Source organism: Isoptericola sp. Y581 (assembly GCF_059445475.1).
Genome location: NZ_JCAIUK010000004.1, coordinates 271,215 through 326,392 on the forward strand (window position 1 = coordinate 271,215; position 55,178 = coordinate 326,392).

General features: G+C 73.4%; 54 protein-coding genes (2 of these 54 cut by a window edge). 16 read left to right on the forward strand and 38 right to left on the reverse strand.

The genetic code is table 11. The features are described 5' to 3' along the window. Positions 1–289: the end of a UbiA family prenyltransferase gene (locus AC1C2W_RS09830; RefSeq protein ID WP_495412987.1), read on the forward strand. It extends 578 nt beyond the left edge of the window; the window shows 289 of its 867 coding nt (coding positions 579–867); its start codon lies beyond the left edge, outside the window; the stop codon is at positions 287–289. A 69-nt stretch (positions 290–358) separates the two neighbouring features. Then, on the forward strand, positions 359–937 hold the full coding sequence (locus AC1C2W_RS09835) for a prepilin peptidase (protein ID WP_495412988.1): 579 nt from the start codon (positions 359–361) through the stop codon (positions 935–937). Positions 938–969: 32 nt separating this feature from the next. Here AC1C2W_RS09835 and AC1C2W_RS09840 read toward each other — a convergent pair whose 3' ends face one another. Together AC1C2W_RS09840 and AC1C2W_RS09845 are read right to left on the reverse strand one after the other, a co-directional pair. Beyond that, the gene (locus AC1C2W_RS09840; RefSeq protein WP_495389128.1) at positions 970–1,914 is read right to left on the reverse strand and encodes a polyprenyl synthetase family protein; all 945 of its coding nucleotides are present in this window, start codon (positions 1,912–1,914) and stop codon (positions 970–972) included. 178 nt (positions 1,915–2,092) lie between these two features. Then, a complete protein-coding gene (locus AC1C2W_RS09845; RefSeq protein ID WP_495412989.1) occupies positions 2,093–2,719 on the reverse strand; it encodes a TetR/AcrR family transcriptional regulator in 627 nt (208 codons plus the stop codon). Positions 2,720–2,756: 37 nt separating this feature from the next. Between AC1C2W_RS09845 and AC1C2W_RS09850 the strand changes: the two genes are divergently transcribed. Beyond that, complete coding sequence (locus tag AC1C2W_RS09850) at positions 2,757–3,251, forward strand: hypothetical protein (protein ID WP_495412990.1); 495 nt, start codon at positions 2,757–2,759, stop codon at positions 3,249–3,251. A gap of 91 nt (positions 3,252–3,342) precedes the next feature. Here AC1C2W_RS09850 and AC1C2W_RS09855 read toward each other — a convergent pair whose 3' ends face one another. The 16 genes from AC1C2W_RS09855 to AC1C2W_RS09930 form a co-directional block, all read right to left on the reverse strand. Further along, a complete protein-coding gene (locus AC1C2W_RS09855; protein ID WP_495388685.1) occupies positions 3,343–3,777 on the reverse strand; it encodes a DUF7144 family membrane protein in 435 nt (144 codons plus the stop codon). 144 nt (positions 3,778–3,921) lie between these two features. Continuing rightward, positions 3,922–5,754, reverse strand: a complete 1,833-nt coding sequence (gene nuoN / locus AC1C2W_RS09860) for an NADH-quinone oxidoreductase subunit NuoN (protein ID WP_495388686.1) — start codon at positions 5,752–5,754, stop codon at positions 3,922–3,924. Next, a complete protein-coding gene (locus AC1C2W_RS09865) occupies positions 5,751–7,418 on the reverse strand; it encodes an NADH-quinone oxidoreductase subunit M (protein WP_495412991.1) in 1,668 nt (555 codons plus the stop codon). Before AC1C2W_RS09865 ends, nuoN begins: the two co-directional genes overlap by 4 nt. A gap of 19 nt (positions 7,419–7,437) precedes the next feature. After that, positions 7,438–9,366 carry an NADH-quinone oxidoreductase subunit L gene (gene nuoL, locus AC1C2W_RS09870; RefSeq protein ID WP_495413056.1) on the reverse strand — a complete coding sequence of 643 codons (1,929 nt, stop codon included), beginning with the start codon at positions 9,364–9,366 and terminating at the stop codon, positions 7,438–7,440. A gap of 17 nt (positions 9,367–9,383) precedes the next feature. Beyond that, complete coding sequence (gene nuoK / locus AC1C2W_RS09875) at positions 9,384–9,683, reverse strand: NADH-quinone oxidoreductase subunit NuoK (RefSeq protein ID WP_495388688.1); 300 nt, start codon at positions 9,681–9,683, stop codon at positions 9,384–9,386. Then, positions 9,683–10,579 carry an NADH-quinone oxidoreductase subunit J gene (locus AC1C2W_RS09880; protein WP_495412992.1) on the reverse strand — a complete coding sequence of 299 codons (897 nt, stop codon included), beginning with the start codon at positions 10,577–10,579 and terminating at the stop codon, positions 9,683–9,685. The genes nuoK and AC1C2W_RS09880 overlap by 1 nt, the downstream gene beginning before the upstream one ends. Next, positions 10,576–11,355 carry an NADH-quinone oxidoreductase subunit NuoI gene (gene nuoI / locus AC1C2W_RS09885; protein WP_495412993.1) on the reverse strand — a complete coding sequence of 260 codons (780 nt, stop codon included), beginning with the start codon at positions 11,353–11,355 and terminating at the stop codon, positions 10,576–10,578. The genes AC1C2W_RS09880 and nuoI overlap by 4 nt, the downstream gene beginning before the upstream one ends. After that, complete coding sequence (gene nuoH, locus AC1C2W_RS09890) at positions 11,352–12,713, reverse strand: NADH-quinone oxidoreductase subunit NuoH (RefSeq protein ID WP_495388691.1); 1,362 nt, start codon at positions 12,711–12,713, stop codon at positions 11,352–11,354. The genes nuoI and nuoH overlap by 4 nt, the downstream gene beginning before the upstream one ends. Beyond that, positions 12,710–15,412 carry an NADH-quinone oxidoreductase subunit G gene (locus AC1C2W_RS09895; protein WP_495412994.1) on the reverse strand — a complete coding sequence of 901 codons (2,703 nt, stop codon included), beginning with the start codon at positions 15,410–15,412 and terminating at the stop codon, positions 12,710–12,712. The genes nuoH and AC1C2W_RS09895 overlap by 4 nt, the downstream gene beginning before the upstream one ends. After that, positions 15,412–16,761 (reverse strand): NADH-quinone oxidoreductase subunit NuoF, encoded by a 1,350-nt coding sequence (gene nuoF, locus AC1C2W_RS09900; RefSeq protein WP_495388693.1) that lies wholly within the window; start codon positions 16,759–16,761, stop codon positions 15,412–15,414. Before nuoF ends, AC1C2W_RS09895 begins: the two co-directional genes overlap by 1 nt. Beyond that, positions 16,754–17,590, reverse strand: coding sequence for an NADH-quinone oxidoreductase subunit NuoE (gene nuoE / locus AC1C2W_RS09905; protein WP_495388694.1), 837 nt, complete (start codon positions 17,588–17,590; stop codon positions 16,754–16,756). Before nuoE ends, nuoF begins: the two co-directional genes overlap by 8 nt. Then, positions 17,587–18,933 (reverse strand): NADH-quinone oxidoreductase subunit D, encoded by a 1,347-nt coding sequence (locus AC1C2W_RS09910; RefSeq protein WP_495388695.1) that lies wholly within the window; start codon positions 18,931–18,933, stop codon positions 17,587–17,589. Before AC1C2W_RS09910 ends, nuoE begins: the two co-directional genes overlap by 4 nt. Continuing rightward, positions 18,930–19,751 carry an NADH-quinone oxidoreductase subunit C gene (locus AC1C2W_RS09915; protein ID WP_495412995.1) on the reverse strand — a complete coding sequence of 274 codons (822 nt, stop codon included), beginning with the start codon at positions 19,749–19,751 and terminating at the stop codon, positions 18,930–18,932. Before AC1C2W_RS09915 ends, AC1C2W_RS09910 begins: the two co-directional genes overlap by 4 nt. Further along, entirely contained in the window at positions 19,748–20,299 is a 552-nt protein-coding gene (locus AC1C2W_RS09920) for a NuoB/complex I 20 kDa subunit family protein (protein WP_495388697.1), read from the reverse strand. The genes AC1C2W_RS09915 and AC1C2W_RS09920 overlap by 4 nt, the downstream gene beginning before the upstream one ends. Positions 20,300–20,421: 122 nt before the next feature. Beyond that, the gene (locus tag AC1C2W_RS09925) at positions 20,422–20,784 is read right to left on the reverse strand and encodes an NADH-quinone oxidoreductase subunit A (RefSeq protein ID WP_495388698.1); all 363 of its coding nucleotides are present in this window, start codon (positions 20,782–20,784) and stop codon (positions 20,422–20,424) included. Positions 20,785–20,881: 97 nt separating this feature from the next. Further along, a complete protein-coding gene (locus tag AC1C2W_RS09930) occupies positions 20,882–22,207 on the reverse strand; it encodes a geranylgeranyl reductase family protein (RefSeq protein ID WP_495412996.1) in 1,326 nt (441 codons plus the stop codon). Between the two features lie 354 nt (positions 22,208–22,561). Here AC1C2W_RS09930 and AC1C2W_RS09935 point away from each other — a divergent pair, with 354 nt between their 5' ends. Then, positions 22,562–22,777, forward strand: a complete 216-nt coding sequence (locus AC1C2W_RS09935; protein ID WP_495388700.1) for a YtxH domain-containing protein — start codon at positions 22,562–22,564, stop codon at positions 22,775–22,777. Between the two features lie 213 nt (positions 22,778–22,990). Here the strand turns inward: AC1C2W_RS09935 and AC1C2W_RS09940 are convergent, their stop codons facing one another. After that, the gene (locus tag AC1C2W_RS09940; RefSeq protein ID WP_495388701.1) at positions 22,991–23,686 is read right to left on the reverse strand and encodes a demethylmenaquinone methyltransferase; all 696 of its coding nucleotides are present in this window, start codon (positions 23,684–23,686) and stop codon (positions 22,991–22,993) included. Positions 23,687–23,900: 214 nt separating this feature from the next. On the opposite strand from AC1C2W_RS09940, the gene AC1C2W_RS09945 reads away from it, so the two are divergent. Next, positions 23,901–25,316 carry an isochorismate synthase gene (locus tag AC1C2W_RS09945; protein WP_495388702.1) on the forward strand — a complete coding sequence of 472 codons (1,416 nt, stop codon included), beginning with the start codon at positions 23,901–23,903 and terminating at the stop codon, positions 25,314–25,316. 67 nt (positions 25,317–25,383) lie between these two features. Here the strand turns inward: AC1C2W_RS09945 and AC1C2W_RS09950 are convergent, their stop codons facing one another. Both AC1C2W_RS09950 and AC1C2W_RS09955 read right to left on the reverse strand, forming a co-directional pair. Beyond that, positions 25,384–26,874, reverse strand: a complete 1,491-nt coding sequence (locus AC1C2W_RS09950) for a DUF6114 domain-containing protein (protein ID WP_495412997.1) — start codon at positions 26,872–26,874, stop codon at positions 25,384–25,386. Between the two features lie 29 nt (positions 26,875–26,903). After that, positions 26,904–27,494: a DUF6230 family protein gene (locus AC1C2W_RS09955; protein ID WP_495388704.1), complete on the reverse strand. Its 591-nt coding sequence runs from the start codon at positions 27,492–27,494 to the stop codon at positions 26,904–26,906. A gap of 154 nt (positions 27,495–27,648) precedes the next feature. Between AC1C2W_RS09955 and AC1C2W_RS09960 the strand changes: the two genes are divergently transcribed. Continuing rightward, positions 27,649–28,245 (forward strand): TetR/AcrR family transcriptional regulator, encoded by a 597-nt coding sequence (locus tag AC1C2W_RS09960; RefSeq protein ID WP_495388705.1) that lies wholly within the window; start codon positions 27,649–27,651, stop codon positions 28,243–28,245. Between the two features lie 84 nt (positions 28,246–28,329). Here the strand turns inward: AC1C2W_RS09960 and AC1C2W_RS09965 are convergent, their stop codons facing one another. The 5 genes from AC1C2W_RS09965 to pdxR all read right to left on the reverse strand — a co-directional run bounded on the left by AC1C2W_RS09965 (position 28,330) and on the right by pdxR (position 35,184). Next, complete coding sequence (locus AC1C2W_RS09965) at positions 28,330–30,159, reverse strand: S1C family serine protease (protein ID WP_495412998.1); 1,830 nt, start codon at positions 30,157–30,159, stop codon at positions 28,330–28,332. A gap of 249 nt (positions 30,160–30,408) precedes the next feature. Then, positions 30,409–32,403 (reverse strand): 2-succinyl-5-enolpyruvyl-6-hydroxy-3-cyclohexene-1-carboxylic-acid synthase, encoded by a 1,995-nt coding sequence (gene menD, locus AC1C2W_RS09970; RefSeq protein ID WP_495412999.1) that lies wholly within the window; start codon positions 32,401–32,403, stop codon positions 30,409–30,411. Next, complete coding sequence (locus AC1C2W_RS09975; protein ID WP_495413000.1) at positions 32,400–33,461, reverse strand: o-succinylbenzoate synthase; 1,062 nt, start codon at positions 33,459–33,461, stop codon at positions 32,400–32,402. Before AC1C2W_RS09975 ends, menD begins: the two co-directional genes overlap by 4 nt. A 71-nt stretch (positions 33,462–33,532) precedes the next feature. Next, entirely contained in the window at positions 33,533–33,700 is a 168-nt protein-coding gene (locus AC1C2W_RS09980; RefSeq protein ID WP_495413001.1) for a hypothetical protein, read from the reverse strand. A 62-nt stretch (positions 33,701–33,762) separates the two neighbouring features. Next, positions 33,763–35,184, reverse strand: coding sequence for a MocR-like pyridoxine biosynthesis transcription factor PdxR (gene pdxR / locus AC1C2W_RS09985; protein ID WP_495413002.1), 1,422 nt, complete (start codon positions 35,182–35,184; stop codon positions 33,763–33,765). A gap of 87 nt (positions 35,185–35,271) precedes the next feature. Here pdxR and AC1C2W_RS09990 point away from each other — a divergent pair, with 87 nt between their 5' ends. The 4 genes from AC1C2W_RS09990 to AC1C2W_RS10005 are packed head-to-tail and all read left to right on the forward strand — an operon-like array spanning position 35,272 to position 40,639. Beyond that, positions 35,272–36,240 (forward strand): DMT family transporter, encoded by a 969-nt coding sequence (locus AC1C2W_RS09990; RefSeq protein ID WP_495413003.1) that lies wholly within the window; start codon positions 35,272–35,274, stop codon positions 36,238–36,240. A 10-nt stretch (positions 36,241–36,250) separates the two neighbouring features. Continuing rightward, positions 36,251–37,255, forward strand: coding sequence for a 1,4-dihydroxy-2-naphthoyl-CoA synthase (locus AC1C2W_RS09995; protein ID WP_495413004.1), 1,005 nt, complete (start codon positions 36,251–36,253; stop codon positions 37,253–37,255). A gap of 58 nt (positions 37,256–37,313) precedes the next feature. Beyond that, complete coding sequence (locus AC1C2W_RS10000; protein WP_495413005.1) at positions 37,314–38,978, forward strand: outer membrane protein assembly factor BamB family protein; 1,665 nt, start codon at positions 37,314–37,316, stop codon at positions 38,976–38,978. 47 nt (positions 38,979–39,025) lie between these two features. Continuing rightward, complete coding sequence (locus AC1C2W_RS10005) at positions 39,026–40,639, forward strand: outer membrane protein assembly factor BamB family protein (protein WP_495413006.1); 1,614 nt, start codon at positions 39,026–39,028, stop codon at positions 40,637–40,639. A gap of 18 nt (positions 40,640–40,657) precedes the next feature. Here AC1C2W_RS10005 and AC1C2W_RS10010 read toward each other — a convergent pair whose 3' ends face one another. Next, positions 40,658–41,716 (reverse strand): DUF3048 domain-containing protein, encoded by a 1,059-nt coding sequence (locus AC1C2W_RS10010; protein WP_495413007.1) that lies wholly within the window; start codon positions 41,714–41,716, stop codon positions 40,658–40,660. A 72-nt stretch (positions 41,717–41,788) separates the two neighbouring features. Continuing rightward, positions 41,789–42,901 carry a DUF3048 domain-containing protein gene (locus AC1C2W_RS10015; RefSeq protein ID WP_495388716.1) on the reverse strand — a complete coding sequence of 371 codons (1,113 nt, stop codon included), beginning with the start codon at positions 42,899–42,901 and terminating at the stop codon, positions 41,789–41,791. A 108-nt stretch (positions 42,902–43,009) separates the two neighbouring features. Here AC1C2W_RS10015 and AC1C2W_RS10020 point away from each other — a divergent pair, with 108 nt between their 5' ends. Together AC1C2W_RS10020 and AC1C2W_RS10025 are read left to right on the forward strand one after the other, a co-directional pair. After that, positions 43,010–44,218 (forward strand): AMP-binding protein, encoded by a 1,209-nt coding sequence (locus tag AC1C2W_RS10020; RefSeq protein ID WP_495413008.1) that lies wholly within the window; start codon positions 43,010–43,012, stop codon positions 44,216–44,218. A 53-nt stretch (positions 44,219–44,271) separates the two neighbouring features. Then, positions 44,272–45,141: a 1,4-dihydroxy-2-naphthoate polyprenyltransferase gene (locus AC1C2W_RS10025; protein WP_495413009.1), complete on the forward strand. Its 870-nt coding sequence runs from the start codon at positions 44,272–44,274 to the stop codon at positions 45,139–45,141. 134 nt (positions 45,142–45,275) lie between these two features. On the opposite strand, the gene AC1C2W_RS10030 is transcribed toward AC1C2W_RS10025, so the two are convergent. Continuing rightward, positions 45,276–45,557 (reverse strand): DUF4229 domain-containing protein, encoded by a 282-nt coding sequence (locus AC1C2W_RS10030; RefSeq protein ID WP_495388719.1) that lies wholly within the window; start codon positions 45,555–45,557, stop codon positions 45,276–45,278. Between the two features lie 56 nt (positions 45,558–45,613). On the opposite strand from AC1C2W_RS10030, the gene AC1C2W_RS10035 reads away from it, so the two are divergent. Beyond that, positions 45,614–45,970 (forward strand): PLD nuclease N-terminal domain-containing protein, encoded by a 357-nt coding sequence (locus AC1C2W_RS10035; RefSeq protein ID WP_495388720.1) that lies wholly within the window; start codon positions 45,614–45,616, stop codon positions 45,968–45,970. A 10-nt stretch (positions 45,971–45,980) separates the two neighbouring features. Here the strand turns inward: AC1C2W_RS10035 and ccsB are convergent, their stop codons facing one another. From ccsB to AC1C2W_RS10065, 6 genes are all read right to left on the reverse strand, one after another. Beyond that, complete coding sequence (gene ccsB / locus AC1C2W_RS10040; protein ID WP_495413010.1) at positions 45,981–46,958, reverse strand: c-type cytochrome biogenesis protein CcsB; 978 nt, start codon at positions 46,956–46,958, stop codon at positions 45,981–45,983. Between the two features lie 2 nt (positions 46,959–46,960). Continuing rightward, a complete protein-coding gene (gene resB / locus AC1C2W_RS10045; protein WP_495413011.1) occupies positions 46,961–48,757 on the reverse strand; it encodes a cytochrome c biogenesis protein ResB in 1,797 nt (598 codons plus the stop codon). Then, positions 48,757–49,539, reverse strand: a complete 783-nt coding sequence (locus tag AC1C2W_RS10050; protein WP_495388723.1) for a cytochrome c biogenesis CcdA family protein — start codon at positions 49,537–49,539, stop codon at positions 48,757–48,759. Before AC1C2W_RS10050 ends, resB begins: the two co-directional genes overlap by 1 nt. Continuing rightward, a complete protein-coding gene (locus tag AC1C2W_RS10055; protein WP_495388724.1) occupies positions 49,539–50,243 on the reverse strand; it encodes a TlpA family protein disulfide reductase in 705 nt (234 codons plus the stop codon). Before AC1C2W_RS10055 ends, AC1C2W_RS10050 begins: the two co-directional genes overlap by 1 nt. After that, positions 50,243–50,887 (reverse strand): histidine phosphatase family protein, encoded by a 645-nt coding sequence (locus AC1C2W_RS10060; RefSeq protein ID WP_495413012.1) that lies wholly within the window; start codon positions 50,885–50,887, stop codon positions 50,243–50,245. Before AC1C2W_RS10060 ends, AC1C2W_RS10055 begins: the two co-directional genes overlap by 1 nt. Before the next feature lie 61 nt (positions 50,888–50,948). Continuing rightward, positions 50,949–51,524, reverse strand: coding sequence for a MarR family winged helix-turn-helix transcriptional regulator (locus tag AC1C2W_RS10065; RefSeq protein ID WP_495388726.1), 576 nt, complete (start codon positions 51,522–51,524; stop codon positions 50,949–50,951). A 102-nt stretch (positions 51,525–51,626) separates the two neighbouring features. Here AC1C2W_RS10065 and AC1C2W_RS10070 point away from each other — a divergent pair, with 102 nt between their 5' ends. Beyond that, a complete protein-coding gene (locus tag AC1C2W_RS10070; protein ID WP_495388727.1) occupies positions 51,627–52,175 on the forward strand; it encodes a YceI family protein in 549 nt (182 codons plus the stop codon). Positions 52,176–52,286: 111 nt separating this feature from the next. On the opposite strand, the gene AC1C2W_RS10075 is transcribed toward AC1C2W_RS10070, so the two are convergent. After that, positions 52,287–52,955: a redox-sensing transcriptional repressor Rex gene (locus tag AC1C2W_RS10075; RefSeq protein WP_495388728.1), complete on the reverse strand. Its 669-nt coding sequence runs from the start codon at positions 52,953–52,955 to the stop codon at positions 52,287–52,289. An 18-nt stretch (positions 52,956–52,973) separates the two neighbouring features. Further along, a complete protein-coding gene (locus AC1C2W_RS10080) occupies positions 52,974–53,252 on the reverse strand; it encodes a glutaredoxin family protein (protein ID WP_495413013.1) in 279 nt (92 codons plus the stop codon). A gap of 35 nt (positions 53,253–53,287) precedes the next feature. On the opposite strand from AC1C2W_RS10080, the gene AC1C2W_RS10085 reads away from it, so the two are divergent. Further along, the gene (locus tag AC1C2W_RS10085) at positions 53,288–54,091 is read left to right on the forward strand and encodes an HAD family hydrolase (RefSeq protein WP_495388730.1); all 804 of its coding nucleotides are present in this window, start codon (positions 53,288–53,290) and stop codon (positions 54,089–54,091) included. Positions 54,092–54,234: 143 nt separating this feature from the next. Here the strand turns inward: AC1C2W_RS10085 and AC1C2W_RS10090 are convergent, their stop codons facing one another. Then, the gene (locus tag AC1C2W_RS10090; protein WP_003792170.1) at positions 54,235–54,333 is read right to left on the reverse strand and encodes a 30S ribosomal protein bS22; all 99 of its coding nucleotides are present in this window, start codon (positions 54,331–54,333) and stop codon (positions 54,235–54,237) included. 507 nt (positions 54,334–54,840) lie between these two features. On the opposite strand from AC1C2W_RS10090, the gene AC1C2W_RS10095 reads away from it, so the two are divergent. Beyond that, positions 54,841–55,178: the 5' portion of a hypothetical protein gene (locus AC1C2W_RS10095; RefSeq protein WP_495388731.1), read on the forward strand. The gene runs 103 nt beyond the window's last position; only the first 338 of its 441 coding nucleotides appear in the window; its start codon is at positions 54,841–54,843; its stop codon lies off the right edge, out of view.

Consider the following 55,178-nt stretch of genomic DNA (forward strand, 5'->3'; position numbering starts at 1 on the left):
CCACCGCCTGGGCCGCCGGGCGTCGAGCGTGCTGGCTCCCGTGGTGCTGGGGGCCGGGAGCGTGGTGATCCTCCTCGGCCCGTCCGGCCCGTCCGGCCCGTCCGCGCCGGCGTCCGCGGGGCTGATGGCAGGGCTGACGGCGGGTGCCGTCGCGCTGGCCGTCGCCGCCGGCGGCGTGGGCCTGGCGCGGCCACGCAGCCGCGCTCCGTTCGCGCTGAGCATGGCGGTCGCGGCGGTGTGCGTCGTGCAGCTCGTGCTGGCGGCCGACGCCGTGGCCGTCCCGCGCTGAGCCCGCCGGCGAGCTGCGGCTGTGGACCACGGCCCGCGGGCCGGCACGCCTGCGCATAGCATCCGGGACGTGCCCACGATCCTCCAGCGCGCCCGCGGCGAGGTCGCGCCGTACCGCCGCTCCGTCGCCTGGGGCGGCTCCGCCGCGGCCGTCTGGGCCGTCTGGGCGAGCGGGCCCGGCTGGTCCACTCCGGCCCTCGTCGTCGCCGCGGTCGCGGCGGCCGCCCTGTTCGTGGTCGACGCCCGCACCCATCGCCTGCCGAACGCCCTCACGTACCCGACCACCGCCGTGGTCGCCGTCCTGCTGGCGGTCGCCGCCCTGGCCCAGAGGTCGTGGGGCACCGCGGGCCGCGCGCTGCTCGGCGCGCTCGTCCTCGGCGGCGCCTACCTGCTGCTGCACCTGGTCAGCCCGTCCGGGCTCGGTCGCGGCGACGTGAAGCTCGCCGTCCTGCTCGGCCTGGTCACCGCCTGGTACGGCTGGCCGGTGCTCTGGGCGACCGCGCTGCTGCCGTTCCTGCTCGGTGGCCTCGTCGCCGTGGTCCTGCTCGTCGCCCGGCGCGCGTCGCGCACCACCGCGCTCGCGTTCGGCCCCTACATGCTCGCGGGTGCCGCGATCGCCCTCACCGTCGCCCGGCTCCTGCCCGGCTGATCCTGCCCGGCTGACGACGCCCGACGGTCTCCCTATACCGTCCGGTCGGCCAGCAGGCCGGCGAAGTCGCCGAACGCCTGCTTCACGGGGCCTTCGGGCAGCGGCGCGAGCTCGGCGGCGGCCTCCTGCGCCCAGCGGACGGCGAGGGCGCGGGTCTCGGCGAGCACGTCGTGCGCGCGCAGGTCGGCGACGACGGCGGCGAGCGCGTCGTCGCCCGTGAGGTCGCCGTCGAGCCGGTCGACGAGCGCGGCGTCCTGAGCGGTGCCCTCCCCGCGGGCGAGCCGCTGGCGCAGCAGCAGCACCGGCATCGTCGGCACGTGCTCCCGCAGGTCGGTGCCGGTCGTCTTGCCGGACTCGGTCCCGGTGGAGGCGATGTCGAGCACGTCGTCGGCGAGCTGGAACGCGACGCCCACCTTCTCGCCGTACGCGGCCACGGCCTCGACCACGGCCGCGTCGCAGCCGGCGAGCATCGCCCCGAGGCGCGTCGACGTCGCGAGCAGGGAGGCGGTCTTGTCGCTGAGCACCTGGAGGTAGTGCTCCACGGGGTCGTCGCCGTCCCGCGGGCCGAGCGTCTCGTGCAGCTGGCCCAGGCACATGCGCTCGAACGTGCGCGACTGCAGCACCACGGCCTCCGTGCCCAGCCCGGCCACGAGCGCCGACGCCCGCGCGAACAGCACGTCGCCCACGAGGATCGCGACGGAGTTGCCCCACACGATGTGGGCGGCGGGCGCACCGCGGCGCACGGGCGCCGAATCCATCACGTCGTCGTGGTACAGCGACGCGACCTGCGTGAGCTCCACGACGACGGCGGCGTCGATCAGCTCCGCCCGCGTCCCGTCGCCCAGCTCGCCCGCGAGCAGCGTCATCAGCGGCCGGAACCGCTTGCCCCCGGCGGCGACCAGATGCCGCGAGGCGTCGTCGGCCAGGGCATCTGCCGAGGTCACGGCGTCGTCGAGCGCGGCGTCGACGTGCACCATCCGCTCCGCGAGCCGCTCGGCGAGCGCGGGGTCGGACAGCGGGATCGCCGTCGACGGCGGCGAAGGCTGCGTGGGCACCGACCTGAAGGTCGGCGAGGGTGCGCGGGTCACTGTCCGAACCTATCCGGCCGGGGCACCGAACACTGAACCGAGAGCGGCTCCGGACGCGTCAGGTCGCTCACGCCCGCAGCTCGTCGAGGTGGTGCACCAGCACTCGCCGCGCCGTCGCGGGGGTGAGGAGCTCCGGGTGCAGGACGCCGCGCATCGTCAGCCCGTCGAGCAGAGCGGACAGCCGGTGCTCCTCCAGCTCGACGTCGAGGTCGGCGCGCAGCGCACCGCGAGCGCCTGCCCCCTCGAGGACGCGCCGCACGAGCTCTGACGTGCCCGCCGCCGCGGCCGCCGACCTGTCGCGCAGCGGCGGCCGGGTACGCGCGGCGTCGGAGAACGCCAGCCACACGGCGGCCTCGTCGCGCCGTGCGTCGTCGAGCGGCAGGAGCTCCGCGAGGACATCGACGACGGCCCCCCGCGCGGCGGACCCGTCCAGCTCCCCCCGCTCCAGGGCCGGCAGGAACGCGCCCACCCGCGCGAGCAGCCGCTGCGAGACGCGGTCGACCATCGCGTCGAGCGCGAACGCGACCAGCGCGTCGTGGGTGTCGAAGTAGTGCCGCACCGAGCCCACCGCGAGGCCCGCCTCGTCGGCGACGTTCCGCAGCGACGCGCCGTCCAGCCCGGACCGCCGCACCACGCGGAACAGGGCGTCGACGACGTCGGAGCGGCGGCGGTCGGCGTCGACGATCTTCGGCATCCTGCCTTTCTAGCACAAGCCTGCTACTTTATTTAGCATGAGCATGCTAGAAAACTGGTGGCCCGTGATCGTCGTCGTGGCCGTGGTGGTGGTCGTCGTGCGCAGGTTCCGCGGCGAGCCGCTCGACCCCAAGGACGCCGTCGTCGCCCCCGCGATCCTCCTGTTCCTGGGCGGTCGCACCCTCGTCGAGATCGAGCTGGCGTCCGTCGACGTCCTGTGGCTCACGATCACCGGGGTGGTCGGTGTCGCGTCGGGAGCCGTGCGCGCCACGACGACCCGCCTCACCGGGCCGCCCCACGCCCTCGTGCAGCGTTACACCTGGCGCACGCTCGTCGTGTGGGTGGTCTCGCTCACCGCGAGCGCCGGGCTCGGCCTCCTCGGGGCGGCCGCGGGCATGCACGAGGAGGCGCGGCCGATCACGCTCAGCATCGGGCTGAGCCTCCTCGGCGAGTCCGCCGTCACCCTGTGGCGCGCGCACCGGCGCGGCGCCGACGTCGTCGGCACGCTCGTGGCACGCAACCCCTCGTGGTGAGCTGAGGCGGGGAACCTGTTCGCCAGCGGTCCGGCAGTGAACCCTGGAGGTCGACGCTGACCAGGACCGTGAGCGCGATGACAGCTCGTCGTCACCTGACGACGACGTCGCGTCCGTGCGCGGTGAGTGCCCAGATGACGAACACGTCCAGGGCGATGACCACCATGGACCACAGCGGGTAGTACGGGATGAAGACGAAGTTCGCCAGGGCGCTGAGGGCGGCCAGGACCACACCGACGGCGCGACCCCACATCTTGCCGGTGAGGACGGCGAAGCCCGCGAGCAGGACGAGCACGCCGAGGACGAGGTGGATCCACCCCCACGTGGTGGTGTCGAACTGCAGCACGTAGTTGGGCGTCTCGAGGTAGAGGTCGTCCTGGAAGAGGGCGACGAGCCCGGCGATGATCTGGAACCCTCCGGCCAGGATCATCATCACGGCGGCGAACACGATGAAGCCGGTCGCCCAGGAGCTGCGCGACTCCACCGGGACGTCGGCCCGGGGGCTCGCTGCGGGTTGCTGAGTCATGTCCGATCCTTCCGTCACGGCGCGCGAGGGCCGACCGCCCGGTCCGGGCGACGGGTGCGGACGCGCCGGTCTCCATCAATACCGCCGCGCGCCCCGCGCCGAATCACCCTGATCGCGTGAAGCCGTCACCGTGAGGACCCGCCCTCACGGGCGGAACTGCACCGCCTGACCGGCGAGGTCCAGCGCCCCCGCGGGGAGGATCCCGAGCAGCAGCACACCCACCGCGCACACGGCGATCGCGAACGCTGCCGGGCCCCGAGACCCGACCACCGTCACGACCGTGCGGGACACGAGCGTCCGCGTCGCGGCACCGGTGAGCGTGGCCGTGCCGGAGCCGGCCGCCGCGGACGTCGGGTCAGCACCTGCCTCCGCCGAGCCGGACGCGGAACCGGACGCGGAGCCGGACGACGCGGGGCCCGACGGCGCGGTCTCCTCCGCGGCGTCGGCAGGCGGCGTGAGCACCATGAGCACGATGACGCGCACGTAGAAGAAGACCGCCACCGCGGAGGCGAGCACGCCGAGCAGCGCGAGCGGCCACGCCCCCGCCTCGACCGCGGCGGAGAAGACCCCGAACTTGGCGACGAACCCGGCCGTGAGCGGGATGCCCGCCATGGACAGCAGGAACAGCGAGAAGGCGGCGGTGAGCCACGGGGCGCGCCGCCCCAGCCCGGCCCACTGCGCCAGCCGGGTGGCCTCGCCGAGCACGACGCCGTCGTCGGGCACCTCGCCGGTCGAGCCTGCGCCGTCCTGAGCCTGTCGATGGGTCGAGGCCCGGGTCTCGACAGGCTCGACCGGCGAGACCGTGCGCTCGCGCACCAGGGTGACCACCGCGAACGCGCCGACCGTGGCCAGGCCGTACGCGAGCAGGTAGAACAGCACGGCCTGCGAGCCGACCTCGTCCATCCCGACGAGCCCGACCACCAGGAACCCGGCGTGCGCGATCGAGGAGTAGGCGAGCATGCGCTTGATGTCGGTCTGCACGGCACCGGCGACGGTGCCGATCAGCATCGTGAGGATCGCGACGGCCCACAGCGCGACCTCGACGTCGTGCCGGATCTCGGGGTTCAGCCCGTTCGCCAGCGTGAACACCACGCGGACCAGCGCACCGATCGCGGCCGCCTTGGTGCAGGCCGCCATGAAGCCCGTGACGGGCGTGGGCGCGCCCTGGTACACGTCGGGGGTCCAGGCGTGGAACGGCGCGGCGCCGACCTTGAACAGCAGTCCGCTCAGCACCAGCAGCAGCCCGACCACGACCAGCGACGGCATGCTGCCCAGCGGCGAGACCGACGGGTCGGCCAGCACCGCGACCACGCCCTCCAGCCGCACCGTGCCCGCGAACCCGTAGACCAGCGCGATGCCGAAGACGAACAGGGCCGACGCGAAGGCGCCCAGCACGAAGTACTTGAACGCCGCTTCCTGGCTGAGCAGCCGCCGGCGTCGCGCCGTCGCGCAGAGCACGTACAGCGGCAGCGACAGCACCTCGAGCGCCACGAACATGACGATGAGGTCGTCCGTGGCGGGGAACAGGAGCATGCCGCCGGTGGCGAAGAGCAGCAGCGGGTAGACCTCGGTCTGCTCCAGCCCGGCCCGGCGGGTCTCGTCCTCATAGGCGGTGCCTGGCACCGCGGCGGCGGACGGGGCGAACGCGTCCTGCCCGGTGGTGGTGCGCTCCGCGACGACCAGCACGCCCAGCAGCGCGCAGATCGCGACCACGGCCTGCACGCCGAGCCCGAACGGCGTCAGCAGGTACGAGCCGCCGACCACGGACACCGCGCCGTCCTGCACGCGGTCCCACAGCAGCCCCACCGCGACGAGGGAGCCCGCCAGCGCCGCGAAGGTGAGCGTGATCTGCGTGGCGCGGCGCGCCCGGGCGGGCACGAAGGCCTCGAGCAGCACCCCCAGCACGCCCGCGGCCAGCACGATCAGCACCGGAGAGACGGCCGCCCAGTCGATGGGCGGGGCGACGAACTCGGTCACAGCAGGCTCCCCTCGGTGATGCTTCCGTCGGTCGAGCGTGCGTCGTCCTGAGCCTGTCGAAGGGTCGAGACCATCGCCCGGGTTTCGACGGGCCCAACCACCGGCGGCGGGTCGGTCTCGCCGACGAGCTCGACGGCGTTCTCCCCTGGCGCGCGCACGTAGTCGAGCACCGGGCCGGGCACGAGGCCGAGGACCAGCAGCGCGCCGACGAGCACGCCGGCGACGGTCTTCTCGCGGCCGTCGAGGTCGCGGGCGTCCGCGAGGTCCGGTGTGGTGGCGCCGGTGAACATGCGCTGGTAGGTGAGCAGCACGTACACGGCGGCCAGGACGACCGCGGGCACGGCCACGAGCACCGCCGCGGGCCACCGCGCGTACGAGCCGAGGAACACCATGATCTCGGAGACGAAGGTCGCCAGGCCGGGCAGGGACGCCGCGGACAGGCCCGCGACGAGGAAGGTGCCGCCCAGGATCGGCGCGACCCGGCGCAGCCCGCCGTAGTCGCCGATCAGCTGGCTCTGCCTCGGGTGCCGCGCGATCGCGAACCCGGCGATCAGGAACAGCGCCCCCGTGGAGATGCCGTGGTTGAGCATCATCAGGCCGGAGCCCGCGGTGCCGAGCGAGGTGAAGGTGAAGATGCCCAGGATGATGAAGCCGAAGTGCGACACCGACGTGTAGCCGATCAGGCGCAGCACGTCGCGCTGGCCGATCGCGAGGATCGCGCCGTAGAGGATCGAGACCACCGCCAGCACGATCACGACCGGCGCCGCCCACCGGCTGGCCTCCGGGAACAGCGGCAGGCACAGGGTGAGCATCCCGAAGGTGCCCACCTTGTCCAGCACGCAGATGAGCAGGGTCGACGTGCCGGGTGTGGCGTTCTGCGCGACGTCCGGCAGCCAGGTGTGCACGGGGAACATCGGCGCCTTGATCGCGAACGCCAGGAAGAAGGCGCAGAACATCAGCTTCTCGGCCGTCGGGTCGAGCGCGATGCCGGTGAGGTTCTCGGTGAGGAAGGTCTGCGGGCCCCGGTCGGCGACCGGCACCTGCAGGTAGAGCGCGATGACACCCACGAGCATGATCAGCCCGCCCGCGAGCGAGAAGAGCAGGAACTTCACCGCCGCGTACCGGCGCTGCGGCCCCTGGCCGAACCCGCCGATGAGGAAGTACGCCGGGATCAGCATGGCCTCGAACAGCACGTAGAACAGGAACACGTCGCGGGCCGCGAAGACGGCCACCATGAACGCCTGGAGCACGAGGACGCAGGCGAGGTAGCGCCGCAGCCGCACGTGGTCGCCGCCCTGCTCGCGCCAGGCCGCGAGGATCACCAGGGGCACGAGGCCCACCGAGAGCGCCACCAGCAGCAGGCCCACGCCGTCGACGCCGAGGGCGTAGCTGGCGCCGAGCGCCGGGATCCAGTCGTGCGTCTCGGCGAGCTGGTGGGTGCCCGCCGCACCCGTGTCGAAGGCGGCGAACGCGCCGACCAGCAGCACGACCTCGACCAGCGCGCCGACCAGCGCGACCGTGCGCGCCGCGCCCGCGCCGAACCGCCCGCCCGTGATCGGGCCGGCGGCGGGCCGGCCGCGGCCGACCCCGGTGAGCGCCGTCGCCGCCGCGGCCACCAGTGGCCACACGATGAGGACCGTGAGCCAGGGGAACCCTGTGGACATCGTCATCCCTTTCCAGTCCTCAGATCGCCAGGAGCCAGACGACCAGCGCGACCACGCCGAGTCCGCCCAGCATCATCGCCGCGTACGTGCGCACGTAGCCGTTCTGCAGCCGGCGCAGCGCCGTGCCGACCCGGCCGATGCCGCCCGCCAGGCCCAACCAGCCGCCGTCGACCACCGCCCGGTCCGTGTACACGAGCGACCGGGTCAGGTACTGCCCGGGCCGCATGACCACCGCCTCGTTCAGGTCGTCCTGGTGCAGGTCCGCCCGGGCCGCGCGCACGAGGGCGGTCGCGCGCGGCGGCTCGACGGGCACCGCGGCCACGACGTACTGCCGGAACGCGAGGAACACGCCGAGGAGGACGAGCAGCAGCGTGAGCGTGACCAGCAGCCACACCGGCAGCACCGGCTCGTGGTGCTCGGCATGCCCCGTGACCGGCTCCAGCCAGGTGACGAAACGGTCGCCCGCGGCCAGCAGCCCGCCGAGGGCCACGGAGCCCACGGCCAGCACGATCATCGGCCAGGTCATGAGCCGCGGGGCCTCGTGCGGGTGCCGCACCGGCGCGTCGTCGTCGCCGGCCGCGTCGTCCGGGCGCCACCGACGCCGGCCCAGGAACGTCATGAAGAACAGCCGCGACATGTAGTACGCGGTGATCCCCGCGCCGAGCAGCGCGGTCAGGCCGAACACCCACGGTCGCCAGCCCTCGCCGACGAACGCCGCCTCGATGATCTTGTCCTTGGACCAGAAGCCGGAGAACGGTGGGACGCCCAGGATGGCGAGCCAGCCCAGGCCCATCGTGATCGCCGTGACCGGCAGCATCCGGGCCAGGCCGCCGAAGCGCCGCATGTTCACGTCGTCGTCCATCGCGTGCATCACCGACCCGGCCCCGAGGAACAGGCCCGCCTTGAAGAAGCCGTGGGTGAGCAGGTGGAAGATCGCGAACGCGTACCCGACCGGGCCGAGGCCCGCGGCGAGCATCATGTAGCCGATCTGGGACATGGTCGACGCCGCGAGCGCCTTCTTGATGTCGTCCTTCGCGGTACCGACGACGGCCCCGAACAGCAGGGTCAGCGCGCCGACGATCGCGACGACGAGCTGCGCGTCCGGCGCGGCCTCGAGCAGCGGGCCGGAGCGCACCAGCAGGTAGACACCGGCGGTCACCATGGTGGCCGCGTGGATGAGCGCGGAGACCGGCGTCGGGCCGGCCATCGCGTCCCCGAGCCACGCCTGCAGCGGGAGCTGCGCCGACTTGCCGCACGCCGCGAGCAGCAGCATCAGGCCGACGGCGGTCATCATGCCCTCGCCCGCGGCCGTCGCGCCCTCGCCCGCCGCGGGCAGCACGGCGGCGAAGTCGACCGAGCCGAACGTCGCGAGCAGGAGCATCATCGCGACGATGAGCCCCATGTCGCCCACGCGGTTCATGATGAACGCCTTCTTGCCCGCCACCGCGTTCTCGCGCCGGCCGTCCCAGAAGCCGATGAGCAGGAACGACGCCAGGCCCACGCCCTCCCAGCCGACGAAGAGCAGCAGGTAGGAGTTCGCGAGCACCAGCAGCAGCATCGCCGCCACGAACAGGTTGAGGTAGCCGAAGAACCGGCGCCGGTCCACGTCGTGTTCCATGTACGCCACGGAGTACACGTGGATGAGCGTGCCGACGAACGTCACGAGCATCACGAACGTCATCGACAGCGGGTCCACCTGGAACCCGAGGTCCACGTGCAGCGGCCCCGAGTCGATCCACGTGCCCACGGTGTGCACCCCGACCCGGTCGTCGGCGGGGGTGCCGAGCATGTCGAGCAGGATCACCAACCCGAGGACGAACGTCGCGGCGCTGGCGAGCACGCCCAGCCAGTGCCCCCACCGGTCGCTGCGCCGGCCGGCGAGCAGCAGCACGGCCGCGCCGATCATCGGGGTCGCGACCAGCCAGGGGGCGAGGGAGAGAGTCTGCATCATCGCGTCGTCGCCTCTCAGCTCTGCAACAGGTTGACGTCGTCGACCGAGGCCGACCGGCGGGAGCGGAAGATCGTGATGATGATTGCCAGCCCCACGACCACCTCGGCGGCCGCGACCACCATGACGAAGAAGGCGAGCACCTGGCCGGTGACGTCGCCGTGGATGCGGGCGAAGGTCACGAACGCGAGGTTGGTGGCGTTCAGCATGAGCTCCACGCCCATGAACACGACGATCGCGTTGCGGCGCAGCAGCACCGCCGTGGCCCCGATCGCGAACAGGATCGCGGCCAGCCCCAGGTAGTTGGTGATCTCCATCAGCGCGCCTCCCCTTCTTCGCTGGTTGAGCTTGTCGAAACCCGCGAGGTGGTCTCGACAGGCTCGACCGACGACGAGGTGGTCCCCACAGGCTCGACCGACGACGAGGTGGTCCCGACAGGCCCGGCCAGCGAGGAGCCGGCCTCGATCAGCGTCTCCTCCTCGGCGAGCACAGACGTGGCCGACCGCTCCTGCCCACGGATGCGCAGCACCCGCGGCACGGAATGCGGCAGGGGCGACCCGTCGGGGCCGAGCGCCGGGGTGTCCATCGCGTTGTTCTGCGCGTAGACGCCGGGGGCCGGCAGGGGCGTGAGGATGCTCCCCTGCCCGATGGCGGCGACCCGCGCGGCGGCGAGCACGCGCTGGGTGGGCCGCACGCTGAGGCGGCGGCGGTGCGTCAGGACCAGCCCGGCCAGCGCCGCGGTGACCAGCAGCACGCCGACCGCCTCCATCGCGAGCACGTAGTCGCCCAGCAGCACGCGGGCCAGCGCCACCGGGTTGGTGACGGCGTTGGCCCCCTCGAGCCCGACCGCGGGTGGGAACGCCGCCTGCGAGATCACGCCGAGCAGCACCACGCCCAGTCCGATGCCGAGCAGCAGTCCGATCCAGCGCTGACCCCTGATGGACTCGGTGAGCGAGTCCGCGGCGTCCACCCCCACGAGCATCAGCACGAACAGGAAGAGCATCATCACCGCACCCGTGTACACGACCACCTGCACGACGCCGAGGAACGGCGCCTCCTGGGCCACGTAGAAGATGGCGAGCCCCACCATCACGAACATCACGCAGATCGCGGCGTGCACGGCCCGGCGGGCGAACAGCAGCCCGAGGGAAGCCAGCACGATCAGCGGCGCCAGGACCCAGAACAGCGCTGCCTCGCCGCCCGATGCGGTCACGACCGTCCCCCCGTCGGGTCGGGGGTCGGGAGCGTCGCGACGTGCCCGCCCTCGGCCGCCTGCCGCGTCGCGACGGCGGCCTTGGTAGCGCTGCCCCGCAGCTGGTGCCGACGCTGGGTGGGCGCCGGCGCGTCGCCCTCCACCACCTGCCCGGCGGCGGCGAGCGTCGGGTCGTCGGGCCGGTGCTCGCGCACCCACGCCACCTGCTCCGCGGTGGGCGCCGTGACCTCGCCGCGGTAGTACTCGGTGTCGGTGGTGCCCTCGGCCATCGGGTGCGGCGCGGCGAGCATGCCCTCGGCGAGCGGGGCGAGCAGGTCCTGCTTCTCGTAGATCATCCCGGCGCGGTCGGGGCCGGCCAGCTCGTAGTCGTTCGTCATCGTCAGCGCGCGGGTGGGGCACGCCTCGATGCACAGCCCGCAGAAGATGCAGCGCAGGTAGTTGATCTGGTAGACGCGGCCGTACCGCTCCCCGGGCGACATGTGCTCGCCGTCGGGCAGCTCGGCGTTGTCCGCGCCCTCCACGTAGATCGCGTCGGCCGGGCACGCCCACGCGCACAGCTCGCAGCCGATGCACTTCTCCAGTCCGTCCGCGTACCGGTTGAGCTGGTGGCGGCCGTGGTACCGGCGCTGCGGCGGCGTCTTGGTGCGCGGGTACTGCTCCGTCACCGTGGGCCGGAACATGGAGGAGAACGTCACGCCGAACCCGGCGACGGGCGCGAACAGCTCGCCGAGCGGGCCCTTGCTCGGGCCCAGCGGTTCGTACGGCTTGTCGGTCATCGCGTCTCCTCGGATCGGTCGACGGCGGCGTCGGGGGCGGCGGCGGCCTGCGGGACGTGCCGGCGTGCGCGGGGCGACGGCGGCAGCGACTGGCCGGGCAGCGGCGGCACGGGGTAGCCGGCAGCGAAGGCGTCGAACTCCCCGTCCCGAGCCGCTGTGGGCGCGAGATCGGGGGCTCTCGCCCCGCCCGCGGCCCCCGGTCTCGCGCCCACAGCACGTCGCTCGGGCCACAGCCACAGCAGGCCGATGACGAGCACGGCGACCACGACGACCCCGGTGATGAGCTGGGTACGGGTAACGCCCGCGAGCCCGAGGTACTGGAACACGCTGAGCACCACGACCCAGCCGAGCGCGACCGGGATCAGCACCTTCCAGCCGAAGGACATGAACTGGTCGTACCGCAGCCGCAGCAGCGTGCCGCGCACCCAGACGAACACGAACATGACCAGCCAGAGCTTGACCAGGAACCACAGCAGCGGCCACCAGCCCGCGTTGAACATGCCGTCGTTGATCGCGGACAGCGGCCACGGCGCCCGCCACCCGCCGAGGAACAGCGTGGTGGCCACGGCCGAGACGTTGAGCATGTTGATGTACTCCGCCAGGAAGAACCAGGCGAACTTCATCGAGCTGTACTCGGTCATGTACCCGGAGACCAGCTCGCCCTCGGCCTCCGGCAGGTCGAACGGCAGTCGGTTGGTCTCGCCGATCATCGAGATGACGTAGACCACGAACGCGGGCAGCAGCGGCAGGAACCACCAGACGCCCGCCTGCGACGCGACGATCTGCGACGTCGACATCGAGCCGGCCATGATGAACACGCTCACCAGCGACAGCCCCATCGCCAGCTCGTACGAGATCACCTGGGCGGTGGACCGCACCGCGCCGAGCAGCGGGTACGTGGAGCCGGAGGACCAGCCGCCCAGCACGATGCCGTACACGCCCATCGACGCGCAGGCCAGCACGTACAGCACCGCGACGGGGAAGTCGGTGAGCTGGGCGGGCGTCGTGAAGTCGGTGAACGGGATCGTCACCTCGGGGCCGAACGGGATGACGGCGAAGACCAGCAGCGCGCAGAACACCGAGATCATCGGCGCCAGCAGGTAGATCACCCTGTCGGCGCGGGTGACGTTGACGTCCTCCTTGAGCAGCAGCTTCATCGCGTCGGCGAGCGACTGGAGCAGGCCGAACGGGCCGTGCCAGTTGGGGCCGGGGCGCACCTGCATGCGCGCCACGACCTTGCGCTCGAACCAGATGGCGAAGAGCACGCTCGTCAGCAGGAAGACGACGATGAGCACGGCCTTGATCAGCGAGACCCACAGCCAGTCGTTGCTGAAGTCGGCGGGAACTCCCGGGATCATGCGGCTCCTCCGTCGTCGTCGCCGGTCGAGCCTGCGCCGTCCTGAGCCTGTCGAAGGGTCGAAACCTCGCCCGTGGTCTCGACGAGCTCAACCACCGGTCCGATGCGCACCAGGTCGCCGGGGGCGGCGCCGAGCGCGTCGTGTACGCGGCAGCCGCGCGAGGCGAGCGGCAGCCACACCACGTGGTCGACCATCTCCGTGATCGCGACGGGCACCGTGACCGCGCCGCGGTCGGTGGCGACGGTGACCCGGTCGCCGTCGTACACGTCGACGGCGGCGGCCGTGGCGGCCGACATCCGCGCGACCGGCCGCTTGGCCGTGCCGGCGAGGAACTGCTCGCCGTCCTGCAGCGCGCCGTCGTCGAGCAGCAGGTGCCAGCTCGCCAGGACGGCGGAGCCGGCCGGCACCTCCGGCGGCTCGACCGGCCCGCCCTCGGGCTCGGGGCCCCGCGGGCCCCGCCACGCGGGCAGGGCCGCGATCGCCCGGTGCGCCGCGAGCGGCGTCGCGGCGCCGAGGGAGACGCCGGCCTGCGCCGCGAGGGCGTCGAGCACGCGATGGTCGGGCAGCGCGGCCGTCTCCAGCGCCGCACCGAACGACCGCACGCGGCCCTCCCAGTTCCAGTACGAACCGGCTCGCTCCGCGGGCGGGGCGACGGGGAGCACGACGTCGGCCAGCTCGGTCGCCTCGGTCCTGCGCACCTCCAGCGAGACGACGAACCCCGCGGCGGCGAGCGCGCGCCGGGCGTGCGCCGGGTCGGGCAGGTCGGCCAGCTCCACGCCGCCGATCAACGCGCCGCCGAGCTGTCCGACGGACAGGGCGTCGAGGATCTCCGCGGCGTCGCGGCCGGGTGCCTTCGGCAGCGTGTCGGAGGCGACCCCCCAGGCGGCGGCCACCTGGGCGCGCGCGCCCAGGTCGGACAAGGGGCGGCCGCCGGGCAGCAGGCCCGGCAGCAGGCCGGCCTCCACCCCGCCGCGCTCCCCCGCGCGGCGCGGGATCCACGCGAGGCGGGCGCCGGTGGTCTCGGCGAGCCGCAGCGCCGCGGCGTACGCGCCCGGCGACGACGCGAGCCGCTCGCCCACGAGGATCACCGCTCCGGGCTCCGCGAGCCCGTCGGCCACGCCGTCGAGGGTCGCCGCGTCGGTGTCCGCGGGCACGAGCCCGCCGCCGGCGCGGGTGGCGAGGATGCCGAGCCACTCGGCCTCCGTGCCGGGGGCCGCGGGCAGCAGGGTGCCGTCCAGCCGGGAGAGCCCCCGGCTGGCGAACGGGGCGACGGACCAGACCTTCGTCCCGTGGCTCCGCACGCCCTTGCGCAGCCGCAGGAACGTGACGCCGGCTTCTTCCTCGGCCTCGAGGCCCGCCAGCAGCACCGACGGGGCGGCCTCCAGGTCGGCGAACGTCACGCCGACGCCCGACCCGGCCACCGTGTGCCCGAGGAACGCCATCTCCTCCGCCGAGCCCACGCGGGCGCGCTGGTCGACGTCGTCCGTGCCGAGCACCGTGCGCGCGAAGCGCGACCACGCGAAAGCGTCCTCGACCGTCAGCCGGCCGCCGGGCAGCACTCCCACGCCGCCGGCCGCGCGGGCCGCGGCCAGGCCCTCGGCCGCCAGCTCGAACGCCTCGACCCACGACGCGGGGCGCAGCTCGCCGCGCGAGAGCACCTCGCCGTCCTCGCCCAGCTCCCGGTCCCGCACCAGCGGGGTGGTGAGCCGGTCCGGGGCCGACTGCCACGTGAAGGCGAAGCGGTCCTTGTCGGTGACCCACTCCTCGTTGACCGCCGGGTCCTCGCCCGACAGCCGGCGCAGCACCACGCCGCGCCGGTGGTCGACGCGGATCGCGGAGCCGCACGAGTCGTGCTCCGCGATCCCCGGCGTCGAGACGAGGTCGAAGGGCCGGGACCGGAAGCGGTAGGCCGCGCCCGTGAGCGCGCCCACCGGGCAGATCTGCACCGTGTTGCCGGAGTAGTACGACGCGAACGGCTGCCCGGTGGTCGCGCTCGTCGCGGCCCCGTGCGTGGCCTCGGCCGAGGCGGACGACGGCGGGGGGGCGAAGTCGAGCACCGTCTCGTCGAAGCGGCCGATCTGCTGGTCCGCGCCGCGCTCCTGGAGCGCGATGAACGCGTCCCCGGCGATCTCCTCGCTGAAGCGGGTGCAGCGCTGGCACAGCACGCAGCGCTCCCGGTCCAGCAGGATCTCGGTGGAGATGGCGATGGGCTTGGGGAAGGTGCGCTTGACGTCCTCGAACCGGGTCTCGGCCCGGCCGTTCGACATGGCCTGGTTCTGCAGCGGGCACTCGCCGCCCTTGTCGCACACCGGGCAGTCCAGCGGGTGGTTCATGAGCAGCAGCTCCATGATCCCCTGCTGTGCCTTGTCCGCGACGGCGGAGGTGCGCTGGGTCTTGACGACCATGCCGGGCGTGACCGTCATCGTGCACGAGGCCTGCGGCTTCGGCATGGGCCGCACGTTGCCCTCGCGGTCGGGCATGGCCACCTCGACGAGGCACTGGCGGCACGCGCCGGCGGGCTCCAGCAGCGGGTGGTCGCAGAACCGCGGGATCTGGATGCCCACCTGCTCGGCCGCGCGGATGATCAGCGTGCCCTTGGGCACGGTCACCTCGATCTCGTCGATCGTGATCGTCACGGTCTCGATCGGCTTCGCCACCTCGCCGCCGCCCGCGGTCGGCTTGTCCGTGGTCGCGGTCATCAGTGACCTCCCACACCGGCCGGGCCCGCCAGGGCCGGGGTCCGGTGATTCTTCGGGGTGTAGTCGAACAGGGCGCTGGCGCGCGGGTCGTACGGGCAACCGTGGCCGTCGATGTGCGCCTGGTACTCGTCGCGGAACAGCTGGACGCTCGAGGTGACGGGCGACGTGGCCCCGTCGCCGAGGGCGCAGAACGCGCGGCCGAGGATGTTGTCGCACAGGTCGAGCAGCAGGTCGATGTCCCGCTCCTCGCCGCGGCCCTCCTCGATGCGGTGCAGCACCTGCTTGAGCCAGTAGGTGCCCTCGCGGCAGGGCGTGCACTTGCCGCAGGACTCGTGCGCGTAGAAGTCGGTCCATCGGCTCACGGCGCGCACCACGCACGTGCTGTCGTCGAAGAGCTGCAGGGCGCGCGTGCCGAGCATCGACCCGGCAGCCCCGACCGACTCGTAGTCGAGCGGGGTGTCCAGATGGTCGGCCGTGAACAGCGGGGTGGAGGACCCGCCCGGCGTCCAGAACTTCAGCTCGTGCCCCGCCCGCATCCCGCCCGCGAGGTCGAGCAGCTCGCGCAGCGTGATGCCGAGCGGCGCCTCGTACTGCCCCGGCCGGGTCACGTGCCCGGACAGGGAGAACAGGCCGTGGCCCTGCGACTTCTCGGTGCCCATGCCCGCGAACCAGTCCGCACCGCGGGCCACGATGCCCGGGACCGACGCGATCGACTCGACATTGTTCACCACCGTCGGCCGGGCGTACAGGCCCGCGACGGCGGGGAACGGTGGCTTGAGCCGCGGCTGCCCGCGCTTGCCCTCCAGGGAGTCGAGCAGCGCCGTCTCCTCGCCGCAGATGTACGCGCCCGCGCCGGCGTGCACCGTGACCTCGAGGTCGTAGCCCGTGCCCAGCACGTCCGGGCCCAGGTAGCCGGCGTCGTAGGCCTCCTGGACGGCGGCCAGCATGCGGCGGTACACGTGCAGCACCTCGCCGCGCACGTACACGAACGCGTGGTGGCAGCCGATGGCGTAGCTCGTGATCGCGATGCCCTCGACCAGGTGCTGCGGGCTCGCCATCATCAGCGGGATGTCCTTGCAGGTGCCCGGCTCCGACTCGTCCGCGTTCACCACGAGATAGCGCGGCCCGCCGTCCGGCGGGGGCAGGAAGCCCCACTTCATCCCGGTGGGGAAGCCCGCGCCGCCACGGCCCCGCAGTCCGGAAGCCTTGACGGTCTGCACGAGATCGCCGGGCTCCGTCGCCAGGGCCTTGCGCAGCCCCGCGTACCCGCCGGCAGCCTCGTACGCCGCGAGCGTCCACGACCGGTCGGCGTCCCACGTGTCCGTGAGCACGGGCATCAGGTCAGTCATCGCTGCCACCCTTCGGGTCCACGTCGTCCTCGGTCGTGGGCTTCCGCTCGGCCGACGACTGGTTCCCACCGGTCTCGGGCGGCACCTCGTTGGTCGAGCTTGTCGAAGCCGCCTGAGTGGTCTCGACAGGCTCGACCGGCGGGCCCTCTCCATCGACGGCTGCCGCAGCACGCGCGAGCCGAAGACCAGCCAGCGACGGCTCCCCCGCCCCCACGCCCTCGTCGGCGCGGCCGTCGGTGAACCCCGCGAGCACGCGGCTCATCTGCTTGAACGAGCACACGGAGGCCGCGCCGCGCGTGGGCGCCACGTCCTCCCCCAGCCGCAGCCGGTCCGCGAGCGCCGTCGCCGTGTCGGGGGTCTGGTTGTCGAAGAACTCCCAGTTGACCATCACGACGGGCGCGTAGTCGCAGGCCGCGTTGCACTCGACGCGCTCGAGGGTGATCGCGCCGTCCTCGGTGGTCTCGTCGTGCCCGACGCCGAGGTGGTCGCTCAGCTCGTCGAAGATGGCGTCGCCGCCCATGACGGCGCACAGCGTGTTGGTGCACACCCCGACGGTGTAGGTGCCGTTCGGGTGGCGCTTGTACTGGGTGTAGAAGGTCACGACGGCGCTCACCTCGGCGGGCGTGAGCTCGAGCTGCTCGGCGCAGAACAGGACGCCGTCGCGGCTGACGTGCCCGTCCACCGACTGCACCAGGTGGAGCATCGGCAGCAGGCCGGAGCGCGGGTCCGGGTAGCGCGCCTTGATCGTCTCCGCGTCGGCGTTCAGCGCCGCGAGCGTCTCGGGGGCGTAGCGGGTCGCGGAGCGCGCGCTCGTGGGTTCTGCCGTCATCGGTCGACCCCTCCCAGCACCGGGTCGAGGGACGCGACGGCCACGACGACGTCGGCCACCTGGCCGCCCTCGCACATGATCGACACGGCCTGCAGGTTGTTGAACGACGGGTCGCGGAAGTGCGCCCGGTACGGCTTGGTGCCACCGTCCGACACGGCGTGCACGCCGAGCTCGCCGCGCGGGTGCTCCACGGTCTGCCACACCTGCCCGGCGGGCACCCGGAAGCCCTCCGTGACGAGCTTGAAATGGTGGATCAGGGCCTCCATCGAGGTGCCCATGATCTGGCGGATGTGGTCCAGGGAGTTGCCCTGCCCGTCCGCGCCGACGGCGAGCTGCGCGGGCCACGCGATCTTCTTGTCCGCCACCATGACGGGCGCGCCGGCGGTGTCCTCGAGCCGGACCAGGCACTGCTCCACGATCCGCAGCGACTGGTAGCACTCCTCGAGCCGCAGCACGACGCGGGAGTAGCAGTCCGCGTCGGTCGACGTCGGCACGTCGAAGTCGTACGTCTCGTAACCGGAGTAGGGGAAGGCCTTGCGCACGTCGTACGGCAGGCCGGTGGAGCGCAGCACGGGTCCGGTGATGCCCAGGGCCATGCACCCCGCGAGGTTGAGCACCCCGACGTCGGTGAGCCGCGCCTTGAAGATCGGGTTGGCGAGCATGAGGTCGCCCAGCTGGCCGAGGTAGTGCCGCACCTTCGGCAGCGCCGCGCGCACCTGGTCCTCGAACCCGTCGGGGGTGTCCTGCGCGACGCCGCCGGGCCGCACGTAGGCGTGGTTCATGCGCAGCCCTGTCACGGCCTCGAAGAGCCGCAGGATCTCCTCGCGGGCCGTGAAGCCGATCGTCATCACCGTCGTCGCGCCCATCTCGTTGCCGCCCGTGCCGAGGCACACCAGATGGGAGGCGACCCGGTTGAGCTCCATCATCAGCACCCGGATGATCGACGCCCGCTCGGGCACGTCGTCCGTGACCCCCAGCAGCTTCTCCGTCGCCAGGCAGAAGGCCGTCTCCTGGAACAGCGGCGCCAGGTAGTCCATGCGGGTACAGAACGTGGTGCCCTGCGTCCAGGTGCGGAACTCCATGTTCTTCTCGATGCCGGTGTGCAGGTAGCCGATGCCGCACCGGGCCTCGGTGACCGTCTCGCCGTCGATCTCGAGCATGAGTCGCAGCACCCCGTGCGTGGACGGGTGCTGCGGGCCCATGTTGACGACGATCCGCTCCTCGCCGATGGCCTCGCGGGCGATCTCGTCCCAGTCGCCGCCGGACGCCTCGAAACCCGGGATGCCGGGGTCGAAGTCGTCGGTGGGCGGGCGGGTGGCGCGCGGCGCTCCTGTGGTTGTCACGAGTACTGCCTCCTCGTGTCCGGCGGCGGCACCGTGGCGCCCTTGTACTCCACGGGGATGCCGCCGAGCGGGTAGTCCTTGCGCTGCGGGTGCCCCGGCCAGTCGTCCGGCATCTCGATGCGCGCCAGGCCGGGGTGGTCGTCGAACACGATCCCGAAGAAGTCCCACGTCTCGCGCTCGTGCCAGTCGTTCGTGGGGTACACGGACGTCGTCGACGGGACGTGCGGGTCGGCGTCGGGCACCGCGACCTCCAGCCGGACCTGGCGGCCGTGGGTCACGGACGTGAGGTGGTAGACGGCGTGCAGCTCGCGGCCCGTGTCGTGCGGGTAGTGCACCCCCGAGACGCCGAGGCCGAGCTCGAAGCGCAGGTCCTGGTCGTCGCGCAGCGCCTCGCAGACGGCGAGGAGGTGCTCGCGCGCCACGTGCAGCGTGAGCTCGGCGCGGGCGCTGGGCGGGTCGGTCTGCGGGTCCACGACGACCCGCTCGATCGCGTGCTCGAACGCGATGCCCGCCTCCGCCAGCACCTCGGCGAGCACGTCCACGGCCTCGTCGAACCAACCGCCGTACGGGCGGGTCGCGGAGCCCGGCAGCGCCACCGGCTGGACCAGGCCGCCGTAGCCGGACGTGTCGCCCGAACCCTCCACGCCGAACATGCCGCGGCGCACCTCGATCACCTCCGGGGCACCGCCGGTTGAGCTTGTCGAAATCCTGCCCGTGGTCTCGACAGGCTCGACCGACGAACCCGTGGTCTCGACAGGCTCGACCGACGAACCCGTGGTCTCGACAGGCTCGATCGACGAGGCGTTCTCGTCGCTCATCGCAGCAGCCCCTTGAGCTCGAAGGTCGGCGTCGCCTCGAGCGCCGCCGCCTCGGCCGCGGCCGCCGCATCCTTGCGGTTGACCCCCAGCGGGGAGTCCTGGATCTGCTGGTGCAGCGCGAGGATCGCGTTGATCAGCATCTCGGGTCGCGGCGGGCAGCCCGGCAGGTAGATGTCGACGGGCAGGATGTGGTCGACGCCCTGCACGATCGCGTAGTTGTTGAACATGCCGCCGCTGGAAGCGCAGACGCCCATGGACAGCACCCACTTGGGCTCGGTCATCTGGTCGTAGACCTGTCGCACGACGGGCGCCATCTTCTGGCTCACCCGGCCCGCGACGATCATGAGGTCCGCCTGCCGCGGCGACGCGCGGAACACCTCCATGCCGAACCGCGACAGGTCGAACCGCGACGCGCCGGCCGCCATCATCTCGATGGCGCAGCACGCCAGGCCGAACGTCACCGGCCACACCGACGCCTTGCGCAGGTAGCCCGCCAGGTCCTCGATCGTCGTCAGCAGGAATCCTGACGGCGCCTCCTCCAGGCCCATGTTCCCTCCCCTCCGTGAGCGCCGGTGCCGGTCCTGCCGGCACCGTTGCCGTCCGTCTTGCCGTGTCGTGCTGATTCGTGCTGGGTCGTGCCGTGCTTCTCGTGCTGTCGCTGCCGCCCGGGTCAGACCCAGGTGAGGCCCCCGCGCCGCCACTCGTAGACGAAGGGGACGGTGATGAGTGCGAGGAACGCGAGCATCGCGACCAGGCCGAAGCCGGCGAGCGCCGCGAAGTCCACCGCCCACGGGTAGAGGAAGACCACCTCGATGTCGAAGACGATGAACGTCATCGCGACCAGGTAGTACTTCACGGGCAGCCTGCCGCCGCCCACCGCGTGCGGCGTGGGCTCGATGCCGCACTCGTAGGCATCGAGCTTGGCGCGGTTGTACCGCTTGGGGCCGATGACGGCGCTCGCCGCCACCCCGCCCAGCGCCAGCACCGCGGCCACCCCCATGAGCATGAGGACCGGGATGTACGGGTTCGTCATCGCGGTCCCTCCGTCCGCGCCCCCGGCGTACGTGCCGGCGGCCAGATCCGCCCGTCGACCACCTGCATCTCGACCACTCCCTTGTGCTCTTCTGCGCTCATGCCGCCGGGACCACCCTGGTGAGCCCCGCGATGACCCGGTCCACCCAGTCACCGCCGCGCGGCTCGTAGCAGTCGGACAGCAGCTTGAGTACGAACCGCATGACCACCGGCCTCGGCAGCCCGTACCTGACGCACGTCCGCATCACCTGCGGGTGCTCGATGAGCCGCACGAACCAGCGGCCCAGCGTGTAGTAGCCACCCAGCTCCGCGCGCATCCGGTCCGCGTAGGTCGCGAGCGTGCGCTCGCGTGCGTCGTCGGTGGTGCGGGTGCGCGCCTGCGTGATCGCGTCGGCCGCGACCCGGCCGGCCTGCAGGGCGTAGGCGATCCCCTCGCCGTTGAACGGGCTGACCATCCCGGCGGAGTCGCCGACCAGCACCGCGCCCCCCGAGTAGAGCGGGCTGCGGTTGAACCCCATCGGCAGCGCGGCGCCGCGGACCGGGCCCACCTGGTTCTCGGCGGTGAAGCCCCACTCCTCGGGGGTGTTCCGCACCCAGGTGTCCAGCAGGGCGCGGTAGTCGTGCCCGACGGCGGACTGGCGTGCGGGCGTGGAGCTCACGGCACCCAGGCCCACGTTGGCCGTGCCGTCACCGAGGGCGAAGATCCAGCCGTAGCCGGGCAGCAGGTTCGATGCGCCGGGGGCGCCGTCCCACAGCTCGAGGTGCGACTCCATCCACGGGTCCTCGTGCCGCGCCGTGACCCCGGCCGACGACTCGGTGCGGAAGTAGGTGCGCACGGCGGTGCCGAGCGGCCGGTCGTCACGACGTGTGATGCCGAGCCCGGTCGCGAACCGGGAGGAGACGCCGTCCGCCGCCACGACGACGGGCGCGCGGTAGACCGTCTCCGCGCCGTCATCCCGGCCGCGGGCGTCGAGGGGCTGGGCGCGGACGCCCACCACCCGGCCGTCCCGCTCGTCGAGCAGCGGGCCCGCGACCTTGGTGCGCTCGAGCAGCTTGGCGCCGCTGGCCTGCGCGTGCTGCGCGAGACGGTGGTCGAGCGACATGCGGGCGCGGGCCATGCCGTAGCCGGGGTAGCTGGTGAGGTCGGGCCAGGGCAGCTCCCACGACCGGGCACCGGCGACGACGCGCAGGCCCTCGTTGCGGATCCAGCCGTCCTCGGCCTGCGTGCCGAAGCCCATGCGGGCCAGCTCGGCGACGGCGCGGGGCGTGAGCCCGTCGCCGCAGACCTTGTCGCGGGGGAAGGACGCCTTGTCGAGCAGGAGCACGTCGAGGCCCGCCGAGGCGCACCAGTGCGCCGTGGACGTACCGGCCGGGCCGGCGCCCACGACGATGACGTCGGCGTCGTCACGACGACCTACGCGCACGTGCTCACCTCGATCCCTCGAGTGCCCCGGCGACGATGCCGGATTCGATTTGTGAACCCAATCACAACTCCTGCCAGCACTCTAGTCACGTTGTGGCAGCGCTGTGTAGGAAGGCTTGCCTTCCTTGCTGCCGTCGGCCCCGGCCAGGCCGCCGCACGACCGCTCCGCGTCGCGTCGCCGCAGGTCCGGTGGGTGGACACCCGCGCATGTCGCGAGGTGCGGGGCCGCCCGGGTATGCCTACGGTCGTGCCCCACGACCACGCCCGCGACCACGCCGGCTCGACCGAGCACGTTCGGCCGCCAGCTCGACCGCGGCTGGACCGCAGGCCAGTTCGACCACCAAGGAGGCGTCACATGAAGGCAGGACCGGCATTCGTCGTCGGAGCCGCGCTCGGCTACCTGTTCGGCACCGAGAAGGGCCGCCAGCAGCTCGACCGGGCCAAGGGCTGGGCCACCGAGACGTGGAACGACCCCCGGGTCCAGGAGAAGGTCTCCGACGTCACGGCGTCAGTGACCGAGTTCGCCAAGGAACAGGGCTCGGCACTGAAGGACCGCACGGGCGGAGCCTGACCGCGGCCGACAAGGTTCGGCCGAGGGGATTCCTTGTCGCGAGGCTGGTCGTGCCTGGCGTGAGCGCCCGAGGGACGAGGGCGCGGATGGCGCGCCTCGCGACACGGAATCCCCCCGGCCGAACCGCCCCACGGGCGGATGGGGACGAGGTCAGCCCGCGGCGGACACCTCAGGGCTCGACGTACGCGAGCCCATGGTGAACACCACCCGGTGTCACGCGGGGCGCAGGCCGCGGTGCAGCGCGACGATGCCGCCGGTCAGGTTGCGGTACGCCACGCGCTCCCACCCGGCGGCGAGCAGCAGCCGCGCAAGCGCCGTCTGGTCGGGCCAGGAGCGGATCGACTCGGCGAGGTAGTCGTACGAGCCCCGGTCCCGGGTCACGGCCCCGGCGACCACCGGCAGCGCACGCATCAGGTACTCCAGGTACACCGTGCGGAACGGCGCCCAGGTGGGCGCGGAGAACTCGCAGATCACCACGCGGCCGCCCGGCCGCACCACGCGCAGCATCTCGAGCAGCGCCGCGTCGGTGTCCACCACGTTCCGCAGGCCGAAGCTGATGGTCACGGCGTCGAAGCTGCCGTCGGCGAAGGGCAGCCGGGTGGCGTCCCCCGCCACGAACGGCAGGTCCGGACGGCGGTCCTTGCCCACCCGGAGCATCCCGAGGCTGAAGTCGGACGGCACGACGAGCGCGCCGTCGTCCGCGAACGGCTCGCTCGACGTGCCGGTGCCGGCCGCCAGGTCCAGCACCCGCTCGCCCGGCACGGCCGCGACGGCGTCGACCACGGCGCGGCGCCACCGCCGGTCCTGCCCCAGGGAGACGAGATCGTTGACGAGGTCGTAGCGCTCGGCGATGCCGTCGAACATCGACGCGACCTCGGCGGGCTTCTTCTCCAGGCTGGCGCGGGGCATGAGCGCCATGGTCGCACGGGGCACCCCGGCCACCCCCGGCGCAACGTGGGCGGCGGGTGACCAAGCGTCGTCGCGACGACGGCACGGTGCCGGCCGACGACCCCACCGGCGACCCCACCGTCAGTGATCGCCCCGGGAGAGCCCCCGGAGCGCACCCTGTGAGCTGCACGACGTGAGCGGGGCGCGGCGGGCCGTCGGGCGTATTCTTGTGCCGATGTCCGCCACGCCTCTGCCGGCGCCGCGCCCCTTCCCGGGCACGACCATCCCCGCCGCCACCGATCCCGCGACCGAGCCGCTCCCGCTCCTGGTCCGCACCGCCCGGATCGACGACCTGCCCGGCGGGCTCACCGCCCTGATCGACCTGCTGCCGGACGCCCGGCCCCTGAGCTGGGTGCGGCGCGGGGACGGCATCGTGGGCTGGGGCGAGGCCCTGCGCTTCGACACCTTCGGCCCGGGCCGGTTCGCCGACGCCGAGGCCGCGTGGCAGGCCACCCTGCAGCGCGCCGTGGTGCGCGACGACGTGCGCCTGCCCGGCACCGGCCCGGTCGCCTTCGGCACGTTCGCCTTCGACGACGCCGGGCAGCTCGACGACCAGGACGGCGACGACGTCGGCCGCGCCCGGCCCGACGGGTCGCTCGTGGTGCCCCGGGTCATCGTGGGCAGGCGCGCCGGTGTGACGTGGATGACGACCATCTCCCCCGGCGCGAGCCTCCGTGCGGCGCCGAGCGCCGAGGCGCTGCACCGCGAGCCGCGCACCGCGGTCCCCGCGCCGGGCAACGTCCGGTTCTCCGACGGCGCCGTGGCCGCCGGCGACTGGCCCGCCGTCGTACGCGAGGGCGTGGCGCGGATCCAGTCGGGTGCGCTCGAGAAGGTGGTGCTGGCACGCGACGTGCTCGCCACCGCCGAGCGCCCCGTCGACCCGCGATGGCTGCTCGGCCGCCTCGCGGACCGCTACGAGGCGTGCTGGACCTTCTCCGTCTCCGGCATGGTGGGCGCCACCCCCGAGCTGCTGGTGCGCAGCGAGAAGGGCCTGGTCACCTCCCGCGTGCTGGCGGGCACCATCCGCCGCGAGGCGGGCATGTCCGACGACGACGCGCTGCTCCACGCGGCCCAGCTCGCCCGCTCCTCCAAGGACCTCGAGGAGCACGAGTACGCGGTGCGCTCGGTGGCGCGGGCGCTCGAGCCGTTCTGCTCGTCGATGAACGTGCCGGACGCGCCGTTCGTGCTGCACCTACCGAACGTCATGCACCTCGCGTCCGACGTCACGGGGGTGCTCGAACGGCCCGCGCCGGACGGGCCCGGGCGCGCCCCGTCATCGCTCACCCTGGCCGCCGCCCTGCACCCGTCGGCCGCCGTGTGCGGCACGCCCACGGTGGCCGCACGCGACCTGATCCGCGAGATCGAGGGCATGGACCGGTCGCGCTACGCCGGCCCCGTCGGCTGGGTGGGCGCGGACGGCGACGGGGAGTGGGGCATCGCCCTCCGGTCGGCCGAGCTGTCCTCGACGGACCCCCGCCACGTGCGGCTGTTCGCCGGCTGCGGCATCGTCGCCGCGTCCGACCCCGAGGCCGAGCTCGAGGAGTCCGAGGCCAAGCTGGTGCCCATGCGCTGGGCGCTGGGCGCGGAATGACCTCGATCGCTGGTTGAGCCTGTCGAAACCACGAACCGGGCTTCGACAGGCTCAACCAGCGATCTTGCTAGTCCTCCCAGACCTGCTCACGGAAGTCGGACCACACCTGGACGTCGGACGTGGCGCCCATGAGCCCGATCCGCGCATCGACGAGGCCGAGCAGCATCTCGACGAGCGACGCGCCGTCGACGAGCTTCTCCCCCAGCTCCGCGAAGTCCTCCCCGTCGGGGAGGTTCGCGTGGATCGAGGAGATGTACATCTGCGCGTTGCCCTCCATCGAGACGTAGTCGGCGTCCGTCAGCGTGCCCCCGAGCGTCCCGCCGTTCTCGGCGTACGTCTTGAGCCAGAACCCGGGCACCTTCACGGAGTCCACGGAGATCCGCAGCGCGTCCCGCCGCGGGCCGTCGTGCGTGACCGGGACGTTCACGACGTCGATCCCGTTGATGCCGGTGAGCGGCAGCTGCAGGTCACGGGTCTCGAGCGCGCCGTCGCGCGAGAAGGTGTTCGCGTCCTCGCGCACCCCGCAGTCACCCGGCAGCGAGATGTTGATGTCGAAGTCGCCGCCGAACGTGATCCGCGCACACGGACCGAGCTCGAGCTTCGCCTCCTTCTCGACCGCCTTCTGGGCCTTCTCGTCCGACGGCGGCTTCTCGTCGCCCGCCTTGTCGCCGTCGGCCTTGTCGCCGTCCCCCTGCTTCGAGCCGGCGGCGTCCGCCGTGCCGTCATCGGGCTCGTCCGCACCATCGGCCGCACCGTCGGCGCCGTCGCCACCGCCGGACTCGCCCGCACCCGCGTCGTCCCCGCCGGTCTCACCGGCGTCCGAGCCGGCCTCGTCCGACGGCGACGGGCTGGGGGTGGCCTCGGGCTCGTCGTCAGTGCCGCAGGCCCACTCGAGCCACCCGAGCGGGTCCCAGCAGTCGGACGCAGCGCGCACCTGCGTGGGCGCGACGGTCGCGGTCTCGGCCGCCGTGGCGCCCGTGCTGCCGACCGCGAGCAGGACGACCGCGGCGGCGACCGCCACGTGCCGCCCGCTCCGGGTCGGCTCCTCCTCGCCCACCGGCAGGAGCTCCTCGAGGTCCACCTCCGCGCCCTCGGACCCCGGGTCGGTCGCCGTCGTCGCCCTGTCGGTGGCCGGCGTGGTGTCGTCGACGACGCGTGGCAGCCACGACACCGCGAGGATGCCGCCCACGACGCCCAGGATCATGCCGACCCCGAACCCGCCGAGGTTGACACCCAGGAGGGAGTAGACCGAGACCGCCAGCGCGATGACGCCGTAGAACACGCGGAACTGCGGCTGCGTCATCACCAGGACGCCGAGGACGACGAGCGCCACCGGCAGCAGCGTGGACTGCATGCCCTCGATGCCGAGCTGGATCTCGAAGTTGTCGAACTGCAGCCGGCCCGAGAACCACAGCACCAGACCCGCCGCGATCGTCAGGACGCCGCCCCAGAACGGCCGGCCACGGCGCCATGCGGTGAACCGCCGGCGCCGGGTGGCCGGGGCGTCGGGAGACGCCTCGGGGGCAGCCTCGGCAGCCGGGGTGCTCTCGTCGCTCACGCCTGCCTCCTATCTGGCTCCCGGGCCGCTCAGAAGCACTCGGTGCCGTCGGACACCTGCAGGTGCAGGTCCGTCAGCTTGAAGACCGCGGCCGACGTGCTCGACGAGACCTGCTTGAGGTTCTGGATGTCGACGGCGTCGGAGTCCATCGCGAAGTCGCCCTTGCTGCCGTGCGCCTTCGTGTTCACCGTGGAGGCGTCGACGCCGATGCGGATCGTGGTGAACGTCGCGGTGCCGCGCAGGTCGCTCATGCCGATCTGCAGGTCGGTGGCCTTCACGGGGTTCTTGGGGTCGGTGCCCGCCGAGATGAGCAGGCCCAGCGGCATGCCCGGGACCTTGACCGACTGGCAGAGGTTGTCCAGGGTCGCGTCCTTGATGTTGGCGATCGCGATGGGCTGGGACTTCCCGTCCGCGTCCTTCGCCTCGCCGGCGTACTGCGAGAACCCGGTCCCCTTGAGGGTGTCGGCCGAGATCTTGAACTGCTGCCCCGAGATCGCCATCGACACCGGCACGGCCCCCTGGGCGACGCCGCCCATGAGGACACCGATGACCGCGATGGTCGGGACCGCGGCGAGCGCGGCACGGCCACGACGCGTGCGCGTCAGTGCGCTGAGCTTCATTTTCCCCTCCACAGACGACGCGGCGACCCCTGTGTCGCCGACGAGTGGCGACGGTACGCGCCTTACTGAGGCGCCGTCAATAGAACTGGTTGCCCGCGGCACGGTGCCCGACCCGCGGCGCCGCGACCTCGCCGAACGCCCATATGCTCAGCACATGGCAGCCGCGCGACGCACCCGCATGAGCCCCGAAAAACGCCGTCAGCAGCTCGTCGCTCTGGGTGTGGCCGCACTCGCCGACCGCCCGCTCGAGGCCGTGACGGTGGAGGACCTCGCGGCCCGGGCCGGCGTCTCCCCCGGGCTGGTGCACTACTACTTCGGCAACCGACAGGGGCTGCACTCGGCGATCGTCGGCACGGCCCGCGACGCGATGCTGCACGCTACCCAGCCGCGCCCCGAGCTGCCGCCCCGCGAGCGCCTGCGCGACACGCTGGACCGGTTCGTCGAGTTCGTGCACGAGCACGACGCGACGTTCTACTCGCTGGTGCGCGGCGCCGCGTCCGGCGACGAGCACGTGCGCGCCACGATCCAGCACGCGCGCGACGTGCTCGCCGGCCACCTGCGCGACGCCTTCCAGGAGATCGGCGTCGCACAGACCCCCCTGCTCGAGGTCGCGCTGCACGCGTGGATCTCGTTCGCCGAGCAGGCGCTCATCGAGGCCGCGACCGACCCCGACATCCCGCCTTCCGACCTCGCGGACTTCCTCGAGCGCAGCGCCCTCGGCGTCCTGGCCGCGCTGTCCCCCGCTGGTTGAGCTTGCGGGGACGGGAAGAGCCCCGTGGGCCGCGACCTGGAGGGGGAATCGGTCGCAGCCCACGGGGCGCTGGTCAGACGAGGGTCAGTGGGAGCCGTTGCCCTCGAGCAGGTCCTGCAGCCAGCCCGGCAGGTTGTCCGGGCTGGTCGAGTCGGAGCCACCGTCCTGGCCCTGGCTGCCCTGGCCTTCCGGGCTGCCCTGACCATCCTGACCCTGGCCGTTCTGGCCCTGGTCACCCTGGTCGGTGGCGGATTCCTCCTTCGCGGCCAGCGTGACGTCGGCGGTCTGCGTCTTGCCGTCGCGGACGAAGGTCAGCGTGACCTTCTCGTCGGCCGCCTTCTCCCGCACGTAGGCCGTGAGGGACTCGGCGCCGTTGACGGCGTCGTCGTCGATCGCGACGATGACGTCGCCCGCCTGCAGGCCGGTCTCGGCGGCCGGCGACCCGGAGGAGACCTCCAGGACCTCCGCGCCGCGGCGGGTGACACCGTCCGCGGAGGCGGTCGCGTCCTGCATGGTCACGCCCAGGAACGCGTGCTCGGCGGTGCCGTCCGCGATGAGCTGCTCCGCGATGCTCTCGGCCAGGTTCACCGGGATGGCGAAGCCGATCCCGATCGACCCGGACTGGCCGCCGCTCGACAGGGTGGCGATCGACGACGTGATGCCGATGACCTGGCCCTGTGCGTTGAACAGCGGGCCGCCGGAGTTACCCGGGTTGATCGCGGCGTCGATCTGGATCGCGTTGGTCACGACCTGCGTGCTGCCGTCCTCGCCTGAGGCCGAGACAGGCCGGTCCAGCGCGGACACGATGCCCGTGGTGGCTGTGTTGGCGAGCCCCAGCGGGTTGCCGACGGCGAGTACGGGGTCGCCCACCACGACGTCGTCGGCGTTACCGAACGCCGCCGCCTGCAGGTCGTCCGGCGGGTCCTGCAGCTGGACGACGGCCAGGTCGGTGGTGGGGTCGGTCCCGACGATGGTCGCCTCGTAGAGCCGGCCGTCGGACAGGGTGACCTGCACCGTGTCGTCCTGGGCGCCGGACACGACGTGGTTGTTCGTGAGGACGTGACCCTGGTCGTCGTAGACGACGCCCGAGCCCTCGGCGCCGCCGGCCTCGCTCTGCACCTGGATCGCGACGACGGACGGCGCGACGGCGGTGGTGACGGCCTCCCAGTCGGGGTTGCTGGACGTCGAGGCCTTGACCGGCGCCTCGTCCGCCTCACTCGCCGACGAGCCGAGGTTCGCCAGGGACCCCGAGCTGTCAGCGTCGAAGGCGCCCGTGGCCGCGGCGGTGCCGAGGCTCGCGAGCACGGCGGCGATCACGGCCGCGCTGGTCACCGGGACCCACACCGACCGCTGACGCGGCGGCTTGGCGGCCGCCCCGCCTGGGCCGCCGGCCGGGGCCGGCGTCTGGTGGTAGGAGTACGGGTTCCCGGGCCCGCCGCCCTGGCCCTGGGAGGCCTGGGCATACGGCTGGCCCTGCTGCTGGTGCTGCGGCGCAGGCTGCGGCTGCTGCGGCGCAGGCTGCTGCGGGTGCTGCTGCTGCGCGTAGTTCGGCGACCCGGACGCCATCTGCCCGTACCGCGGCTGCTGCGCGGCGGACGGCTGCGGGGCGGACGGCTGCGGGGCGGACGGCTGCGGGGCGGCCTGCTCGGGCTGCTCGGGAGTGTGTCCCTGTGAGTGGCCCTGTGCCGGCGCCGCGGGCGTGCTCGGCATCTGCTGCGTGGGCTGCACGGTGAGGTGCTGCGTGTCCTGCGTGGCGGGGTGCGCGGGAGCCTGCTCTGCGGTGCGCTCGACGTCCTGCTCGCCCTCCGTCCGCTGGGTCGGCTGTTCGGACTGCTGCTCCGTGGACGGGGTGGTGCTCCGGTCCGGCTCGTCGGCGCCCGACGGCTGCGGTGCGCCCGGGGTGTCGGTGCTCATGGTGCCCTCCTCGTTGTGTGCTCCAGGAGAAGTGCCCTTCTCGTTGTTGGCTCTAGAACACCACCACACCCTGGTGCCATCCTTGGCCCAACCTGAGAACTTCCTGCGAATCCTGGACGTCGGCCGCGACGACCGTCCCGTCGTCGCCTCCGGAACACCCGACGTACCCCACGATGAGACGCTACGTGACGCTGGGCCGCCAAGCCCGCCGGGGAGGTTCGACGACGGGCAGCTCGGCGGGTCGTCGCCTCAGAGAGTGGCGCGCACGGCCTCGGCCACACGCGCCGCGAGGTCGCGCGTCTCGGCGAGCCGGTCGGCGCGCGCCACGCGCACCTCGATGACCTGCACCCCGCGGGTCGGCGACTTCAGCGCGTGCCGCAGCGACCCGACGTCGAGCACGAGCTGGTGGTCCACGCCGTAACCCGCGCACAGCTGGGCGAGGTTGGCGCCGTGCGGGGTGCCGAAGACGCGCTCGAACGTCGCCCCGGCCGCCGGCGACGACGCGGCCAGGTCGCCGTGCTCGAGGGTCGCGAAGATCGACCCGCCGTCGTCGTTCACCACCACGACCTCAAGGTCGACGGGCGGCTCGTGCGGGCCGCGCAGCAGGCCGCCGACGTCGTGCAGGAACGTGAGGTCGCCGACGAGCGCGCGGGTGCGGAGGCCCTCGCGCGCGGCGGCGAGCGCCACGCCCGTCGCCGTCGAGACGGTGCCGTCGATACCCGCCAGGCCGCGGTTCGCGAACACCTCGGGCAGGTCGCCGGCCTGCGGGTGGTCCAGGCCGAGCACGAGGTCGAGGTCGCGCACGGGGTTGGACGACCCCACCACCAGCACGTCGTTGGGGCCGAGCACCGAGGCGACGGCGCGCGCGACGGCGAGCCCTGCGTGCGGGGCGTCCGGCAGGCCGCCCGCGACGGCGTCGTCGGACGTCGCGGCCTCCACGACGGCGGCCGCGGCCCGGCCCGCCGCCTGCCAGCGGGCGAGGAAGTCTCCGCCGCTGTGCGCACCGCCATGCACGCCGTCGTGCGCCGCGGGCGCCGACCAGCGGCCGGCCAGGGCGGGCACCACCCGCTCCGCGTTGCGGGCCGCGTCCGGCCACGGGCCTCCCCCGGGGGCGACGACGGTGACCACGACGTCGGGCCGGCCGAGCAGGCGCTGCACCGGGCGCGAGAGCGTCGGCCTCCCGAAGACCACGACGTGCTCGACGTCCCGGGCCAGCTCCTCGACGGCGAGCACCGAGCGGTAGCCGGCCACAGCGTTGGGCCCGCCGCGCGCCCCGGACGAGGGCTCCGCGAGCAGCGGCCAGCCCTGGGCCTCCGCCACGGCGCGGGCCCCCGGCCCGGCACCGTCGCCGGCCACCACGAGCGTGCGCGCCGGGTCGCCGTACAGCGCGGGGTCGTCGCCCGGCGCGGGGGCCGGCGGGACCACCGTCGTGCGGCGCGGCCCGCTGGTTGAGCCTGTCGAAACCCCGCCGGTCGAGCCTGTCGAGACCCGGGTTTCGACAGGCTCAACCACCGACCGGGTTTCGACAGGCTCAACCACCGATCGGGTTTCGACAGGCTCAACCACCGACCGGGTTTCGACGAGCTCAACCAGCGGCGCGGGCGGGTGCAGCGGGTCGCGGAACGCGAGGTTCACGTGCACCGGGCCGGGTTGGCCGTCGCGCAGCCCCTGCGCGGCCGCGTGCGCCCGTCCGAGCGTGCCGAGCAGGTCGCGCACCTCGCCGTCGCGGCCGTCGGGGGCGGGGACGTCGACGGCGTACCGGACGGCGGTGCTGAAGATCCCCACCTGGTCGGTGGTCTGCGAGGCGCCCGTGCCGCGCAGCTCGTGCGGCCGGTCGGCGGTGAGCAGCACGAGCGGCACACCCGTGTGGTGCGCTTCGAGCACCGCCGGGTGCAGGTTGGCCACCGCGGTGCCGGAGGTCGTGACGACGGCGACCGGCCGGGGGAGCCCGACCTGGCCGCCACCGTCGCCTCCCCCGGTTCCGCGGACGACGGTCGTGCTGCCGCGGGACAGGCCCAGCGCGAGGAAGCCCGCCGCCCGCTCGTCCACGCGCACGTGCAGCGTGAGCAGCCCCGCGTCCGCCGCCTCGGCCAGCGCGTACGCGAGCGGGGCGGAGCGCGAGCCGGGGGCGAGCACCACGTCGCGCACGCCCTGCAGCGCGAGGTCGGTGACGATCGCGCGCGCCACTACGACCGACGGAGGTACCGACGGCGGCACCGGCGGCGGCACCGGCGGCCCGCTCATGCCCGCACCCCGTCCGCCGTCGAGGAGCCGGCCAGCACCCGGGCCAGCCGGGCATACCGGGCGAGCCAGCGGTCGCGGGTCGCGTCGTCGGCCGCGGCGAGGGCGAACGCGGCGGCGTCGGGCTCCGGGCGGCGCACGGCGATCGCGCCGCCGGTCGGCAGCAGCGGCTCCGCGACGACGTCACGGGTCAGCAACTGCGACGTCGCCAGGCCGCACGCGTACGGCAGCTCGGGCAGCGCGGCCGCGAGCGCGACCCCCGCCGCCAGCCCGATCGAGGACTCCAGCGCCGACGAGACGACGACCGGCAGCCCGACCTGCTCCGCGAGGTCGAGGCAGGCGCGCACGCCGCCGAGCGGCTGCACCTTGAGCACCACGACGTCGGCCGCGTCCTCGCGCACCACGCGCAGCGGGTCGGCCGCGCGCCGGATCGACTCGTCGGCGGCGACCGGCACCGGGGACCGCAAGCTGCGGCGCACGGCGGCCAGGTCCGCGACCGACGCGCAGGGCTGCTCCACGTACTCCAGCCCGCGCGCCGCGGCGTCGAGCACCGGGATCCGCGCGAGCGCCTCGTCCAGCGACCAGCCGCCGTTGGCGTCCACGCGGATCGCTCCCGCGCCCGGGCCGTACAGCTCGTCGAACGCGGCCCGGACGGCGGCGACCCGCGCCTCTTCGCCGGCCAGCGGCTCGAGCGCGCCAGGTCGCCCGTCGATGGCAGGGCCGCGCTGCGCGACCTTCACCTTCGCGGTGCGGCAGCCGCCCGACGCCAGCACGATCTCGCGCGCCCGCTCCGGCCCGACCGCCGGCACGGTGACGTTGACCGGCACCCGGTCGCGCACCGGGTCGGGGAACCCGACGTCCGCCGCCTCGCGCGCGGCGCGCAGCCAGGTGGCCGACTCGGCGTCGTCGTAGTCCCAGAACGGGGACAGCTCGCCCCAGCCGGCGGCGCCGCGCAGGAGCACGCCGTCGCGCTCGTCGAGGCCGCGGAACCGCGTGGTCAGCGGGGTGCGGTACACCAGTTCGGGGGCCAGTTCGACGGCCGGATCTCGGGGCAGCTGCACGCGATCAGGTTACGCGGCGCGGGCACGCCGGGGCGGCAGGGGGCCCTGCACGTGGAGGCACTCTCCCGCCGTCAGTCGGTGAACTCCGACAGCTCCGGCTCGAACATGAGCGGGCTCGGAGCGGGACTGCCACCTATGCGCTGGGCGTCGCGGCGGACCGTCTCCGCGTCGTACACGAAGATCTCGTGCGCGACGTCGGCCGGGTCCACCACGTCGTCCTCGAACTGCGGCGTGCTCATGGATTCATGGTGCGCCCGCCCGGCGACGACGCCCGGCAACACGCCGGGCGAGCCGCGCGTCGTCAGCGGGCATCGAGCGTGGCACCGCGCAGGACGTCGACGATGCCGGCGACGTCCCTGCCCTGCACCCGGGCGGTGCCCATGACGACGCCCCAGGCCCCCGGGCGGGCGGACGCCTCGGACAGGGGGTCCGCGGGCACGCCACGCCGGCGCAGGCCGGCCACCGCGCGGGCCTCGGCGTCGCCGTCCGGCACCCGCACGACGAGGTGCAGGCCCGCGGCCACGCCGTCGACCGGGAGGTGCGGCACCTCGCGGGCCAGCGCGTCGAGCAACGCCTGACGCCGGCCCTTGTACGCGAGCCGGGCCCGGCGCAGGTGCCGCGCGTACGCCCCCGTGGCGATCAGGCGGGCGAAGGCGGCCTGCTCGGGCACGGAGCAGCCGAGGTCGGCGCGACGCTTGGCCTCCACCAGGGCGTCACGGACGGCGGCCGGCGCGACGACCCACCCCAGGCGCAGGGCCGGCGACAGCAGCTTGGACACCGAGCCCATCAGCACCACGCGCTCCGGATCGAGCCCGTACAGGGCGGCGACCGGCTGCCGGTCGTAACGCAGCTCGGCGTCGTAGTCGTCCTCAAGCACCCACCGGTCGCCGGCGCGCGCCCACGCGAGGAGGTCGCGGCGACGGTCGGGAGCCAGGACGACGCCGAGCGGGAACTGGTGCGCGGGCGTCACCAGGACGGCGTCGGCGTCCGGCAGCTCCCAGGTGCGGAGGCCCGCCTCGTCGACGGGCACGGGCAGCACGTCGAGCCCGGCGCCCCGCAGCTGTTCGACGGCGCCGGGAGACGCCGGGTCCTCGACGACGACCCGGGGTGCGGTGGCGCCGCTGGCGGCGGCGAGCACCCCGCCGAGCAGGGCCAGCCCCTGCGCGACGCCACTGACGATCACGACGTCCTGCGCCGACACCGGGGCGGCGCGCGCAGTCCGCAGGTGCGCGGCGAGCGCCTCGCGCAACGCGAGCAGGCCCTGCGGGTCGGGGTAGCCGAGCTCAGCGTCGGGCAGCTCGCGCATTGCGTCGCGCACGGACCGGGCCCACGCCGCGCGGGGGAAGAGCGCGGGGTCCGGGGTGCCGACGCTGACCCGGCGCACGGCGGCCGGCGGTGCGCCGCCCGCACCTGCTCCATCGGGGGCCGCCGCGTCGCCGATATCCGCCGTCGCACCCCGGGCGAGGTCGGCGACGACGACGCTCGACCGCGGCCGGCTCAGGAGCACGCCCTCCCCGACGAGCTCGTCGACCGCCGCCGACACCGTGCCGCGGGCGATGCCCAGCCCCGCCCCCGTCGCCCGGGCCGACGGCAGAACGGCGCCGGCGTCCAGCCGACCCGACCGGATCGCGTCCCGCAGCCCGTCGCGCAGCCAGGCGCCGACGTCGGCCGCGGGCCGGGGACCGAGGACCAGGAGCAGGTCGTCCGGTTGCAGTCGCATCATCTGGCAGAGTGAACCATCAACTGGCCCAGTGAACCAGCAACGATCTGGCCCTGCTCACCGATCCAGATCGTCCGTAGCGTCGCCGCCATGGCTCACTCCTCGACCGGTTCCTCGACCGGCGCCGACGTCGCGCCCCGCTCGACCGGATCGACGGCAGGTATCGCGGGTCCGACGGCCGCCGCCTACGCCTGGTGCGCCTTCGCGATGTCGATCGTCGGGGCGTCGTTCGTGGCCTCCGCGGCGCTGTCCGACTACCCGCTGTTCGGCGGCCAGGCGGCCCGCTACGCCGTGGCGGCGCTCTGCCTGCTCGCCGTCATGAGGTGGCGCCGGGTGTCGTTCGTGCTGCCGACCCTGCGGCAGGCCGGCCGCCTGACCGCGCTCGCCGCGACCGGCCTGACGGGCTTCAGCGCGTTCGTGGTCCTCGCCACCCAGCACGCCGACCCGTCCCTGGTCGGCGCGGTGGTGGGGGCCACGCCCGTCGTGCTCGCCATGACGCAGGCGGTGCGCGACCGCCACCTGGCGCGCCGCACGCTGGTCGCGGCCGCCGTCGTGACGGCCGGCGTCGCCGGAGTCGAGGGGCTCGGCACCGCCGACCCCCTCAGCCTGCTCCTCGCCGTCGGCGCCCTCGGCTGCGAGGCAGCGTTCTCGCTGCTCGCCGTGCCGCTGCTGCCCGCCCTCGGTCCGCTGCGCGTGTCCGCGTACGCCTGCTGCGCGGCCGTGCCGCAGCTCGCGGTGTTGGGCCTGCTGGTGCCGGGCCCGTTCCTCGCCGTGCCCGACGGCGGTGAGCTGGTCGCCCTGGCCTACCTGTCCGTCGTCGTCACGGCAGTGGCGTTCCTGCTCTGGTACTCCGGGCTCGCCCGCGTCGGGGCCGCCCGAGCCGGACTCTTCGCCGGGCTGATGCCCGTGGCCGCCCTCGCGGCGTCGCTCGCCCTCGGCGCCGAGACGGCGACCCCGCACGCCGTCGTCGGCTCCCTCGTGGTCGGGCTCGGCCTCGCGCTCGGACTGATGCCCGGACGAGTGCCCGGACGCCGGACCGGCGTAGCCGGGACGAACTAGGGTGACGGTCGTGAGCAGCGCACCTGTCCCCCGCGATGTCCCCCGGCCCGTGTCCGAGACGTTCGACCCCGCGCGCTGGCGCGAGTTGTCCGGGTTCGAGGGCCTGACCGACCTCACGTACCACCGGGGCGTCGAGCGCGACGCCGCCGGCGGCGTCGTGCGGGACCTGCCCGTGGTCCGCGTCGCCTTCGACCGCCCCGAGGTGCGGAACGCCTTCCGGCCCCACACCGTGGACGAGCTGTACCGCGTGCTCGACCACGCCCGCATGACCTCCGACGTCGGCACCGTGCTGCTCACCGGCAACGGCCCGTCGCCCAAGGACGGCGGCTGGGCATTCTGCTCCGGCGGCGACCAGCGCATCCGCGGCCGGTCGGGCTACCAGTACACGACGTCGGTCGACAACTCCGCCGGCGACGGCGAGATCCTGGGCGAGACCGCCGACGCGGTCGACCCCGCCCGGGCCGGGCGCCTGCACATCCTCGAGGTGCAGCGGCTGATCCGCACCATGCCCAAGGTCGTCATCGCCGTCGTCGACGGCTGGGCGGCCGGGGGCGGGCACTCGCTGCACGTGGTGGCGGACCTGTCGATCGCCTGCCGCGAGCACGGGAAGTTCAAGCAGACCGACGCGGACGTCGGCTCCTTCGACGGCGGCTACGGCTCCGCATACCTGGCCCGCCAGGTGGGCCAGAAGCGCGCGCGGGAGATCTTCTTCCTCGCCCGCGGGTACTCCGCCGACGACGCCGAACGCTGGGGCGCCGTCAATGAGGTGGCGGAGCACGACGACCTCGAGGCGCTCGGGATCGAGTACGCGCGCACCATCGCGGGCAAGTCGCCGCAGGCGATCCGGATGCTGAAGTTCGCGTTCAACCTGGCCGACGACGGCCTCATGGGCCAGCAGGTCTTCGCCGGCGAGGCCACCCGCCTCGCCTACCTGACCGACGAGGCCGTCGAAGGTCGCGACGCCTTCCTCGAGAAGCGCGACCCCGACTGGTCGAGCTTCCCGTACGCCTTCTGACCCCTTCTCACTCGCCCCGTCGCACGTGCGGCGTGCGCCCCACCGGTACCCTCCGGGCATGCCCCCCAGGTTCCGCCGCCCCGAGCCGATGGCCACGTTCGAGCTCGTGCCGGACGACGAGCGGGACGACGCGCGGGACGATGGCGAGTACCCGCTCGCAGACGCTGACGCCGACGTCCGACGACGCCTTGCGGCGCTGCGCGAACGCGCGACGGAACGCTGGCGTGGGCTGTCCCGGCGCGCGCGGGCCCTGGCCGCGACGTCGGCCGCCGTCGTCGTGGTCGGCGCCGCGATCGCCGTCGTGCTGCCGGGTCAGCTCGGCGCGCACACCGAACGAGTCCGCGCCGAGGCTGTACGCGGCCTGCCCGGCACAGTCGAGGACCTGTCCGAGCCGCTGACCGAGGCGTGGGACGTCCCGAGCAGCAACGGCATCCTCACAACGTTCCCGGGCGGCGTGGCACTCACCAGCGACAGGGATGACGTGTGGGCCGTCGACGTCGCAACGGGAGACGAGGTGTGGCGCCAGGACGTCGGGACGAACCCCGTGTGCGGCCCCCGGCCGTCTGCCCCGGCCGACTACGGCCGGCCCGCCGACGTCGCCGTCTGTCTGGGCGGCGAGTTCGACTCCCGGACCGTCACGGTCCTCGACGCGTCGGGCACGGTCGTGGGCGAGCGCGCGATCGGCCCCGCGACGGACGACCCGTACGGCGGGCTGTACGGCGAGTCGGTCGGCGAGCCGGTCGACGACGACGTGCCCGTAGTGATGCCCGCCGCCAATGGCGCCGTCGCCGTGGTCGACCACTTGCCGAGGAGGGTATCGGCACCCTGGACGGAGGACGGCACCGGTGCCGATACGGCGTTGCGTGCCCTGCGGGCCAATGGATGGGTCGACCCGACCCTCCGGCTCGAGGACGCGGTGACCGGCGAGGTGCGCGCCGAGGTGACGGCCCATCTGCGGGCCGAGGACCTCGACGGGTGCAACCGATCCTTTGAGACGGTGGACGGCGTGACGGCGGTCAGCGTCGAGCCGATGAGCTCGGTCAGCACCTCCCCGTCGTTCACCGAGCTGCGGGTGTGCGGCGCGAGCGCCGGCCTGACTGCCGACGGCGCGGAGTTCGACACGTCCGCCGGCTCCGGGTGGTCGCAGCCGGCCCCGGGCGGCGGGTTCGTGCTCACGGACGAGGAGAGCACCGTCCTAGCCGCCGACGGCTCGCTGGTCACGACCGTCCCGGGCTGGGTGCTCCCACCGACCGTCGACGACGAACCGAGCAGCTCGTACCTGGCCTACACGAGCCTCGACCCAGCCGCGGATGTCGCGCGACTCGCCTCGGTCAGGACCGACGGCGACAGGGAGTGGGCCGTCACCATCAACGAGTTCTTGGGCGTCGTGGCGCGAGTGACCGGCACCGTGGTCGTCCAGGACGGCGCCCGGGTCATCGGGCTCGACTCGCAAACCGGCGATGAGCTCTGGGCGCGAGACGGCGTGCTCGACAGTGCGTCCGACGGCTCCGGCGAGTGGGTCGCGGGAGCCGTCACGGACGGCACCCGCTTGCTCCTCGGGATCAGCGGTGGCGGGAGCGGACACCGGCTGCTCGCCCTCGACCTCCGGGACGGCACGAGCACGTGGGAACGTGCGGGCGAGGGGCGCCTGGACGCCCTGCAGTCGATCGACGGACACCCCGTGATCCTGCTGAACACGATGCGCGGCCTCGGCACGGGCTGACGGCCCAGCGTCGCCTGGCCGCCCGGCCGGGCCGGTAGCCTCCCGCCATGCCCCCGAGGTTCCGCCGCCCCGAGCCGATGGCCACGTTCGAGCTCGTGCCGGACGACGAGCGGGAGGACGGCGGCGACGCGCTCCCCTCCCCTGATGGTGACGGCGGCGACGGCGGGAGTAGCACCGGACGACGCCTCGCCGCCCTCCGGGACCGCGCCTCGGGGCGTTGGCGTCGGCTGTCCCGGCGAGGGCGTGGCCTGGTCGCGGCGGTAACCGCCGTCGTCGTGGTCAGCGCTGCCACCGCCGTCGTGCTGCCGGGTCAGCTCGACGCGCGGGACCAGCGGCTGCGCGGCGAAGCCGTCCGCGGCCTGCTGCCCGGCGCCGTCGAGGATCTGTCCGAGCCGCTGACCGAGAGCTGGGCCTTCGGTGTCGGTGGCGGCAGGGCCTCCCTCCTGTCGGGTGGTGTCCTCCTCGCGACCAACAACGGCGACGCCGTCGGCGGCGACCCGGCAACGGGTGACGAGCTGTGGCGGTACGAGGTGGGGACGGACCCGGTGTGCGGTCCGTCGTCGTTCTGGAGCATCGGCCTGAGCGCCGTGGTCAACGCCGAGACCGAGGTCGCGGTGTGCGTGGGCGGCGAGGCGGGCGATCGCACGGTGATCGTGCTCGACCCGTCCGGGAGCCTCCTCGCCCGGCGGCCCGTCGACGGACGCGAGGCGATCCCTGTCGCGGGCGGTGCGGTCGCCGTGACCGAGCAGGCGGCCGAGGGCACCGTCGTCGCGCCGTACCAGGCCACCGCCGCCGAGAGGCTTCGTGCCGTACGCGACGCCGGTGCGCCCGACCCGACGCTGCGCCTCGAGGACGCCCTGACCGGCGAGGTGCGAGCCACCGTCACGGTGCCCCTGGACGAGGTGGACCTCGAGGGGTGCGTGACGGGGGAGGACAGCAGCGCCGGAACGTTCCTGGAGCTCACACCCTCGATCGACGCGTCGACGTCGATCACGACGATGTGGGTCTGCGGCACGATGGTCGCGATCACCCCCGACGGCACGACGGTGGACCTCGGTGACCACGGGACAGGATGGCCCATGCCCCTGCCCGACGGCCGGATGGCGATCGCGGGCAAGGAGAGCAGGATCCTCGACGCCACGGGGGCCCAGATCGCGACCGTCCCGGGCTGGGTGATGCCCGCCATGGTCGACGACGACGTGGACGGCCCGTTCATCGCGTTGACCGACGACGCCTCCGGGACCGATGCGCGGCTCGCGGCCGTGACCTCCGAGGGCGACCAGCTCTGGTCCCGCGAGGTCGCCGGCCTGTCCCAGGTCCTGGCGCGGGTGGCCGGCATCCTCGTCGTGGCAGACGGCGAGCGGCTGATCGGCCTCGACGCGACCACCGGCGTCGAACGCTGGGCCCGCGGCGACCTCCTGGAGGTCGGTGGCGACGACTTCTCGGAGTACCCCTTCGGCGCCCTGACGGACGGCACCCGGGTGCTGATCGGCACCATGTCGATCGAGGAGATCGGCTACCGCCTGACCGCAGTCGACGCCCGCGACGGCGCCACCGCATGGGTGCGGGATGGCACCGGCGGCCTCGAGAGCCTGGCCTCCGCCGGCGGGCACCCCGTGCTGCTGGGGACCGACGGAGCTGCGGCGCGCGGCCTCGGCTGACGCCGTGACATCACCCGCTCAGGAGATCTCCCAGCTCCCGGTCTCCTTCGGCACCAGCTCGATCCAGGTGTTGCCGGGCTCGAGTTCGACGGGCTCGCCGTCGCGCGTCAGCTCGACCGGGGAGGCGACGTCCTTCTTGGCCCACCGCACGGGCACGCTCTTGCCGTTCGAGGCGAGCACCCCCGTGCCCTTGCCGACCAGCTTGGACTCCGGCACCGGGGCGCCGCCCGGGTCCTTGTACTTGGTGTTCACCACCTCGACCGACAGCAGCAGCACGTTGGTGGCGGCGTGCCGGGCCCCCGAGGTCGAGACGGACTCGCTGGAGCCCTCGCTGCGCAACCACTTCTTCTCCTTGGCCGACCAGTCCCAGACGCTGCGCTGCGCCTGGCTGAGTGCCACGTCGACCGTGCTCGCCTTCGTCCCGTCCGCGGCGGCGGTGCTCTCGCCGGCCTCGGCCGCGTACCGGAACTGGGCGGGCGGGGGCGCCGCGCGGTCGTCGTCGGCCTGGTCGAGGAACACCTGCGGGTCGCCGATCACGTTGTGCGGCGCCGACCGGTTCGGGTCGCGGCTGAACCCGGGGTCGCCGGCGTCCATCACCACGGACTGCGTCCCGGACTTCTCGACCGCGTCGATGAAGGGTTGCTGCCCGCCCGTGTAGGCCAGGATCCCGTCGAGCGGCGCAACGATGGCCGGGTCCATGGGTCGCACCGACCGCACGGGCTCCACGGCCTTCGGGATCGCCGACTGGTACACCGCCACGAAGCGGGTGATGCCGCCCTCGACGACCTCCTCCCACACCATGTCGGCGTCCTCGAGGCCGGTCTGCGGGCGCGCCTCGGGGGCGTTCTCGACCTTGACCGCGAGCGCCGGGCGCGCCTCGACGTCCTCCGAGCGCACCCCCGTGAGAGGCCAGGCCGACGGCACGGCCGGCGACGGCGGGGAGCCCTTGTCGGCAGTGCTGCTGGGCGAGGCCGCCGGTGGCGACCCGCCGGACGAGCACGCCCCCAGCGCCAGGGCGGCGGCCACCACCAGGGCGGCGACGGTCCGGGCGCGGGTCGTGCCGGGCACTGCGGTCATGCGGGTCCTCCCGGAGTCGGGTGCACGCGATCACACGCGGTCACCGTATGCCGGGCCGGCCCCGATCCGGCGTCAACTCACCCGCCACGACCCGGTCCCGCGCGGCACGAGCTCCACCCACAGGTTGCCCGGGTCGAGGCTCACGGGGTCTCCCCCACGGGTCTCGAGCACGAGCTTCTTGCCCGACTTGGCCTTCGACCACACCACGTTGAGGGCCTTGCCGCGCGTGAGCAGCACACCCTTGCCCCTGCCGACCATCTGCGTCTCGGGGACCGGGGCGCCGCTCGGGTCCTTGTACTTCGTGTTCTTCATCGCGACCGACAGGACCAGCACGTTGCGGGCCCTGAGCTGCGAGCCCGACGAGATCGAGGGCGTCGACCCGTCGTAGCGCGCGTAGGTCTTCGTCTTCGCCTTCCACCGCCAGACGGTGCGCTGGGCCGGTGAGAGCCGCACGTCGGCCACGTGCCCGCGACGGTCGTTCTTCGCCGCGCTGCCGCGCCCGACCTTCGACCCGTAGGAGAACTGCGCGGGCGGCGGGGTGGCCCGGGTCTTGCTCGCCTGCTTCGCGAAGGTCTTGACCGACCCGTAGACGTTGTGCGGCGCCGCCCGGTCGCCGCTGCGCCGGAACCCCGGGTCGCCGCTGTCCATCGTCACGGACTGCACCTTGGCCTTGCCGACCGCGCGGATGAACGGTGGCTGCCCGCCCGAGTACGCGAGGATGCCGCGCATCGGTGCCACGATCGCGGGGTCCATGGGCCGCACGGACCGGACGGGCCCCACGGTGGTCGGCAGCTTCGACTGGTAGACGGCCACGTAACGGGTGATGCCGCCCTCGACCACCTGCTCCCACACGATGTCCGCCTGCTGCAGCCCCTTCTGGGGGCGCGCCTGCACCGAGTTCTCGATCTTGACGGCGACGGCGGGCCGGGCCGGGACCTTCTTCGTGCCGGTCGCCCGGCCGTTCAGCGGCCACACCACGGGCTTCGGCTTCGCCTTCGGCTCAGGGAGCACCGGGTCCGGGGGCGTCGACTTCGAGGCGGCGACGTCGGGCGCGGCGGTCACGGTCGGCGGGGCGGCGGGCTCGCCGACCCCGCAGCCGGCGGTGACCAGCAGCGCGAGCGCGACGAGCACGGCGGCGGGCCGGCGGCGGGCGCCGCGGGCCGGAGATCCGGGTGGTGTGGGCATCCAGGCGTCCTCCTCGACGTCCTCGTGACGAACGACACGCCCCGTTCCCGGGCCGAGACCGCCCCACCCTACGACAGGCCTCCGGCCCCGCGGACCTACCCTGGTGCGGTGCCCGACCGTGAACTCGTCCCGACCGCCGGCGCGCTCCGCGACGCCGTGCGGCGGGCGCTCGACGGCGGCCCGGCCGTCGTCCCCCTCCCCCGCACGACGACGGGCCCGCTGCCCCCCGGCACGGCGCTCGTGGTGCGCACCTCGGGCTCGACGGGGACGCCGCGCGAGGTCGCGCTGACCGCCGACGCGCTGAGGGCCTCCGCGGAGGCGACGCACGAACGCCTCGGCGGGCCGGGGCGCTGGGTGCTGACGCTGCCGCCCACGCACGTCGCCGGCATGCAGGTGCTGGTGCGCTCGGTGCTGGCCGGCACCGAGCTCGTCGTGGCCGACCCGGACGCCCGGTTCACGCCGGGCGGCCTCGCGGACCTGCTCGGGCCGGCGGTCGACCCGGTCGGTGCGGGGGCCCGCGAGCCCGTGTACGTCTCGCTGGTGCCCACCCAGCTGCACCGCGTGCTCGAGGCCGCGCGGGGCGGCGCGCCGAGAGGCCTGGCGACGCTCGCACGATGCTCGGCCGTGCTGGTGGGGGGCGCGGCGACGACGCCGGCCCTGCTGGCGCGGGCGGCGGAGGCCGGCGTGCGCGTCGTCACGACCTACGGCATGTCGGAGACGGCAGGCGGCTGCGTGTACGACGGCGCGCCCCTGCGCGACGTGAGGGTACGCGTCGCCGGGGCCGCTACAGGTGGCGGTGCCGGCGGCACCGGGGTCGTCGAGCTGGGCGGCCCCACCCTCGCCGCGGGGTACCTGGGGGACGAGGCCGCCACGGCGGCGGCGTTCCGGACGGACCCCGACGGCAGCCGCTGGTTCCGCACCTCCGACCTGGGCCGCCTCGACCCCGACGGCACGCTGCACGTGCTCGGCCGGGCCGACGACGTGGTCGTGACCGGCGGGGTGAACGTGGCCCCCGCACCGGTGGAGGCGCTGCTCGGCGAGCTGCTCGGCGGCGAGGCGTGTGTCGTCGGCATCCCCGACCCGGAATGGGGACAGGCCCTGGTCGCCGTCGTCACCTCCGAGTCGCCGGAGGACGCACTGACCCCGCTGGAGCCATCCCACCTGGCGCGGGTCCGGGCCGCCGCGACGACTAGGCTGGGAGCGCCGTCCGCCCCCCGTCGCGCGTACCGCACGGCCGCCCTGCCCCTGCGCGGGCCGGGCAAGGTGGACCGGGCCGGCGTCGTCGCCCTCGTCCGCGAGCACGAGGCGCGCGGCTGAGCCCGCTCGCACCGATCACCGACAGACCACCACCGACCGAAGCACGGAGAACCATGGCCACGAGCAGCGAGTGGATCGCCGGAGCCCGCCCCCGCACCCTCCCGGCGGCGGCCGCCCCGGTCCTGATCGGCTCGGGGGCCGCGGCTCAGGTCGACGCGTTCGCCTGGCTCCCTGCCGTGCTCGCCCTCGGCGTCGCGCTCGCCCTCCAGGTGGGCGTCAACTACGCCAACGACTACTCCGACGGCGTCCGCGGCACGGACGTCGACCGGGTGGGCCCGCTGCGGCTCACCGCGTCGGGGATCGCGAGCCCGGGCCGGGTCAGGGCCGCCGCGTTCGCGTCGTTCGGCGTCGCGGGGGTGCTGGGGCTCACGCTGTGCGCGGTGAGCGGGCACTGGTGGCTGCTCGCCGTCGGGGTGCTCTGCGTGCTCGCCGCCTGGTTCTACACGGGGGGCAAGCACCCGTACGGCTACGCGGGGCTGGGCGAGGTCGGCGTCTTCGTGTTCTTCGGCCTCATCGCGACGCTCGGCACCACGTACACACAGGCCGACCGGCTCACGTGGCCGTCCGTGCTGGGCGCGGTCGGCGTGGGCCTGATCGCGTGCGGGTTGCTCATGGTCAACAACGTGCGCGACATCCCGACCGACGTCGTCGCCGGCAAGCGCACCCTGGCGGTGCGCCTCGGCGACCACCAGGCGCGGCGCTGGTACGCCGCCTGCATCCTGCTGCCGGTGGTGCTGGGCATGGTCTGCGCGGCCTGGGCGCCCTGGTCGCTGCTGGTCACCGTGCTGTTGCTGCCCGGCGTCCTGCTCGTGGCCCCGGTCATCGCAGGGGCGCGGGGGCCGCTGCTCGTGCGCGTGCTCGCCGGCACGGGCATGTTCGAGCTCGCCTACGGGGTGCTCCTGGCGCTGGGCCTGTCGCTCTGAGGCTTCGTCGGTCGAGCTCGTCCTGAGGTTTCGTCGGTCGAGCTCGTCCTGAGGTTTCGTCGGTCGAGCTCGTCCTGAGGTTTCGTCGGTCGAGCTTGTCGAGACCCGGTCTCGACCCTTCGACAGGCTCCGGCTCAACCAGCGGGGTTGTCCCGGTCGACGACGGAGTCCTCGTAGTCGCTGTCCGCGTCGTGCGCGGCTCGGCCGCCCTTGCTGTCCTTGCGCCGCTGCTCCTTCTCGGCCAGCCAGCGGGCGGCGGCGTCGCGCGGCTTGCGCAGCGCAAGGTAGGAGACTGCGAATGCGACCACCAGGGCGAACAGGACGAGCAACCAGCTGCCCATGCCGAGCAGGACGCCGAGCCCGAGGGCGGCGACGAACAGCAGGATCCGCCAGACGGTGTACAGGACGAGAGGCACGTCTCCAGGGTAGGCGCGATTCCGACGTGACCCCGCCACGGGACTAGCCTGGAGGCATGTTCGCGCGCGTGATTCTGCCCCTGCTCGTCGTGGGGCTCGCCCTCTACGCCCTGCTCGACCTCGCCGGGTCTGACGAAGAGGAGCGCGGAGGCGTGCCGCGGTGGCTGTGGGCCGTGATCATCGTGCTACTGCCGGTGTTCGGCGCGATCGCATGGATCGTCGTCAAGCAGAGCAGCCGCAAGGCACCCGGCGGCCGTGGGCCCTCGTCCCGGCCCGGCCGCCCGCGTCCCTCCGGCCCTCGCCGCCCCTCGGGCCCGGTCGCGCCGGACGACGACCCGGAGTTCATGTGGCGCCTCGAGCAGGAGAAGCGCCGACGTGAGCGCGACGGCGGCGGCACCGGCGAAGCCCACTGATCGGTCGGGCTCAGGCGTCGGTGGTGAGACCGGAGTACGAGTGCTTGCCGTTGAAGATCAGGTTCACGCCGGTGAAGTTGAACAGCACGCACAGGTAGCCCACGATCACGAACCAGGCGGCGCGGCGCCCGTCCCACCCCCGCGTGGTGCGGGCGTGCAGGTAGGCCGCATACACGACCCAGATGACGAAGCTCCAGACCTCCTTGGGGTCCCAGCCCCAGTAGCGGCCCCAGGCGTGCTCGGCCCAGATGGCGCCGCCGATGATGGTGAACGTCCACAGCACGAAGCCGACGGAGTTGAGGCGGAACGACAGGGCCTCGAGCGAGGTGGGCGTCGGCACGCGGTCGAGCCAGCGGAAGCCGGGGCGCTGCAGGTACGGGGAGCCGGAGTCGCGGCTGTCGCGCACGAGCTGCAGCACGGAGGAGACGAACGCGACGGTGAAGATGCCGGTGGCGCTGATCGCCACGCCCACGTGGATCACGAGCCAGTAGTTCTGCAGCGCCGGCTGCACGCCCGTGGCAGCGACGTAGAAGACGTTGAGGCCGAGCACGAGGAACAGCACGGCCAGGCCGGTGACGAACGGGCCGAGGAACTTGAAGTCCTTGCGCACGTTCATGCCGAGGAAGACGGCGAGCGCCATGAACGAGCCCACCAGCGTGAACTCGTACATGTTGGCCCACGGCGTGCGCCCGGCCGCGAGGCCGCGCAGCACGATCGCGACGAGCAGCATCGCCGTACCGAGCCAGGTGGTGGACATGGCGATCCCGGCCGCGCGACGGCGCACGGGAGCGGGCTCGTCGCCCGTACCCGCCGGCACGGACGTCGTCGGGCGGTCGGCGCCGACCGCCACGGGCGTGCGCGCCTCGGCGCGGGCGTCCGCCCGTTGCTCCGTGCGGCGGCCCAGATCGATGGCGAACGCGACGAGCGCGATGGTCAGCGCCGTCGCGGCGCCCCAGACGAGCAGCACGCTCAGTTCGGCGATCTGCATGGTCAGTCCTCCGTGGCGGTGGTGGTGCTGTGTGGTCCGGGCCGGCCGGTCCTGTGGTCGTCGCCCTGCGGGCCGGCCTCGTCGACCAGGTCGGGCACCGCGGCCAAGGCCTTGTCGACCTCGCGCTGCAGGCCGGCGTCGTCCCCACGCGCGAGCCCGGCGAGCTCGACGTGCGTCACGGGCCGACCGTCGTCGTCCGTGGCCCCCCATGATCGCACCCACACCCGCCGGCGCGGCGTGAACAGGGAGACGGCCAGCCCGGTGAGGGCGGCCAGGGCGAAGGTCAGCACCCAGGCGAGCGACGGGTCGTGCCGCAGGTCGAGCGCGACGTAGCGGGGCACCTCCTCGCCGAGGGTGACGGTGCCGAGGCCGTCCGGGAGATCGATGGTCTCCCCCGGCTTCACGAGCAGCTTGATCGTCTGGTCGTCCTCGTCGACGGACGGCGTGAGGCTGGCGGTGTCGAGGCGGTACACGTTCTGCGGCACGCCCGCGTCCAGGCCCAGGTCGCCGCGGTACACCTCGAGCACCAGGAGCGGGTCGTTCGGCTGCGGGAAGACCGACCGGGCGGAGCCGTCCTCGTCGACCACGGCGGTGGGCAGGAAGTACCCGATGAGCCCGATCTGCTCCTGGCCACCCGAGACGTCCGGCACCTTCACGACGCCGCGCGAGGTGTACATCGTGTCCTCGGGCAGGAACGGCACCCGGCCGGAGAACGCGACCTGGCCCTCGGCGTCATTCACCGTGATCTCCGGGGCGAAGCCGTTGCCCTGCAGGTAGATCTTGGCGCCGTCCACCGTGAGGGGGTGGTTCACCTTGATCTGCTCGGCGTGCTCCGCGCCCTCCGGCTCGGTCACGGTGACGTGCGCGGTGAAGTCGCGCGCCTGGGCGAACGCGACCGTGTCCGACGCGAACTCGGAGTCGAACGAGTCGAGGGTCATCGAGAACGGCGACAGCGAGGCCGGGCGGAACCACGCGCCCTTGTCGAAGGTGTCGTAGTCGACGACGGCGTTCGCGAAGCCACGGTCCTCGGTGACGATCGCCTGGCCGCGGTAGTGCAGCAGCTGGCCGAGCGCCACCGAGACGAGCAGGCCCACCAGCGCGAGGTGGAACATCAGGTTGCCGGACTCGCGCAGGTACCCGCGCTCGGCGGCGACGGTGCGGGTGGCCGGTCGGCCGCGGCGCGCCTCCTCGGCGCCGACGTCGACGCGGAAGGTGGGCAGCCGGCGCAGCGGGCCGCGCAGGTGGGTGGCGGCCGCATCGACGACGGCGTCCGGCGACGCGGTCGAGGTGCCCGTGGCCGTGGCGGGGAACCGCCCGAAGCGGGCCGGCGTCTTCGGCGGACGGCGGCGCAAGTTGCGGGCGTGCGCGAGCGTCCGCGGCACGATGCAGCCCACCAGCGACACGAACAGCAGCAGGTAGATGGCGGAGAACCAGACCGAGCTGTAGACCTCGAAGAAGCCGAGCCGGTCCAGCCACTCGCCCAGCGTCGGGTGGTCGCCGAGGTACTCCAGCACCGCCGCGGCGTCCTGGCTGCGCTGCGGCAGCACCGAGCCCGGCACCGCCGCGACCGCGAGCAGCATCAGCAGCATCAGCGCCACCCGCATGCTCGTGAGCTGTCGCCACGTCCAGCGCAGCGTGCCGCGCCAGCCGAGGGACGGCAGGTTCGAGGAACGCCCGTCGGGCTTCGTCGCGCCGCCGCCGGTGGTCGGGATCTCCTCGGCGGTCGAGGGCTCATCCGCGCGGCCCTCGGTGAACGCGTCGTGGATGCCCTCGGGTCGGTAGGTCGCCTTCTCGCTCATCACACCACCGTCCCGAATCCGCCGATCCAGCCCTGGAGCTGGCTGATCCACGCGGCCCACAGGCCGCTCACGAGCGCGAGACCGACCACCACCAGCAGAGCGCCGCCCGCGCGCTGGATGCCCCGGCGGTGCGCGCGCAGGAAGCCGAGCATGCGCTGCGAGGACTGGAGGCCGAGAGCCACGAGCAGGAACGGCACGCCCAGCCCGACGCAGTACGCGATCCCCAGCACGATGCCACGCGCGGCCGACGCCTCCTCGAGCGAGAGCGCCTGCACGGCCGCCAGGGTGGGGCCGATGCACGGCGTCCACCCGAGGCCGAAGACGACCCCGAGCAGCGGCGCGCCCCACAGGCCCGCGCGGGGGCTGAGGTGCATGCGCCGCTCGCGCTGGAGGAACGGGACGGTGCCGAGGAACGCCAGGCCCATGAGGATCACGACGACGCCGAGGACGCGCATGATCGTGTCCTCCCACTGCACCAGGTACGAGCCGAGCGCGCCCGCGGCGCCCATCAGCGCCACGAACACCGCGGTGAAGCCGAGCACGAACAGGCCGACTCCGGCGACGACGCGGCGGCGCGCCGGGACCTGCGGCGGCATCCCGGGGCGCCCCTTTGCCCCCGACCCCGCCGACGCGGCGGCCATGCCGCTCACGTATCCGACGTACCCGGGCACCAGCGGCAGCACGCACGGCGACGCGAACGACACCAGGCCCGCGATCAGCGCCACCGGCAGCGCCAGCAGCATCGAGCCGCTGAACGCCGTGGCAGCGAACGTGTCACCCATCAGGCGTCCTCGTCGTCCTCTGCGCCGTTCGCCGAGGATGCCTGCGCTTCCGCTTCGGGCGCGTTCCTCGTACCTCGGCCCGCACCCTCCGCTGCAGCTTCGCCATCCTCGGAGAGGACCTCGTCGACGATGGCGTCGAGCGTCGAGGCGTCCGCCTGCCCGATGACGCGGGCGGCGACGCGCCCCTCGGCGTCCAGCACGACGGTGGACGGTACGGCCTGCAGGGGCACGACACCGGACAGCTTCGCCACGACCTGACCACTGCGGTCCTCGATCGAGGAGTAGGGCACGTCGAAGGTGCGCTGGAACGCCGTGGCGGCGCCCGCCTCGTCCTCGGTGTTGATGCCGAGCACCCGCACGCCGTCGGCCTCGCGCTCGTTCGCGAGCTCGACCAGGTCGGGCGCCTCGGCCCGGCACGGCGCGCACCCGGCGTACCAGGTATTCACGATCACGACGTCGCCACGCCAGTCGTCGGTGCTGACGTCGTCGCCCTCGAAGGTGGTGCCCCGCACGGTCACGGCGTCGTCGCGGTCGCCCGCGTCCCACTGCTTCACGGAGCCGTCGCCCGAGACGAAGCCCTGCCCGACGACGTCGCCCGCCCCCGAGCCCTCCGCACCGCACCCGGCGAGGAGCGTGAGGCCGACGAGCGCGCCCGCCGCCGCTGCCGCCCGCCGGAGCGAGCGCGGGGTCGTGGTGCTGCGCATCACGCCCCCGGCACGGGGTCGGCGCCGGCGAGCAGGTCGGCCGCCGGCTCGCTGTAGTGCAGGCCCACGAACGTCTCGCCGTCGAATCGCAGGGACGTCAGCGACGCCAGGGCGCACTCGCGGCGGCGCGGGTCGTGCGCCAGGGAGCGGCCGTCGTACGAGCGGCGCGTGAGCCAGACCGGGAGCTGGTGGCTGACCAGCACCACCTCGTGCCCCTCGTGCGCGCGCCGCGCGTCGTCGACGGCGGCGCGCATGCGCGTGACCTGGTCGGCGTACGGCTCGCCCCAGGACGGGCGCACCGGGTTCCACAGGAACCGCCAGTAACGGGGGTGGGCGAGCTGCGCGGGGTTGCTGCCGATCGTCGTGCCCTCGAAGTGGTTGCCGGCCTCGACGAGTCGGTCGTCGGTGGCGAGGTCGAGGCCGAAGGCCTCGGCGGTCGGGGTGGCGGTCTCCTGCGCGCGCTGCAGCGGGGAGGCGACGACGGCGACGATGTCCCGACCGGTGCCCGACAGGTGGTCCGCCACGCGACGCGCCATCGCCTGACCGCGCTCGGACAGCCGATAGCCGGGGATGCGCCCGTAGAGGACCCCGTCCGGGTTGTGAACCTCGCCGTGCCGCACGAGATGGACGGTGGTGATGGCCATGCCCACCAGTGTCCCAGACGGACGGCGTGCTCAGGTCCCGTCCAGCGAGGCGTGACCGCGCTCACGCCCCCGCGTCGAGCATGTCGCCGGAAGAGGCCGCGACGGGCGCCGCGGCGCCCGGTTCGGTGGCGAGCACCTCGTCCGGGTCGAGCCCCTTGGCGACGGCCGCGACCTTCGCCATCGCGCGCCCGAGCACCTCCATCTCCGCGGGCTCGAGGACGTCGACGAGCAGCCGCCGGACCGCGGCGACGTGTCCCGGGGCCGCGTCGACGAGCGCCGCGTACCCGGCGTCCGTCATACCGCAGTTGACCCCGCGCCGGTCGCCGGGCACGGGGGTGCGCACCACAAGGCCGCGCGACTCCATCCGGTCGACGGCGTGGGTGAGCCGGCTGCGGGAGAGTGCGAGGAAGTCCGCGAGCGCCGACATCCGCAGCGTGCGCTCCGGCGTCTCGGACAGCTGCACCAGCAGGTGGTACTCGCCGAGGGTCACGGGCATGCCCTCGTCGTGCGCGTCACCGAGCGCCTCGAAGAATCGCGACGTCCCCTCGAGGAACCGCCGCCACTCCCACTGCTGCTGTTCGTCCAGCCAGCGCCCGTCCGCGTCGTCGCGCCGCCGCGCTCTCGTCGTCCCACTCACGGGAATAGGTTACGAGACGAGGGCGTTCCACCCTGTGACAGATAGTTGATCGCTCAACTATCTTGGTGACATCGCCAGCACGACCGACCCCGAGGAGACACCATGACCGCGCTGCCCACAGGCCTGACCACCGGCACCTACGCCATCGACTCCGCCCACTCCTCCGCGTCCTTCGCGGTGCGCCACGCGGGGATCGCCAAGGTGCGCGGCACGATCGCGATCTCGTCCGGAACGATCACCGTGGGCGACGACCTCGAGTCGTCGGCCGTCAACGCGGAGCTGGACGCCGCGTCGGTCAGCACCGGCGACGAGCGCCGCGACGGCCACCTGAAGAGCGCCGACTTCTGGCACGCCGAGGAGAAGCCGGTCTGGTCCTTCGCCTCGAAGGCCATCACCACCGACGGTGACGACTACGCGATCACCGGCGACCTCACCATCAATGGCGTCACCCACACCGTCGAGCTGCCCATCGAGTTCACCGGCACCGCGACCGACCCGGACGGCAACGCGCGCGTCGGTTTCGAGTCCGAGATCGAGATCTCCCGCAAGGACTACGGCCTCACCTGGAACGCCACGCTCGAGACCGGCGGCGTCCTCGTGGGCGACAAGGTCAAGATCGCCCTCGACGTGTCGGCCATCAAGCAGGACTGACCTCCTTCCGCCGAGATAGAGAAGGCGGACCCGCGAGATAGAGAAGCCGGGACGCGACCCCAGCCGGCTGGGGTCGCGTCCCGGCTTCTCTATCTCGCGGGTCCGCCTTCTCTATCTCGGCGCGTTGGGCGTTCCGTTCGTGGCCGCGCGGGCGGCGGCGTGGAAGGCGAGGATCTGCAGCTCGCCGGCGACGTCCACGGAGCGCACGACGACGTCGTCGGGAAGCTGCAGCGCCACCGGCGCGAACGAGAGGATCTCGCGCACGCCGCAGCCCACGATCCGCTCCGCGATCCCCTGCGCGACGGGCCCCGGCGTCGCCAGCACGACCATCGACACGCCGGTGCGCGCCAGCACGTCCTCCAGCGCGTCCACGTGCTCGATCGTCAGCCCCGCCGCGGTACCGCTCACGACGCGCGGGTCGGCGTCGAGCAGCGCGACCACCTGGAACCCGCGGGCCGCGTAGCCCGAGTAGTTCGCGAGGGCGTGCCCCAGGTTGCCGATGCCGACGATCGCCAGCCGGTGCTCCGACTCCAACCCCAGCGCGGTCGCGATGTAGTGCGCCAGGGACTGCACGTCGTAGCCCACGCCGCGCGTGCCGAACGACCCCAGATACGACAGGTCCTTGCGCAGCTGCGCCGACCCGACCCCGGACCGCTCCGCCAGCTCCGACGACGAGGTCGTCGTCACCTCGGCCTCCGCCAGGTCACGCAGGGCGCGCAGGTAGTACGGAAGCCGCGCCACCGTTGCCGCCGGCACCGTCGCCTCACCGAGCTCGATCACACCGTTTCCCTTCTCGGGCTAGGACGCGAGACGCCGCGCCAACCGCGCGCCGTCCACCCGCCAGAAGCCCTGCTGCACGCCGTCCACCTTGACGACGGGCACGTAGTCTCCGTATTTCTCCACCAGGTCACCGTCTCCCGACACGTCGTCGACGTCGATGTCGACCTCGCGCCATGCCTCCCCGGCCGCCCTGCACACGTCCGCGACCACCGCCCGAGCCTCCTCGCACAGGTGGCATCCGTCGCGTGTGTACAGCAGCACTCGGGGTTCGTCGACGGATCCCTGCGGACTGCTCACGAGCACAGCGTATCCGCGCCGATACAGTGGGCCGCATGTCGTCGCCCACCGAGTCGTCACCACCGGTGCGCGCAGCAGCTTTCTTCGACGTCGACAACACGATCATCCGCGGCGCGAGCGCGTTCCACCTGGCCCGCGCCCTGTATCAGCGGCGCTTCTTCGGCACGCGCGACCTGGTGCGCTTCGCGCTCATCCAGGCGAAGTACGTGATCTTCGGCGAGTCGCGCACCCAGATCGAGTCGGTACGCAGCCGGGCGCTGTCGCTCATCGCGGGCCGTTCCGTCGCCGAGATCACCGCCGTCGGCGAGGAGGTCTACGACACCGTCCTGGAGCTGCGCATCTTCCCGGGCACCAAGCGCCTGCTCGACGAGCACCTCGCCGCGGGCGACCAGGTGTGGCTCGTGACGGCGACCCCGGTGGAGATCGGCGGGCTCATCGCCCGCCGCCTCGGCGCCACGGGATGCCTCGGCAGCGTGGGCGAGCACTCAGGCGGGTTCTACACCGGCAGGCTCGTCGGCGACCTCATGCACGGCGAGGCCAAGGGCGCCGCGGTGCGCGAGCTCGCCGAGCGCGAGGGCATCGACCTCAGCGCCTCCTACGCGTACGGCGACTCGCTCAACGACCTGCCGATGATGCGCGCCGTCGGGAACCCGTGCCCCATCAACCCCGACGCGCGGCTGCGCCGGCACGCCAAGGAGGTGGGCTGGCCGATCCGCGAGTTCCGCGGCCGCGGACGGCGGGTGGCCGGGCGCGGCATGAAGACGGCGTCCTGGGCCGGCGCCGCCTGGGTGGTCGGCCTGGTGCTGCGCAGCATCAGCCGCCGCCTGCAGGGTCGCTGACCACGGTCGCCGGTCGAGCCTGTCGAGACCCCGATCTGGGTTTCGACAGGCTCAACCGGCGGTGATGAGACGCGACGAGCCCGGCACCCTCGAGGAGGGTCCGGGCTCGGTGCGTGCCGCCCCGCCTACCGGCGGGGGCGACGTCACTTCTTGTTGCGGCGCTGGTGACGCGTCTTGCGAAGCAGCTTGCGGTGCTTCTTCTTCGCCATGCGCTTACGGCGCTTCTTGATGACGGAGCCCATGAGGTCCTCACAATGCTGGTCGGTAGGTGGAGCACGGTTGGTCCCACGGGGCCTGTCTCCAGACGCAGCCGACCAACGCGAAAAAGTCCGTCTCCCAGGGTACCCGATGACACGGGGCCGCCGGACCGGCCTGATCCGGGTCGGGACTCGTGCACCCACCGGGCGGCGGTGCGACACGATCACCTGCGTCCGGAACTGAGGCTTCCCCCGGTCCCGGACGCCGCGCCCGGGTGCGCACGTTCGCGGACGCCAGGAGCGCCAGCTTGTCCGCGTCGCTCGAGCCTCCCTCCGGGTGGTAGGCGACGTCGGTTGCCGCCTGTTGCGCAGCGGGCAGTGGCGGTCGAGCCGCCGCGAGGGACTGGGCGCGGCGCTTCGACCTTTACCTGAGCCCGGGCAAGCGGCCCGCCGTCGCAACGCATGGCGCTGACCGTAGGCCGGGTCAAGGATGGACACGAAGCCCGGCAGACCCTCGGCCAGCGTGCTTTGCTGGTGGCAGACTGTCCGACCATGAGGCATGGGGGCTCGCTGACGGCAGCCGCGGTCGGTGCGATAGTTCTGGCGACGGTGACCGGCTGCGCGAGCGATGATCCCGCGGGGTCCGCCTCCTGCGCTGCACCCGAGCTCTCATGGTCCAAGCAAGCGGCCGCCCCGGGTGAGCTTGTGACGCTCCAAGGCACCGCAATGGTGGTTGGCTGCGACGACACCGGAACTGGTGACTCGGAGCGGCCGATGCGAATCACGGAGGCGCAACTCTTCGTCGACAGGGAGGCACGGCCCGCGCCGAAGGTTGCTGATGAGCTCGTTGCGACGGACTCGGGCGTGTTTCAGATGCAAGTAGCGGTGCC

Coding starts and splice junctions, on each gene's coding strand:
- AC1C2W_RS10025 (WP_495413009.1), top strand. CDS start 44,272: ATGGCCACGAGCAGCGAGTGGATCGCCGGAGCCCGCCCCCGCACCCTC.
- AC1C2W_RS10055 (WP_495388724.1), bottom strand. CDS start 50,243: ATGCGCAGCACCACGACCCCGCGCTCGCTCCGGCGGGCGGCAGCGGCG.
- AC1C2W_RS09945 (WP_495388702.1), top strand. CDS start 23,901: ATGTCCGCCACGCCTCTGCCGGCGCCGCGCCCCTTCCCGGGCACGACC.
- AC1C2W_RS09840 (WP_495389128.1), bottom strand. CDS start 1,914: ATGGTGCACGTCGACGCCGCGCTCGACGACGCCGTGACCTCGGCAGAT.
- menD (WP_495412999.1), bottom strand. CDS start 32,403: ATGAGCGGGCCGCCGGTGCCGCCGCCGGTGCCGCCGTCGGTACCTCCG.
- nuoK (WP_495388688.1), bottom strand. CDS start 9,683: ATGGAGATCACCAACTACCTGGGGCTGGCCGCGATCCTGTTCGCGATC.
- nuoL (WP_495413056.1), bottom strand. CDS start 9,366: ATGCAGACTCTCTCCCTCGCCCCCTGGCTGGTCGCGACCCCGATGATC.
- nuoH (WP_495388691.1), bottom strand. CDS start 12,713: ATGATCCCGGGAGTTCCCGCCGACTTCAGCAACGACTGGCTGTGGGTC.
- AC1C2W_RS10090 (WP_003792170.1), bottom strand. CDS start 54,333: ATGGGCTCCGTCATCAAGAAGCGCCGTAAGCGCATGGCGAAGAAGAAG.
- nuoI (WP_495412993.1), bottom strand. CDS start 11,355: ATGACCGACAAGCCGTACGAACCGCTGGGCCCGAGCAAGGGCCCGCTC.
- AC1C2W_RS10050 (WP_495388723.1), bottom strand. CDS start 49,539: ATGGGTGACACGTTCGCTGCCACGGCGTTCAGCGGCTCGATGCTGCTG.
- AC1C2W_RS10035 (WP_495388720.1), top strand. CDS start 45,614: ATGTTCGCGCGCGTGATTCTGCCCCTGCTCGTCGTGGGGCTCGCCCTC.
- AC1C2W_RS10000 (WP_495413005.1), top strand. CDS start 37,314: ATGCCCCCCAGGTTCCGCCGCCCCGAGCCGATGGCCACGTTCGAGCTC.
- AC1C2W_RS10070 (WP_495388727.1), top strand. CDS start 51,627: ATGACCGCGCTGCCCACAGGCCTGACCACCGGCACCTACGCCATCGAC.
- AC1C2W_RS09895 (WP_495412994.1), bottom strand. CDS start 15,412: ATGACCGCGACCACGGACAAGCCGACCGCGGGCGGCGGCGAGGTGGCG.
- AC1C2W_RS10015 (WP_495388716.1), bottom strand. CDS start 42,901: ATGCCCACACCACCCGGATCTCCGGCCCGCGGCGCCCGCCGCCGGCCC.
- AC1C2W_RS09940 (WP_495388701.1), bottom strand. CDS start 23,686: ATGCCCCGCGCCAGCCTGGAGAAGAAGCCCGCCGAGGTCGCGTCGATG.
- AC1C2W_RS10005 (WP_495413006.1), top strand. CDS start 39,026: ATGCCCCCGAGGTTCCGCCGCCCCGAGCCGATGGCCACGTTCGAGCTC.
- AC1C2W_RS10060 (WP_495413012.1), bottom strand. CDS start 50,887: ATGGCCATCACCACCGTCCATCTCGTGCGGCACGGCGAGGTTCACAAC.
- AC1C2W_RS09955 (WP_495388704.1), bottom strand. CDS start 27,494: ATGAAGCTCAGCGCACTGACGCGCACGCGTCGTGGCCGTGCCGCGCTC.
- nuoF (WP_495388693.1), bottom strand. CDS start 16,761: ATGACTGACCTGATGCCCGTGCTCACGGACACGTGGGACGCCGACCGG.
- AC1C2W_RS09935 (WP_495388700.1), top strand. CDS start 22,562: ATGAAGGCAGGACCGGCATTCGTCGTCGGAGCCGCGCTCGGCTACCTG.
- AC1C2W_RS09865 (WP_495412991.1), bottom strand. CDS start 7,418: ATGTCCACAGGGTTCCCCTGGCTCACGGTCCTCATCGTGTGGCCACTG.
- ccsB (WP_495413010.1), bottom strand. CDS start 46,958: ATGCAGATCGCCGAACTGAGCGTGCTGCTCGTCTGGGGCGCCGCGACG.
- nuoE (WP_495388694.1), bottom strand. CDS start 17,590: ATGACGGCAGAACCCACGAGCGCGCGCTCCGCGACCCGCTACGCCCCC.
- AC1C2W_RS10085 (WP_495388730.1), top strand. CDS start 53,288: ATGTCGTCGCCCACCGAGTCGTCACCACCGGTGCGCGCAGCAGCTTTC.
- AC1C2W_RS10010 (WP_495413007.1), bottom strand. CDS start 41,716: ATGACCGCAGTGCCCGGCACGACCCGCGCCCGGACCGTCGCCGCCCTG.
- pdxR (WP_495413002.1), bottom strand. CDS start 35,184: ATGATGCGACTGCAACCGGACGACCTGCTCCTGGTCCTCGGTCCCCGG.
- AC1C2W_RS09925 (WP_495388698.1), bottom strand. CDS start 20,784: ATGACGAACCCGTACATCCCGGTCCTCATGCTCATGGGGGTGGCCGCG.
- AC1C2W_RS09990 (WP_495413003.1), top strand. CDS start 35,272: ATGGCTCACTCCTCGACCGGTTCCTCGACCGGCGCCGACGTCGCGCCC.
- AC1C2W_RS09850 (WP_495412990.1), top strand. CDS start 2,757: ATGAGCATGCTAGAAAACTGGTGGCCCGTGATCGTCGTCGTGGCCGTG.
- AC1C2W_RS09965 (WP_495412998.1), bottom strand. CDS start 30,159: ATGAGCACCGACACCCCGGGCGCACCGCAGCCGTCGGGCGCCGACGAG.
- resB (WP_495413011.1), bottom strand. CDS start 48,757: ATGAGCGAGAAGGCGACCTACCGACCCGAGGGCATCCACGACGCGTTC.
- AC1C2W_RS09920 (WP_495388697.1), bottom strand. CDS start 20,299: ATGGGCCTGGAGGAGGCGCCGTCAGGATTCCTGCTGACGACGATCGAG.
- AC1C2W_RS09915 (WP_495412995.1), bottom strand. CDS start 19,751: ATGAGCGACGAGAACGCCTCGTCGATCGAGCCTGTCGAGACCACGGGT.
- AC1C2W_RS09960 (WP_495388705.1), top strand. CDS start 27,649: ATGGCAGCCGCGCGACGCACCCGCATGAGCCCCGAAAAACGCCGTCAG.
- AC1C2W_RS09855 (WP_495388685.1), bottom strand. CDS start 3,777: ATGACTCAGCAACCCGCAGCGAGCCCCCGGGCCGACGTCCCGGTGGAG.
- AC1C2W_RS09845 (WP_495412989.1), bottom strand. CDS start 2,719: ATGCCGAAGATCGTCGACGCCGACCGCCGCCGCTCCGACGTCGTCGAC.
- AC1C2W_RS09980 (WP_495413001.1), bottom strand. CDS start 33,700: ATGAGCACGCCGCAGTTCGAGGACGACGTGGTGGACCCGGCCGACGTC.